At 50.2% G+C, this 57,219-nt stretch carries 53 protein-coding genes and 1 tRNA gene; 6 read left to right on the forward strand and 48 right to left on the reverse strand.

What is annotated here, in order from left to right:
- From QF669_07525 to QF669_07630, 22 genes are all read right to left on the reverse strand, one after another.
- Positions 1 to 1,413: VCBS repeat-containing protein (locus QF669_07525; GenBank protein ID MDP6457281.1), on the reverse strand; the 1,413-nt coding region annotated here is incomplete at its 3' end.
- Positions 1,410 to 2,825, reverse strand: a complete 1,416-nt coding sequence (locus tag QF669_07530; GenBank protein MDP6457282.1) for a multiheme c-type cytochrome — start codon at positions 2,823 to 2,825, stop codon at positions 1,410 to 1,412. The genes QF669_07530 and QF669_07525, both read right to left, overlap by 4 nt.
- Positions 2,818 to 3,945, reverse strand: a complete 1,128-nt coding sequence (locus QF669_07535; protein MDP6457283.1) for a beta-propeller fold lactonase family protein — start codon at positions 3,943 to 3,945, stop codon at positions 2,818 to 2,820. Before QF669_07535 ends, QF669_07530 begins: the two co-directional genes overlap by 8 nt.
- A 66-nt stretch (positions 3,946 to 4,011) precedes the next feature.
- Positions 4,012 to 6,963, reverse strand: a complete 2,952-nt coding sequence (locus QF669_07540; GenBank protein MDP6457284.1) for a M1 family aminopeptidase — start codon at positions 6,961 to 6,963, stop codon at positions 4,012 to 4,014.
- A 72-nt stretch (positions 6,964 to 7,035) separates the two neighbouring features.
- Positions 7,036 to 7,584 (reverse strand): TlpA disulfide reductase family protein, encoded by a 549-nt coding sequence (locus tag QF669_07545; protein MDP6457285.1) that lies wholly within the window; start codon positions 7,582 to 7,584, stop codon positions 7,036 to 7,038.
- Positions 7,585 to 7,675: 91 nt separating this feature from the next.
- On the reverse strand, positions 7,676 to 8,596 hold the full coding sequence (locus QF669_07550) for a patatin-like phospholipase family protein (protein ID MDP6457286.1): 921 nt from the start codon (positions 8,594 to 8,596) through the stop codon (positions 7,676 to 7,678).
- Positions 8,593 to 9,219 carry a peptidylprolyl isomerase gene (locus QF669_07555; GenBank protein ID MDP6457287.1) on the reverse strand — a complete coding sequence of 209 codons (627 nt, stop codon included), beginning with the start codon at positions 9,217 to 9,219 and terminating at the stop codon, positions 8,593 to 8,595. The genes QF669_07550 and QF669_07555 overlap by 4 nt, the downstream gene beginning before the upstream one ends.
- Positions 9,220 to 9,257: 38 nt before the next feature.
- Positions 9,258 to 9,824, reverse strand: coding sequence for an orotate phosphoribosyltransferase (gene pyrE, locus QF669_07560; protein ID MDP6457288.1), 567 nt, complete (start codon positions 9,822 to 9,824; stop codon positions 9,258 to 9,260).
- Between the two features lie 18 nt (positions 9,825 to 9,842).
- Positions 9,843 to 10,643: an orotidine-5'-phosphate decarboxylase gene (gene pyrF / locus QF669_07565; GenBank protein ID MDP6457289.1), complete on the reverse strand. Its 801-nt coding sequence runs from the start codon at positions 10,641 to 10,643 to the stop codon at positions 9,843 to 9,845.
- 92 nt (positions 10,644 to 10,735) lie between these two features.
- Positions 10,736 to 10,808 (reverse strand) — tRNA-Asn (locus QF669_07570).
- A 66-nt stretch (positions 10,809 to 10,874) separates the two neighbouring features.
- Entirely contained in the window at positions 10,875 to 12,719 is a 1,845-nt protein-coding gene (locus QF669_07575; GenBank protein ID MDP6457290.1) for a sodium/solute symporter, read from the reverse strand.
- 5 nt (positions 12,720 to 12,724) lie between these two features.
- The gene (locus QF669_07580) at positions 12,725 to 12,937 is read right to left on the reverse strand and encodes a hypothetical protein (GenBank protein MDP6457291.1); all 213 of its coding nucleotides are present in this window, start codon (positions 12,935 to 12,937) and stop codon (positions 12,725 to 12,727) included.
- Positions 12,938 to 12,939: 2 nt separating this feature from the next.
- Positions 12,940 to 13,422, reverse strand: a complete 483-nt coding sequence (locus QF669_07585; GenBank protein ID MDP6457292.1) for an HIT domain-containing protein — start codon at positions 13,420 to 13,422, stop codon at positions 12,940 to 12,942.
- A gap of 213 nt (positions 13,423 to 13,635) precedes the next feature.
- Entirely contained in the window at positions 13,636 to 15,714 is a 2,079-nt protein-coding gene (locus QF669_07590; protein MDP6457293.1) for an elongation factor G, read from the reverse strand.
- A 119-nt stretch (positions 15,715 to 15,833) separates the two neighbouring features.
- The gene (locus tag QF669_07595) at positions 15,834 to 16,094 is read right to left on the reverse strand and encodes a hypothetical protein (protein ID MDP6457294.1); all 261 of its coding nucleotides are present in this window, start codon (positions 16,092 to 16,094) and stop codon (positions 15,834 to 15,836) included.
- Positions 16,094 to 17,170: a mannose-1-phosphate guanylyltransferase gene (locus QF669_07600; GenBank protein MDP6457295.1), complete on the reverse strand. Its 1,077-nt coding sequence runs from the start codon at positions 17,168 to 17,170 to the stop codon at positions 16,094 to 16,096. Before QF669_07600 ends, QF669_07595 begins: the two co-directional genes overlap by 1 nt.
- 40 nt (positions 17,171 to 17,210) lie before the next feature.
- A complete protein-coding gene (locus QF669_07605; GenBank protein MDP6457296.1) occupies positions 17,211 to 18,881 on the reverse strand; it encodes an Ig-like domain-containing protein in 1,671 nt (556 codons plus the stop codon).
- A 7-nt stretch (positions 18,882 to 18,888) separates the two neighbouring features.
- Positions 18,889 to 19,596 carry a DNA/RNA nuclease SfsA gene (gene sfsA, locus QF669_07610; protein ID MDP6457297.1) on the reverse strand — a complete coding sequence of 236 codons (708 nt, stop codon included), beginning with the start codon at positions 19,594 to 19,596 and terminating at the stop codon, positions 18,889 to 18,891.
- Between the two features lie 3 nt (positions 19,597 to 19,599).
- Positions 19,600 to 20,760 (reverse strand): aminotransferase class I/II-fold pyridoxal phosphate-dependent enzyme, encoded by a 1,161-nt coding sequence (locus tag QF669_07615; GenBank protein MDP6457298.1) that lies wholly within the window; start codon positions 20,758 to 20,760, stop codon positions 19,600 to 19,602.
- Between the two features lie 265 nt (positions 20,761 to 21,025).
- A complete protein-coding gene (locus QF669_07620) occupies positions 21,026 to 21,418 on the reverse strand; it encodes a GIY-YIG nuclease family protein (GenBank protein MDP6457299.1) in 393 nt (130 codons plus the stop codon).
- Positions 21,419 to 21,427: 9 nt separating this feature from the next.
- A complete protein-coding gene (locus QF669_07625) occupies positions 21,428 to 22,570 on the reverse strand; it encodes a PLP-dependent aspartate aminotransferase family protein (GenBank protein MDP6457300.1) in 1,143 nt (380 codons plus the stop codon).
- Positions 22,571 to 22,697: 127 nt separating this feature from the next.
- On the reverse strand, positions 22,698 to 23,651 hold the full coding sequence (locus tag QF669_07630) for a cystathionine beta-synthase (GenBank protein MDP6457301.1): 954 nt from the start codon (positions 23,649 to 23,651) through the stop codon (positions 22,698 to 22,700).
- A gap of 175 nt (positions 23,652 to 23,826) precedes the next feature.
- On the opposite strand from QF669_07630, the gene QF669_07635 reads away from it, so the two are divergent.
- From QF669_07635 to QF669_07645, 3 genes are all read left to right on the forward strand, one after another.
- Positions 23,827 to 24,039 (forward strand): aldehyde dehydrogenase family protein, encoded by a 213-nt coding sequence (locus tag QF669_07635; protein ID MDP6457302.1) that lies wholly within the window; start codon positions 23,827 to 23,829, stop codon positions 24,037 to 24,039.
- Positions 24,040 to 24,278: 239 nt separating this feature from the next.
- Positions 24,279 to 24,935 carry a flavin reductase family protein gene (locus tag QF669_07640; protein ID MDP6457303.1) on the forward strand — a complete coding sequence of 219 codons (657 nt, stop codon included), beginning with the start codon at positions 24,279 to 24,281 and terminating at the stop codon, positions 24,933 to 24,935.
- Positions 24,932 to 26,164, forward strand: a complete 1,233-nt coding sequence (locus tag QF669_07645; GenBank protein ID MDP6457304.1) for a class I adenylate-forming enzyme family protein — start codon at positions 24,932 to 24,934, stop codon at positions 26,162 to 26,164. The genes QF669_07640 and QF669_07645 overlap by 4 nt, the downstream gene beginning before the upstream one ends.
- Positions 26,165 to 26,173: 9 nt before the next feature.
- On the opposite strand, the gene QF669_07650 is transcribed toward QF669_07645, so the two are convergent.
- The 5 genes from QF669_07650 to QF669_07670 all read right to left on the reverse strand — a co-directional run bounded on the left by QF669_07650 (position 26,174) and on the right by QF669_07670 (position 33,781).
- Complete coding sequence (locus QF669_07650; GenBank protein ID MDP6457305.1) at positions 26,174 to 27,274, reverse strand: M48 family metallopeptidase; 1,101 nt, start codon at positions 27,272 to 27,274, stop codon at positions 26,174 to 26,176.
- A 127-nt stretch (positions 27,275 to 27,401) separates the two neighbouring features.
- A complete protein-coding gene (locus QF669_07655) occupies positions 27,402 to 27,866 on the reverse strand; it encodes an NUDIX domain-containing protein (GenBank protein ID MDP6457306.1) in 465 nt (154 codons plus the stop codon).
- Entirely contained in the window at positions 27,863 to 28,990 is a 1,128-nt protein-coding gene (tgt, locus tag QF669_07660) for a tRNA guanosine(34) transglycosylase Tgt (GenBank protein MDP6457307.1), read from the reverse strand. The genes QF669_07655 and tgt overlap by 4 nt, the downstream gene beginning before the upstream one ends.
- A gap of 45 nt (positions 28,991 to 29,035) precedes the next feature.
- Positions 29,036 to 30,391 (reverse strand): DNA repair protein RadA, encoded by a 1,356-nt coding sequence (radA, locus tag QF669_07665; GenBank protein MDP6457308.1) that lies wholly within the window; start codon positions 30,389 to 30,391, stop codon positions 29,036 to 29,038.
- A 261-nt stretch (positions 30,392 to 30,652) separates the two neighbouring features.
- Positions 30,653 to 33,781: a BamA/TamA family outer membrane protein gene (locus tag QF669_07670; protein MDP6457309.1), complete on the reverse strand. Its 3,129-nt coding sequence runs from the start codon at positions 33,779 to 33,781 to the stop codon at positions 30,653 to 30,655.
- A 188-nt stretch (positions 33,782 to 33,969) separates the two neighbouring features.
- Between QF669_07670 and QF669_07675 the strand changes: the two genes are divergently transcribed.
- The 3 genes from QF669_07675 to QF669_07685 are packed head-to-tail and all read left to right on the forward strand — an operon-like array spanning position 33,970 to position 36,856.
- The gene (locus QF669_07675; GenBank protein ID MDP6457310.1) at positions 33,970 to 34,701 is read left to right on the forward strand and encodes a UDP-2,3-diacylglucosamine diphosphatase; all 732 of its coding nucleotides are present in this window, start codon (positions 33,970 to 33,972) and stop codon (positions 34,699 to 34,701) included.
- Positions 34,702 to 34,705: 4 nt separating this feature from the next.
- Positions 34,706 to 35,878 carry a hypothetical protein gene (locus tag QF669_07680; GenBank protein MDP6457311.1) on the forward strand — a complete coding sequence of 391 codons (1,173 nt, stop codon included), beginning with the start codon at positions 34,706 to 34,708 and terminating at the stop codon, positions 35,876 to 35,878.
- Positions 35,879 to 35,881: 3 nt separating this feature from the next.
- Positions 35,882 to 36,856 (forward strand): hypothetical protein, encoded by a 975-nt coding sequence (locus QF669_07685; GenBank protein ID MDP6457312.1) that lies wholly within the window; start codon positions 35,882 to 35,884, stop codon positions 36,854 to 36,856.
- Positions 36,857 to 36,862: 6 nt separating this feature from the next.
- Here QF669_07685 and argF read toward each other — a convergent pair whose 3' ends face one another.
- From argF to QF669_07790, 21 genes are all read right to left on the reverse strand, one after another.
- A complete protein-coding gene (gene argF / locus QF669_07690; GenBank protein MDP6457313.1) occupies positions 36,863 to 37,774 on the reverse strand; it encodes an ornithine carbamoyltransferase in 912 nt (303 codons plus the stop codon).
- A gap of 102 nt (positions 37,775 to 37,876) precedes the next feature.
- Complete coding sequence (hslU, locus tag QF669_07695; GenBank protein MDP6457314.1) at positions 37,877 to 39,220, reverse strand: ATP-dependent protease ATPase subunit HslU; 1,344 nt, start codon at positions 39,218 to 39,220, stop codon at positions 37,877 to 37,879.
- A complete protein-coding gene (gene hslV, locus QF669_07700) occupies positions 39,217 to 39,756 on the reverse strand; it encodes an ATP-dependent protease subunit HslV (GenBank protein ID MDP6457315.1) in 540 nt (179 codons plus the stop codon). The genes hslU and hslV overlap by 4 nt, the downstream gene beginning before the upstream one ends.
- Positions 39,753 to 40,604 carry a protease modulator HflC gene (hflC, locus tag QF669_07705; GenBank protein MDP6457316.1) on the reverse strand — a complete coding sequence of 284 codons (852 nt, stop codon included), beginning with the start codon at positions 40,602 to 40,604 and terminating at the stop codon, positions 39,753 to 39,755. The genes hslV and hflC overlap by 4 nt, the downstream gene beginning before the upstream one ends.
- The gene (gene hflK / locus QF669_07710) at positions 40,601 to 41,548 is read right to left on the reverse strand and encodes an FtsH protease activity modulator HflK (GenBank protein ID MDP6457317.1); all 948 of its coding nucleotides are present in this window, start codon (positions 41,546 to 41,548) and stop codon (positions 40,601 to 40,603) included. Before hflK ends, hflC begins: the two co-directional genes overlap by 4 nt.
- Positions 41,549 to 41,579: 31 nt before the next feature.
- Positions 41,580 to 42,944 carry an RNA polymerase factor sigma-54 gene (rpoN, locus tag QF669_07715; GenBank protein ID MDP6457318.1) on the reverse strand — a complete coding sequence of 455 codons (1,365 nt, stop codon included), beginning with the start codon at positions 42,942 to 42,944 and terminating at the stop codon, positions 41,580 to 41,582.
- Entirely contained in the window at positions 42,945 to 43,688 is a 744-nt protein-coding gene (gene lptB / locus QF669_07720) for an LPS export ABC transporter ATP-binding protein (GenBank protein ID MDP6457319.1), read from the reverse strand. It abuts the gene before it with no gap.
- A gap of 3 nt (positions 43,689 to 43,691) precedes the next feature.
- Entirely contained in the window at positions 43,692 to 44,210 is a 519-nt protein-coding gene (gene lptC, locus QF669_07725) for an LPS export ABC transporter periplasmic protein LptC (protein ID MDP6457320.1), read from the reverse strand.
- Positions 44,210 to 45,193 carry a KpsF/GutQ family sugar-phosphate isomerase gene (locus tag QF669_07730; GenBank protein MDP6457321.1) on the reverse strand — a complete coding sequence of 328 codons (984 nt, stop codon included), beginning with the start codon at positions 45,191 to 45,193 and terminating at the stop codon, positions 44,210 to 44,212. The genes lptC and QF669_07730 overlap by 1 nt, the downstream gene beginning before the upstream one ends.
- Positions 45,180 to 45,749 carry an HAD hydrolase family protein gene (locus QF669_07735; protein ID MDP6457322.1) on the reverse strand — a complete coding sequence of 190 codons (570 nt, stop codon included), beginning with the start codon at positions 45,747 to 45,749 and terminating at the stop codon, positions 45,180 to 45,182. The genes QF669_07730 and QF669_07735 overlap by 14 nt, the downstream gene beginning before the upstream one ends.
- 5 nt (positions 45,750 to 45,754) lie before the next feature.
- The gene (gene kdsA / locus QF669_07740) at positions 45,755 to 46,570 is read right to left on the reverse strand and encodes a 3-deoxy-8-phosphooctulonate synthase (protein ID MDP6457323.1); all 816 of its coding nucleotides are present in this window, start codon (positions 46,568 to 46,570) and stop codon (positions 45,755 to 45,757) included.
- Positions 46,567 to 48,189, reverse strand: a complete 1,623-nt coding sequence (locus QF669_07745; protein MDP6457324.1) for a CTP synthase — start codon at positions 48,187 to 48,189, stop codon at positions 46,567 to 46,569. Before QF669_07745 ends, kdsA begins: the two co-directional genes overlap by 4 nt.
- Positions 48,182 to 48,895, reverse strand: coding sequence for a 3-deoxy-manno-octulosonate cytidylyltransferase (locus QF669_07750; GenBank protein ID MDP6457325.1), 714 nt, complete (start codon positions 48,893 to 48,895; stop codon positions 48,182 to 48,184). The genes QF669_07745 and QF669_07750 overlap by 8 nt, the downstream gene beginning before the upstream one ends.
- The gene (gene gatC / locus QF669_07755; GenBank protein MDP6457326.1) at positions 48,892 to 49,200 is read right to left on the reverse strand and encodes an Asp-tRNA(Asn)/Glu-tRNA(Gln) amidotransferase subunit GatC; all 309 of its coding nucleotides are present in this window, start codon (positions 49,198 to 49,200) and stop codon (positions 48,892 to 48,894) included. Before gatC ends, QF669_07750 begins: the two co-directional genes overlap by 4 nt.
- 168 nt (positions 49,201 to 49,368) lie before the next feature.
- Positions 49,369 to 50,634 (reverse strand): ABC transporter permease, encoded by a 1,266-nt coding sequence (locus QF669_07760; GenBank protein ID MDP6457327.1) that lies wholly within the window; start codon positions 50,632 to 50,634, stop codon positions 49,369 to 49,371.
- Between the two features lie 12 nt (positions 50,635 to 50,646).
- Positions 50,647 to 51,861 carry an ABC transporter permease gene (locus tag QF669_07765; GenBank protein ID MDP6457328.1) on the reverse strand — a complete coding sequence of 405 codons (1,215 nt, stop codon included), beginning with the start codon at positions 51,859 to 51,861 and terminating at the stop codon, positions 50,647 to 50,649.
- Positions 51,862 to 51,872: 11 nt separating this feature from the next.
- Positions 51,873 to 52,565: an ABC transporter ATP-binding protein gene (locus QF669_07770; protein MDP6457329.1), complete on the reverse strand. Its 693-nt coding sequence runs from the start codon at positions 52,563 to 52,565 to the stop codon at positions 51,873 to 51,875.
- Positions 52,562 to 53,452, reverse strand: a complete 891-nt coding sequence (locus QF669_07775) for a CPBP family intramembrane metalloprotease (protein MDP6457330.1) — start codon at positions 53,450 to 53,452, stop codon at positions 52,562 to 52,564. Before QF669_07775 ends, QF669_07770 begins: the two co-directional genes overlap by 4 nt.
- A 32-nt stretch (positions 53,453 to 53,484) precedes the next feature.
- Positions 53,485 to 54,801 (reverse strand): efflux RND transporter periplasmic adaptor subunit, encoded by a 1,317-nt coding sequence (locus QF669_07780; protein MDP6457331.1) that lies wholly within the window; start codon positions 54,799 to 54,801, stop codon positions 53,485 to 53,487.
- 19 nt (positions 54,802 to 54,820) lie between these two features.
- Positions 54,821 to 56,038 (reverse strand): TolC family protein, encoded by a 1,218-nt coding sequence (locus QF669_07785; protein MDP6457332.1) that lies wholly within the window; start codon positions 56,036 to 56,038, stop codon positions 54,821 to 54,823.
- Positions 56,039 to 56,328: 290 nt separating this feature from the next.
- Positions 56,329 to 57,219, reverse strand: an 891-nt coding sequence (locus QF669_07790) for an HD domain-containing protein (GenBank protein MDP6457333.1), incomplete at its 5' end; no start/stop codon positions are given.

Raw genomic sequence — 57,219 nt, forward strand, 5'->3', positions numbered from 1 at the left:
ATCGCCGTCGCCGTCCCAGTCAGCGAAGACGGGTGACGCCCTGCCGCTCAGATCAATACCGCTCACTTCGCCGGCATAATCGAACTGATGAAAGTCGACACTGCCGTTATTCTCAAGCAAGTGAATCTTGCCGTTCCAGTCGCCAACGAATGCGTCTAAGTCACCGTCGCAATCGATGTCGGTGAAGTCAGGCGACAGGTTGTTCCCGATAGGAATGTCGAAGAAACTCGAGTCCTCGAGGCTGAAGCTCGGTTCATAGGCCGTGCCGCTGTTCCTGAAGAAAGTGACAGTTCCTTTCCACCCGGGATTTTGCGGATCGAACTCGTTGCCGACGAAAAGATCGTCATCGCCATCATTGTCTATATCTGCCAGCGCTGGGATTGAACTGGCGATTATATCGAGGGTAGTGATAGCGTTCACCGTCTTGAACTCGAAGTCAGCGAACGACTCCATGCCCACATTTTCGTAGTGCCAAAAGTTGTTCGTATAGTCGGTTCCGTAGGCGCCGGACTGGACGCCGATAAAGAGGTCGCCGTCACCATCAGAATCGACGTCAGCAAAACGGGGTACGTTGAAGCCGGCTGTCGCCACCGGACGGGATTGAGGATAAGTGACTACCATCAGGCTGTCTCGAATATCAGGCGTATCCCGTGTGCCGACATTCTCGAGAAAGAAGAGCCCCGGCTGGAAGAGATCGCCCCAGAACAGATCGAAATCGTTGTCGGCGTCTATGTCATAGAACTCCAGCGCGTTGGCTCCGTGCCTGTCGCCCCTGCCGGGAACCCAGACGATAGATATGTCCTGGAATGTCTCCGACTCAAGATGAAAGAGAGGCAAGTGATCTTTCAAGCCGAGATTACTATAATGGGTGACCGTTCCCGCCAACGAACCCACAAACAGATCAGGCCAACCGTCTCCGTCGATATCGGCCAGCGTCGGGATCACAATCTGCCCTCCACTCACGAGAGCTCCGTCGTCTGTGACCAATCGATCCGTCGCCAACTCAAACATGTCGTCACTGTTGCGATAGACGGAGACGGCGGATGACCCTGGCGTCTGGCACAGCAGATCTGGATCTCCGTCGAGATCATGATCGACAAATCTATACCATCTTCCAACATCGAGCTTCTGAAACCACTTCGTATCAAGCTGAAACTGAGGCTCTCCGGGTGAGCCGCCGTTGCGATAGAATTGCAACCTGCCGTCCTGATCCAGAACAAATAGATCGAGAAGGCCGTCACGGTCCCAATCGACGAACTGTGGGACCGGCTGGTTGAAACCGCCCAGGAAGGGCGTCTCGACGACGACACCGCCTGAGATTACTGGAAATGGATCAATCTGCCGCTCAAAGGTTTGAGCGCAGACAACCGGAGGGAGGAGAGCAAGAAATAAGAAGCTGCAGCGCAGAATCATCCGCCAGAGCGAACCGTTACCGAACCCGAGAGGGCAGCAATATCAAAGATGGTGAGCCGTGGGACGAACTCACCGTGTCCGAGCTCGCGCAGGAGAAAAGGCGGCAGCGCCCTCATCCTCAGCCGAATGTTAACGTCCATGATTCCTTCAAACGCATCATCTAAAATGACAGGATACCGCACCGTCTTCGATCCCTGCGCCGGAATAGTATTGTCCGTGAAGTGTGATATCCTCTCCACCGATACGTGGCGCAAGCCTGAATCTCCTTCGGCATTGTACAGCACTGTCCGGAAGACGGTGATGTCCGGGTCGATCACACCTTCTGGATCAAGGTAGAAGTCATACAGATCAAGATCCTCGTTCAGAAAACCGCTTTCGTAGAGCGTATCACCCTCCTGGACAGCGGTCACCTCCAGCCACAGCTGCCGCGCAAAGGTGACGCCGGATGGCAGACTGTGTCCGGCGCTATTGGTGACGATGAGAGAAATTTGCAACGTGTCCCCGGACAAAACTGTATCAGGAAGGGACGGCTGGAAGTTAAGCTCCGCAGTAACCTTCATGAGATCTTCGATTGCCTCAAGCTGGGCATCTTCCTGTCTGAAAGCCGTCAGGGCACGATCGACGCCGGCGAAGCTGTGCCGGTGCAGATTCTCTCTCAGCGGTGCTTCCGGAAACAGTTCGCGGTCCACCGCATAACCACCGTATGTCTGCATGTGGCACGTCTGACATTCAACGCCCATGGCCTGAAAGGCGGTACCGCTCCATTCCGTAAACGTAACCTCTGCGTCCAGGCCGTCGATGGTCATATCGTGACAGCCGCGACAAAACTCGGATTTGTCATAATCGGGGTGGTATTGAGATTCGTGAGCGCTGTTCGCGATGGGATCTTGCAGTGTGCCATACTTCACATTGCCCGTGTTGAGGAAATAGAAGATCGCCTCAAAATCGCCTCCCGATGCGGCTACCTCAGTGGTAGGCGACATGTGCGTTGTGGCGTGGCAAAAGGAACAGCCGATTCCCTCTCTCACCTGCGGCGCCAGCGATGACGTGTCATCAATGGTCAATGATGACGGATCTTCGATGGCCTCCGTCAGGAAAGCTACAGGCGAGTGGCACATTATGCAGAACTGTCCCAAGTCCCGGTCTCCCTCCACAGCGAAGTGCTGCTGTTCATTTGTGTGTGAGGTAAACCATACAGGATCCTTCATGGCGTAGGCGTGCATGGAACCGGACCACTCTCTGTATTGGGTCGGATGGCACGACTTGCACTCCGTCGCCGGTTCGAAGTCCTCTACCTTGAAGACGGTCTGAATGGGGAATTCATCATCAGGAGGTATCTCTTCCGTATGCTCACACGCAAGGAGGAACAGGAGTGATGACGTTAGCGGTATGGATATTCCGAATCTAGTCACAGTCAGAACAGACGCTTTGCATCACCGCCAGGCCTGTGGCCATGACGTCTTCTCCGAGGACGACATTATGGGAGATCGTAAGTGTATTGGAGTCGATTATGTGAAGATAGCTTATTCCACCCGATGCGGCACTGCTGGTGATGAATATCCTTTCGCCATCGTGTGAAACGCCAACGCCGTGCGGCATATTAAATAGATCTCCTGTTATCTCGGCAGGAGGAACATCATGGCTCAGATCGATGACTGAGACGCTGTTATCTCCCCGGTTAGCTGCAATCACGGCGTTTCCATCGGGCGATACTACCAGATGCCAGGGAGAACTGCCCACAGGCCACTGACCGAAGAGGGCGCCGGTTTCCGTATCGTAAGATCTGACTTCTCCTCTACCCGATAGAGTAATATAAACACGATTGACCGATGGTGCCATTTCCATCTGCAAGGCCTGTGCCCAGTTGTCAGCGAATGAGGCGCAACCGGGGGCACTCTGGCTCTGTTCGTATTCGGACGCTAGGGGAAAGCGCTCCGGCTCATACTCGGGGTCACCAAATTTCTCCACATCAATCTTGAACAGACACGACGAACTGAAGCTGGCACTCCAGACATAATCGCCCGCAAGATCGATAGTGATGCCGTGGGGAGATTCTGCATCAACATCTACAGTTCCCATAATACTCATGTCAGATGTACGAATCTTGTGTATCTCTTTCGACTGCAGCGCCACTCCCCCCATGGGCATGAAGCGGGAGACATAGAGAAACTGACCATCTTGGGAGAGTGTCATGAGGGCAGGCATGTTGCCCACATCTACCGTATCCTCAAGCTCATCCGTGAGAAGATCGAATTTCGCCACGATGCCCGAAGAGATGAGTGTCGCGTACCACTTTTTATTCTCGTCATCAATGACCACAAAATGAGGCCGATCGAGGATTCCCGGTGTGAAATCGACGTCCACTTCCCTGATGATCTCTCCTGTACTTGCGTTGATGACACCAACCTTATCGGCTTTCTGGTAGGTAACGTACACCTTTGAGATATCCTCATCGGCATCCTTATAGTCACCGCAGGCTGACAACAGCAAGAGAACCAACAGAAGTGAGGCAAGAATCAGTGTCTTTTTCACGAAGGAATCCCTCGGAGCGCCATTTCAGTAAGTGTACCTCTTTCAGCCCGTAATTACAAGCCGTGGCTACAGGCCACCATCGAAGCCGATGACCCATCGCGTGAGGTCTAAGGACTTGATCTCCCGCCCCGCCGGATTGGCGGTATGATTGAGCCAGAAAGGAAAGTCCATGCGCAATCTCCACGTCTTGCCTGCTATCTTCTTGCTAAAGACAAAGCCTGCACCCACATCAGCCAGTATGTCGCCGTTGAGTCCGTCGGAAGCCAGTTCGCTCCTGAACGAGCCGCCTTCCACAAAGATACGCATTCGAGTCTTTACGGCGGGAGTTGGCAGACTGTAGTTTCCCTCAAAGGTTGCCGCCAGTACAGTTTCGGCGCCGGAGAAGTCGTGATCGTAGTAGCCGCGCAAGTTTCCTTCTCCATTTATATGAAAGTGATTCCTCGCCGCTTCAACGCCGTAAAAGGCCGACGCATGTCTGAGATAAGGTTTCGCGTAATAATCGCCGGAGCCAGCACTCTCAACAGTGAACTTCTCCTGTCCGGGAACACCTTTCGCTCCACCCCACACTTTCCCTAAGAAAAACGAGAGTGCGGTACCGAGTTTTCCCACGGGGAACTTCATCTTTCCTTTCGCCTGCAGCCGGCTGAAGCTCCAGTCACTCATACCCTCTACCGAGGTTGCCGCTTCCAGTTGAAGTTCCCTCCCCATTCCGCCTCGGTGGACGCCGACGCCATAGCGTCCGTAAAGTACACCAGTCTCCCCGGGTTGATACAGATCTGTATAGCCCGAGTTGCCGGCCTGATTGAAGTAGAAACCGGCAGTTACTGTATGGTTGGGCGGCAAACCGTAGAACCGAGACCACCCATAACTGAAATCCACGTCTCCGCCGCGTAGTCCTTCCAAAAAAAATACATTTGCCGAAACAGTGAGCCACGGGATGAACGATTTGAGCGTCTCGCTGAAGTTAATCTGACCGTAGAGGTTTTGGGACTTGAGGCCGCTCGTCAAGAAAAAGTTGAACCTGTGCCACGGACCGTACGAGCGCCGGAAGGACAAACCCGGCTTCAGACCATCCTTTTCGTGGTACCAAAAGACCGGATTCCAGCGCAAGACGTAAGCGGCGCGGGGATTATAACCCATGCCGGGCCAGTTGAAGATAACATCATCGGGCAGAGAGCCAGATACGTTGTCGCGCAAATCAATGTCCATGGTCCAATTGTCAGGATCGATCATGATATCGACAGGTTTCGACGGCAGCACAAGGGAGAAGATATCTTCGTCTCCCCGCAAATGATTTGTCCAGCGGGTGAACGTGGTGTCTCCATTTTCCGTCACTACCCTGATGTCGAGAGGATAGCGCATACCCCCTTTTTTTTCGATGCGAAGCGACAGATCGTAAGTTCCGTTATCCCCTTTTTTCATCCACCAGTCGCCCAGCGCGTAGTCGTTGTACGAAGCCTGGTGCAGCCACTGTTCGAAGAACCAATCGAGATTCTCGCCACTTGTCTCTTCCATAGCCTGGCGAAAACGGTCTTCGTTGGTGTGCTTTAGTTTCCAGCGATGGTAGTAGTTTTGCATGGCGCTATCGAAAGTTTCACCACCCAAGAGATTCCTCAAGGAGTAGAGCATCATGTGAGGCTTTGTGTAGGCGTTCAACCCGTAGGCAGACCACCCTGAGGCGAGATACGATTTTGTGTCGATAGGTTCATTGTGACGGCTTGTCATGAAGCGAATAATCGTCCACTGCACATTGTTGCGCTCGCCAAGGAACTGCCAGTATTTCTTTTCGAAATCGCCATACCAGCGACTGTGCTCGAGATCGATGCCGTGAGGAGGATAAGTGTGCGCCATGTACCAAGCGTCCTGAAAAGAGGTGAACCCTTCATCAAGCCACGCTTCTTCTACTTCGTTGTTCGCCAGTATGCCGTAGAACCAGATGTGCCCCACTTCATGGGCGATGAGTCCCTCAGAATCACTACCGTCCATCACCAGCATGGGGTATTCCATGCCACCTCCCTGCAAGCTGTGGGTTATACTGACCTGTGGATAGGGGTATTCACCGAACCGGGTAGAGAGCCACTCAAGAACTCGCTTAGTCCGTTTGACCACCTCTTTCGACCAGTCTTCGGCCGAATCTCTATCATACAGAACGTGAATGTCTATACCACCCCACTGGCCGTCTTCGTAAACGAAGTCGGGCGATGCGATCCAAGCAAAGTCGTGAACCTGCTTTCCGTGAAAGGTCATGGTTCGCCGGGCGGAGGAGTCGATCTCAATGCTGTCTATGACGGCGAGCCACTCCTGAAAATCCATGGAAGTGTCAACCGCAACGCGGCTCCATCCTGGATCGCCGGCAGTCAAGACTCCCGTAGCGGCAACGGTGAATCTTTCTGGAACATCGATAATCACGTCGTAAGTACCAAACTCACCGTAGAACTCCCCCATGGCGTGGAAAGGATCGGGATGCCAGCCTGTTTCATCATAGACCACCATCTTGGGATACCACTGGGCGACATCGTACTGTTCATCTCTGTATCCGGCGCGTCCGTAGAACTTCCGGACTTTGTGCTCCCAGTCGATCTCGATAGTGACAGAATCGCCGGGAAGGAGCGGCGCCGGAAGAGGGGCTTGGAGGATCGTGTCATCAATCTCAAACGTTCGGGACGTGCCCTCTTCCGTAGAGGCAACCGCGAAATCATCTATCCGCAGATAACTGGAGCTGTCATCTGGGAATGATTTCAGCATGAACTTGGAGACTACACCGTAGTTCGAACTTTCTTCGTATTTCACCGAACCGTGCAGGAAGGCGTTGGGATAGAGGTGCATGTAGATGCGATCCAAGGTATCAGGCGAGTGATTAACGTAAACGATAGATGACTTACCCGAGATCAGATGTTCCACTGGATTGAGCGAGACGTCCATGCTATAGTGAACAAACTGCTGCCAGTATTCATCTTCAGCGGAGAGGAGGAAAACAGAAATTAGAACGAAAACAGTCTGACTGAGTATTGTTTTCACTTTGACATTGTTTCTCTATAAAAAAGCCGGTATGGCTAACACCGGCTCAAATGATTCCATCTGGATTGAATCTTATAGAAGTTTTGCGATATCGTTTTCAATTACGTAGTGCGGTCTGAATCCAATATATCTCTGTTTGACATGAAAGTCTCTATCTATGATAAATGTCGTAGGAATTCCTGTCACCCCACCGTACTGATTTGCCACTTGGCTGTCGCCGTAAAGTATCGGATAGTTGATACTGAACTTATCGACAAAATCAGGCACAACATCAGCGCCGTTTGTGTCCATGGAGATTCCCAGAACAACAACATCATGCTGATACTTTTCCTGCAACCTTATTAATGAGGGAATCTCTTGCCTGCAAGGCATGCACCACGTGGCCCAAAAGTTAAGAATAATGACTTTCCCCTTGTAGTCAGACAGAGAAACGACTTCTCCATCAACCTTTTCCAGATCGAAGTCGGGGGCCTTAACCTTGCTGGAGCCGATCCTAGGGAAAGCCGCCTCGGCCAAGACCGTTTCACCCTCTCCGCCACTTCCGTTTCCTGTCGCCACAATCCCGGCCACCAGCAAAACGACAATCACGAACACAGCCACCCCTATTTTCTTTAAGTCCATATGATAGCTCTTTCAGGTTGCGATTTTACACACTTTTCTCTCTTCCATCAACCCCAATTACCATATTGAGAGCAACTATTGCTACTCCGCCTCATATTCTCGCCTTCACCCATTGCCGAAAATGATAACTCCATCTCTTGCGTTTCTCCATCTCTCTTTTCAAGAGCGGAAGTGCTTTCTGCGTGCTTTCTCGGCCATTGTTTATGAATTCACCAATCCGGGGAAATTCAGACCAGTGCGCTCCTCCCACATCAGGTTCGATGAGAACATCGGCCTTGCGGGACAGTTCATCAGAGAGTTTTACACTGGTCACCTGGCCGGCGCGGGACATGAGTTCCATCAGGTTACACTCTTTCAATATCTTCAGTTCCCGCCGCGCGATATCAACGGCGATAGTCATATCCAGTTCAGTATCCAGCAACACATTTATCGGCAGCGGCGAAACGACACCGCCATCTACCAAAAGCTGACCGTTCTTGGGCGATGGCGCCACAAACCCCGGTACAGCTGAACTGAGTGTGACGGCCTCAATCAAATCGCCTGATGAAACTACAACAGCCTCCACTTGGTTAAGATCCGATATAACGACTTTTAACGGTATCTTAAGTTCTGAGAAATCTCTTACCGGGAGGAGGTACTCGATTGAAGCAGCCAGTTTGCTCCGTTGGATAATTCCTTTGCGGCTGAGAGCAACAGTAATTACCAGTTTGTCCTTTACAAATTTACCTAACTGATTAAGAAATGAATCATTACCCTCATCACCTTTCCTGATATGATGTACACCTACTGCTCTGAACTCATCACTATCTATGTATTCCATGTACCGCTTCTCAACCCATCCGGGGTCCAGTGTAGCGGCATACATGGCGCCGATGATAGCGCCGGCCGAAGTACCTGCGATGAGATCAATCGGTATCTTATTATCGTGCAGAACCTGCAGTACACCGATATGAGCTGCACCTCGCGCACCACCTCCCGCCAGAGCGAGCCCAATCTTTATATTCTGTTTCATACATCTTCCGTAAGTTCAATACTGAGCATCTCAGCAGTGGTTAGGTAGACTTTCATTCTAACCGGTTTCTGAGGATTATCGCCGTCGGCTCTTCTGTAGTTTGAGTCAAACTTTCTCGGTGTTTCAACATTTACAATCTTATCCATCACCTCAAGTCCGCGAACAACCTGCCCAAAAACGGTGTACTGTCCATCCAGTCGGGGTATCGGTTGAACACAGATGAAGAATTGACTGCCGGCACTGTCGGGATCCCGGCTGCGGGCCATTGAGAGAGCACCCCTTGAATGAGGACGATCGTTGAATTCGGCAGGGAGCATCCATGAGGTACTGTTGTCCTCGTCGCCGATGCCGTAGAACTTGCCCGCCCTTCCCCCCTGACCATCATTGCCCCTGTCTGAGTCCTTCGAATTCGGATCGCCACCCTGAATCACAAACCCGGGAATTACGCGGTGAAAAGTAGTGCCATCAAAGTAGCCTTCGCCCGCCAATATCCTAAAACTTTCAACATGTTGTGGGGCTGAATCTTCGTAGAACTTGATAACCATATTCCCGAATTCTGTTTCGATAACAGCCAGTTCCGGTGGCCGCTCGTCGCAACCGAAAAATAGGATCAACGGCAGCATCCACCCCGTTATCCGTTTTGGTACCTGTTGAAAAATTATCATTTCCCTGTTCTACCCCTAGTGGTCAGAGGAACGTCTTTCATACAGAGGGGACATGCATCAGGTTCCCAGGAAACAGCGGGATAGTGTACCAGTGCTGTTGTGGGGCAGCCGAAATCGACGCCCCTTTCGGTACGATCAGCGAGACATGCCACGCCGGCAACGGTGGCGCCGTGATCCTCCGCGATCTGCAGTAGCTCGCGCACGGAACCGCCAGTGGTCACGATATCTTCTACCACCAGAACCGTCGTTCCGGGATCTATGTGGAACCCGCGCCTCAGTGCCAGTTCACCGTCGGAACGCTCAGCGAATATACCTTTAGTGCCCAGTTTTCTGGCGGCGGCGCTGCTCAAAAGGATTCCCCCTATGGCCGCCCCGAACACCACTTCAATCTGCTCGCCGCTATACGGTTCGGCCATCATGGCGCCAATTTCCTCCACGATATCAGGACGCTCCAGGAGCCGGAATTTCTCAATGTAAACATCACTGTGGCGGGCTGAGGTGAGCCGAAAATGGCCCTCAAGGATGGCGCCTGTCTCTTTCATCAATTCAATCAGTTCACTCATTTCGCCGTAGCCCTTTTGTCACTCCAGTGTAGCGTTGATTCTTGTACAATAATCCTCAGCCGCCTTCCGTATGGCGAATTCGCTCTGATCCCCCGCATACATGATGGCGCGGGAGACGTTTATAAGGGCGACCCCGCCTTCATTGCCAGCTCGAACGCTCGCCTCCAGATCACCTCCCTGAACCCCCACGCCGGGAATCAGAAACGGCACATCGCCTGCCGTTCGCCTCACGTCTGAAATCATTTCGCTTCTGGTGGCGCCCACTACAAGCCCGCAGTTATCCGATTGATTCAGTTCTGATACCAGCGAAACAACTTTTTCGTAGATGAATCCATCGCCTGTCCTCTGCAACTGTAAATCTGTCGCCCCCTCATTTGACGTCACACAGAGGACGAATGCCCCCTTATCGGGCCGGTTGAGGAACGGCTCAATCGCATCTCTCCCCATATACGGACTGACAGTTACCGCGTCGAAACCCATTTCACCGAGAATTGCCGTCGCGTAATGCTTTGCTGAGTTGGCGATATCACCCCGTTTTGCATCGGCGATGACCAATCGGCGGCCGTCAATCTGACGCACCACCTCTTCCAGCCAGTGGTAGCCGTCTCCACCGTGGCGCTCGTAGAAGGCAAAGTTGACCTTGTAGGCAGCGGCTGAATCCAAGGTGGCATCGATGACTTTGCGCACGTAATCCTTCAGGTCATCGAGCGTGGATGAAGAGGGGTAGGAAAGGCGGTCGGTATCAATGTCCAGCCCTACGCAAAGACGGGAATTTGACCTTTCCAAGTGATCAAGAAGAATATTCGAGAAAGAGTTCACAGGCGAAAAATTACGCCGGCCCCTCGGGGGAAACAATTGAAACCACTTCAGGCTGTAATAAAAACCCCATCATGCGATAGGGTTAATGCACGCTCCGGAGGAGGGACTCGAACCCCCAACCTAGTGGTTAACAGCCACCCGCTCTACCCATTGAGCTACTCCGGAATTATCTCAGAAAATCTCTTTCAAAAAGTGGGGAGAATTTAGACAGATTGTCTCGCCAGTCAAACTCTACATTTCCTTCTCAGCTTCCAAAAGCCTGCCTTCCACAAACATGCCGCTCTTTCGCTGCTCTTCGGTGACATAAACGATACCGTCCTCATCATGCGGTGTACCGTAAACTGAATGAATGGACTTCAAGCCACCCATCCACTTTCTCTTATCCATGATGTATACCAAATCACCCGGATCGGCGGCCATTCTTTCCAAGTCGTTACGCGAGAAGCGGATCACATCTTCCTGATCTTCAACAATTCTATACTGCACCAGAACTTTTTTTCCTTCACGATCATTCGGTTTACTGCCCTTGAAGTATTCCCTGGCGTTCGCCACGTCAAATATTGACAGACCTTTAATGTCTTCAGGGTTCTTCGGCTTCGTCACGAGGCTCACAGCTACGCCAACGACGGCACACACCACGATATTGTAAAGCGCACCTATGTAGATGTACGGTCTGCCGGGCATCATCTCAATGCCGTGATCAAAGGGTGCGATCAATTGCGGGAAAACCTGCCCCAAGATCATGAGTCCAGCGCCGATGGTGAATGTGGCAATGACGGCGGCTGACGTGAAGCGTTTCCAGAAAATACCGAGGAACACAGCTACGATGAGAGGCGGAGTAAATGTAGAATGGAACCAGCCGTGGGCTTCATAGATGGTGCCAAAGGAATTGAAAACAGGCACCAGGATCACACTCAGCGCTGTCACTCCTACCGAGGTCCAACGGGCAATCTCGAGGAAATGTTTGTCGCTGTGCTCCTTCTTCACAAACGGGCGGTACAAATCATTCACAAATACATTCGCTGAAGCATTTACCAGCGTATCCACAGTGGACATCAGTGCAGCACTGAGCGCGGCGATAATGAATCCAAAAACACCCGGTTTCGCCACCAGATTCGTGACAATCACAAATACATCATTGGGATTCAAATTGGGATCAATCTGCCCCGGAAATACACTCACGATCGCACGACCAATCCAGCCTGCATTGGAGACAACAATCGCGGAGATGGGTAGAACAACCAGGATGTTCATAGTAGCAGCTTTTCGGCCTTCATTGACGCTCTTGCAGGCCATGAAGCGCATGATCAGCCCCTGATTCATAAACAGGAAACCGATGGAGCCGGCTATGCCGTCCTGCCAGAAAATGCCTACAAAATTAAAGTCCGGCGGGTAATTGAAGGGCGCCAGCGGCAGCTTTTGTTCGGATGAGAGCGCGCCCCAGAATATGTCGAATCCCCCTAAATAGTCGATCCCCAACAAAAACAGAAACAGGCCCGCAAACAGCAAGATCAATCCTTGAAGAAGATCGGTGAAAATAACTGATGTCTGACCTCCAAAATGCATGTATACAGCGGTTAGCACTGCGATGACGATGACAGTGCCCATCAACGGCAGACCCATGATCTTGTAGAGTGCCGTAGCCAGAGTGAGAAAACCGATGGCGATGTAGCCGATCATATAGAGTAGAATCATGATCGTAGCGAGGAAACGGGCTGTGAAGTTGAACCGCCGCTCGAAGTACTCAGGGATAGAGCGGACCCGGGAATAGATGATGATCGGTAGCCAGCCGAACATGAAAAAAGGGACGAAGAACCAGTCGTTCATGTAGGTCATGGTGGATGAAAAACCGTACTGGAACGCCTTGGAAGAATACTTGACGAAGCTGTGTGAACCGACACCTGTAGCTACAATGGAAATGGTAATCAACCACCAGGCATATCGCCTCCCGCCGAAGAAGAAATCCGACGTCGTTTTCGCGTAGCGGCCAAAGTAACTGCCAAATAACAACACCGCAACAAAATAGATGATGATAACAGCCTGATCCAAACCGGTACCGACGATTGTCTGGCTCATCGACGCTATCCCTTCAGAGCCGCCAGAATGACGGCGGCATGAATAAAGGCATACCAGACAAAACCGATTATCAGAATTCTGAACCAATGGCGGTGCCGCCGGAGAGATAAATCCAAAGCCTTATGCCGGACCGTCAGCACGATGCCGACCAGAAACAGAATTCCACCGGCACCATACAGGTAGAGGTACGGCAGCCAGGTTTTGGTGAAGTCAAGCATGTTCAGAGCCGCTTGAACTCCGGCTTCAGTTCGTCGTAAGTCTCCGTAAGACCCTGCACCTGCACCTTCGTATGACCGAGTACAGGCATGTAGTTTGTATCGCCCTGCCAGCGGGGAACCAGGTGATAGTGAATGTGTTCTTCTATCCCAGCTCCTGCGGAAGCGCCAAAGTTAGCTCCGAAGTTAAATCCCTCGGGATTCATCAGTTTCTTAAGTATCCTCGTGGAACTATCCGTCAACGCCATTATTTCCATTTTGCTGTCAAGGGAAATATCCATCGGATCGGCCACGTGTTCATAAGGTGCGATCATGAGATGAGCGTTGTTATAAGGATACAGATTCATCATAACGAAACTCAGTTTACCCCTGTAAAGGATCAACATTTCACGATCGTCACTATCGGCCGGCTTGTCGCAAAAAATGCAACCGTCTTCCTTAAGCTGGCGGATGTACTCAATTCGCCAGGGAGCCCAAAGTCTTTTCATGCTTGATGGTTCATAGATGATGGCATTCGGTGAGCGGTTATTGGTAGCTGGTGAGTCGTGAGTAGTAACCAGCGAGTAGCCATCAGCTATGATTTCTTCAACTTACTTGTTTACTTAGATAGGCAATGTGACCGTTGATTTTATTCACTAATTCATGCCCAGAGTCTTTAAGATCTATACATTGCTACCGCTCCACCACTTCACCAAGCGCCATCAATCATCTTCCTTGCTTGCGGCAACGACCTTTTGCTCAAGATCCTTCGGCATCTCCTCGTAGTGGCTAAATTTTTCTGAATGCATTCCCCGGCCGCCGGTTAACGAGCGCAATGAAGTTGAATAACGATAAAGATTTGCTTGCGGTATTAGCGCCCGGATAACCTGAAAACCGCTTTCAGAGCCCATCCCCAGAATCTTGCCGCGGCGGCCCGAGATATCCCCCATAACATCACCCATGAATTGTTCCGGTACTCTTACTTCTATCTCGTTGATAGGCTCAAGGAGACACGGTTTGGCCATCATGAAAGCCTCGCGGAATGCACCTTTTCCCGCTATCTGGAATGCAATATCTTTTGAGTCAACCGGGTGCTGTTTACCGTCGTAAAAATTGGCTTCCAGATCGACAACCATATAGCCGGCTAGGATCCCTTCCGCACAAGCGGCATTCACCCCTTTCTCAACCGACGGGACGAACACTCTATCAACATTCTGACCAACCAGACTGTTGTTGAATTCGATGCCACCGCCCCTTTCCAGAGGCTCAACCGACATCCACACTTCAGCGAACTGTCCCGCGCCGCCGGACTGTTTCTTATGTCTGTACTTTGAGCTCCCCTCCGACTTGATCGTCTCACGGAAAGGAACTCTCGGTTCAACAAGACCAACTTCAACATTGAACTTCCTTCTCAGACGTTCAACAACGATTTCGAGCTGCAGCTCACCCTGGCCGGAAATAATGGTCTGCTTCAGTTCGGGATCAACCCTGTAGACAAAAGTGGGATCTTCTTCATGCAACGTAGCCAGCCCGGTGGCGATCTTCTCCTCGTCGCCTTTGGATTTTGTGATAACAGCTTCATGAATGGATGGAGTGGGAAACTCGACCTTGCGCAGTTCTACATTCAGTCTGCCTTCACACAGAGTGTCACCCGTATGCGTATTCTTCAACTTCACTACGGCGCCAATATCACCGGCAAAAAGTTGCCCGGCATCCTTCCGGTTTTTCCCATTCATCACAAAAATTTGTCCTAACCGTTCCGATGATTGACGGGTTGTATTTTTCAGATCGATACCGTTCTTAACACTGCCCGAATAGACTTTGAAGAATGACAATTCCCCTACATGTGGCTCGCTGACCGTTTTGAAAACCAGAATACTGGCCGGATCACTCTCACTAGTAGAGAATTCAACTGCTTCTTCTGTTCCGGGTTTGCAAGCTTCAATGGTGGTTTTGTCTGCCGGTGAGGGGCAGTATTTCGCAATAAGATCCATAATTCGCGTGACACCCACATTAGCGTCAGCGGCACTGCAGACAAGTGGAATGACTGTCCTGTTCTGGATGGCGTCGTGGAGACCGTCGCGGAGTTCCTCTTCTGAAAGGTTGCCCTGATCGAAGAACTTTTCCAGGAGAGAATCGTCAGACTCAGCAATATACTCGATCAACTCTTCGTGCAGCTGGTCAATTCTGTCTTGCCATTCATCAGGCAGATCTTCTTCTTCATATTTGCCGCTACCGTCTGTTTTGTAGGTCAACATCTTCCGTCGCAGAACATCGGCAATCTGATTAAAACCTGGACCCGCATTCACAGGCAAAAGGAATGGAAAGATACGCTTGGAAAAATGATCCGTCATTTCCTGCATAACGGTATCAAACTTGGTGTGCTCTTTATTGAGCATTGTCACAACTATCAACTTTGGAATTCCGCGCTCCTCAGCATATTTCCAGACCAGATCTGTTCCAGCCTCTGGACCTGAAACAGCCGGCACGGCAATCAAAACTGAATCGGCCACATGAATAGAACTTCTCGCCTCCCCGATAAAATCGAGGAAACCGGGTGCATCGAGGATATTGAATTTCTTCCCCTCACACTCGCAGTAGAGAGGGGTGGTACTGATCGAAATCTGACGACTGGTTTCGTTGATATGGTAATCAGAGATGGTGGTGCCATCTTCGATTTTTCCAATTCGATTGGTTTCGCCGCCGTTGTACAGCATCGCTTCCGCAAGGACGGTCTTACCTGACGTACCGTGCCCTACGATGGCGAAGTTGCGGATATTTGATGATTGAAAGGTACTCATTATAGCTTCCTTCTAACGATTAGTTTACAGTGGTCAAGAACGAATTTTCAATCCACTCGAGACGGTGATTATAGCTAAATCAATATGGTCAAACAAGCGTTTTCCGATGTGACAATTTGCTACTGTTCCGCTTCTACCTCAGACTCGATAAATTCTCTCAAAGCGGGTACGATGTACCTGTCTCCGATGTGCAATTTCTTGAAGGAATCTCCCAATACTCTCAACCGCTGAGAAAGTGGCTGATTCTTATTCAATACAACAAACTGATCATCATTGACTGTACAGAAGCCGCCTTCAAAATCACCCTTACCCTGGATGAGATTGATCCCCATCTGTTCTGCAAGCTGCTCAAACTGATCAAGCAGTTCTTCTGATTTCATTAGAGAACTTCATCCCTGCCTTCTTTTTGCAGGAGTTCAACGACTTTTTTGATTTCTTCGGCATGGTCTCTCGATACTACAAGCGTGGCGTCCGGGGTGTTCACAACCGCCACATTATCCAAGCCTACAACCGCTGTAAGTTTATTGTTAGAGTGGATAAGATTGCCACTGCCATCAACAACTATTCCATCTCCCCGCACGACATTCCCGTCCCCATTGGATGGCAAGATATCGTAATACGAATTCCATGAGGCGACATCATTCCATTCAAACTCTGCACGTACTACACAGATGTTATCGGCCCGCTCCAAAATACCGTAATCGAGAGATTCAGGAGAAAGGAAAGACCACTTATCGTTTAGGGTAGACTGGTAGTGCTGTTTTCCTATAGTGTCGCCAATCTCCGTCAGAATATTGAAATGCTCGGGCATCAGATGTTCCATGGCGTCCATGAAGCTGCCCGCCCGCCAGACGAATATGCCGCTGTTCCACAAAAAATCGCCGCTCTTAAGGAATCGTCGTGCTACTGTCAGAGTCGGCTTTTCAGCAAACGTTTTTACTTCGAATGCCTTTCCTTCCGGAAGTTCATTCCTCTTGTCAAACTGTATATAGCCGTAACCGGTATGAGGTGAAGATGGAACAACTCCAAAAGTCACCAGATAATGATCTGATACCGCAATATCTCTTGCGATCCTGAGGGCGCCTGAAAACGACCTATGGCCGACGATAAGATGATCTGAAGGGAAGACTCCCATAACAGCTTCCGGATCCCTCTTGAGAAGATGCTGTGCCACCAGACCGATACATGGCGCTGTGTTCTTACCTGACGGTTCGATGATAATGTTATCTTTCGCAATGCCGTCAATTTCCGAACCGATTTGTTGCGCCAGATCCGGTCCGCTTACCACATAGATATCTTCGACGAACCTCACTTTCCGCAGACGATCGACAGTCATCTGGAGCATGGTTGTGTCACCGATGATCTTGAGGAGTTGCTTTGGGCGCGCGTTGCGGCTAAGGGGCCAGAACCGGGTACCTTTACCGCCAGCCATGATAACACCGAATAACTTGGGCACTTTCACTTTGCAGACTCTTCCTCTCTACTAAAGTACTATTTCATCTTTCTGGATAGTATAGCTGAATCTCTTCTGTTTTCCAGTTGGCTCTCACTTCAATGGTATCAGGCAATACCAGAAACGGCTCAGCTGGTTCAAACGGAACCGCCCTGCCGGTCGTATAGCGTCCGTTGCCGTCCTTATCCTGAAAAGCGCTCAGGAGCCACATTCCTTCTAACAGTTCTGGAAACTCAAAACTGCCGTCCGAATTTACTGAAATTGAAGAAGATTTTTGGGGCTTTTCTGCCATCTCAACTACTACTATCGTCTCTTCAACAAAGTCTCCAGCAACTGTGCCAGAAAGACCACCTGTGCCAATCTTCTTACCTATCCTGAGTTTGAATGCAACGATCGAATCCTTAAGTGCTATCCCTTCCGCAGTGCGCAATCGTTCTCCCTGAAGAGTCAGCGCATAATCATCTTCAGCTTGCCACTCTGTGGCAGGTCTTATAGCAAGGATTGTTGGGTGTCGCCATTCAAAATCAATCGCAACTGTATCTCTCGATCGGTCCTGCAATGAGAAGAACTGGCTGTCAATTTCTGTCTGCATGAAAGTAGAGAATCGAATCACAAGATGAGAATCACCAGGATCCATCTCTATTCTCTTCCCAGGTTCAGGCATCACTATCTGGGGTAGGAGTGAATCAGCATCCGGGATCTGAATTAACCGGGTGAACGGTTCCAGCGGCTGTTCAAGCTGATCTTCCAGTGAGGAGACTGAAAGGGTATAGCTGCCGCCAGTAGTAAGACTATCCGTGTAAAAGAAAACTTCGTCATTCTGGATAGATGAAAACAGATTTTGAGGACTGATATCCACAGTATGAAGCGTGTCACGGAACTGCAATGCAGGTGAATTCCCGGTTGTCAATTCCAACGGATTCGAGAACCGCAAGATACCCTGCCGCGAACTCTCCATTGAGACGGCAAGCACCTTGAACGCTTTCGGTTCGTGCGCGATCTTCATATTCACATCGGCAAACGTATTCCGCTCCTCGCTCAGGTTCAGGGGAGCCCTCCAGTGAACCCCGTACGGCATGCGGGACGACGACAACGGGGCTGGCGGCGATCCTCCTTCAAACGCCAATAGCTGATACTCACCCTCACCCAGATGTGAAAATGAATAACGCCCTGAATCATCTGTTTCAGTATAGTAATCAGGCTGTTCCAGAAAAAGGCTGTCCAGATGCCCTTTCACCTTGTATAGATAGACGAGACTCGATTTGCCTTCAATATCGTAGACCGAGCCACTGATGGCGCCTTGCGAAACAGACGATCCCGTGCTGTATGCCAGCTGATAAGTCTTATCGAGCCGGTTCTTGTGTTCATCCTCAATCTCCCGGGTGACGGTCAATATATAGGTCTGTTCATCCGTAAGTGTATCAGGGAGTTTAACGGTTATCTTATCCTTCTTCAGCACAACCTCAGGAGGATCGTGCAAGACCGGCTCAATCCTGACACCCTTTTCCGAAAGTGTCTCTTGTAACCTCTCAGAAAAGGTGAGACTGATCATCAGCCCGGCGGCTATCTGTGTCGTGCCCGATGGCGGTTCAACGCTCACCAGTTCCGGTGCCGTTTTGTCAACCGGTCCTCCCGGCGGCGGACCGACGGCTGCACAGCCTGTCAGTGCAACTACCAAGCCGTAAAGTAACAATCTGGGAAGGTTACTGTTCATCAGACATTCAGAAGGGCATCAGATCATAGGGGACTGTATTCTTGAATTCAATCGCGGCTGGTGATACAGCGGCTGTGATGACACTGATGCGCACACCAGCCCGTTCAGCTTCCAGCAAAGCCTGGGCGAATTTCTGGTCTCTGTCCCACTGCGGCTGGAAGCAACGCACATCGGAGCGCTGGCAGACAAACAGCACCGCCGCTCCCGCACCACTCCGGGACAGTTCCGCCAGAGCATTCATGTGACGCCGTCCCCGCTCCGTAACAGCATCTGGAAACATGGCCACCCCGTCTTCCACAAGAGTTACCGATTTTACTTCCAAATAGAGAGGAGTACCGTTCTTTTGCAGAAGAAAATCGAAACGGTGATTACCCAGCTTTACCTCGCTCTGAACCAGTTGATAATTCTTAAATATACTCAATTGACGGTTTTCAAGCAGTGAACGGACAAACCGATTCGGGAGCGTTGAGTCAATAGAGACCCACTCTTCCCCTTTTCTTACTAGCACTGTTGTCCAATCAGTCTTGCGGTTCTCCCGTTTTTCATTTGCTACCTGCCGGACTTTCAATCTGACACCGGGAATTAACAGTTCCTCAAGCCTTCCCGGATCGGGCAGATGACTTTCCTCCTCCCGGCCGTTGATACGGACAATGGTCAGAAACCGATTCGGCCTCCGTACAAAAGTAGCATCGGTGAGGTAGCCGTCTGTTTTCATTCATCAACTCTCAGTCAGCGCCTGATCAAAATCGCCAATCAGATCTTTCGCAGATTCTATTCCGGCGGAAACGCGGACAAGGCTGTCGGTGATACCGATGGCTTCCCGTTCTGACGGCGACATACCGGCATGGGAGGTCACAGCCGGTCGGGTCATGAGTGTTTCGACCCCGCCGAGGCTGGGAGCAAGGATCGGCAGGGTTACTTTGTTCAAAAACCGTTTCGCCGCGTCAAGCCCCTCTTTCAGTTCGAAGCTGAGCATCCCGCTGAATCCATCAAACAGTTTCTTTCCGCGGTCGTGATCGGGGTGCGAAGCAAGCCCGGGATAGTTAACCTTCTCTATTTTTTCATGATTCTCCAGGAATTGCGCAATCTTCTGCGCACTCTCATTGTGCTGCTTCATCCGCAAAGCGAGTGTCTTGATACCGCGATGGAGGAGAAAACAGGCGTGCGGATCGAGCGTGCCACCCAAATGATTGAGTTTGTGTGTAATCTTTTCAATCAGGTCGGCGCTGGCAATGATGGCGCCGGCAACAATATCTGAGTGACCGTTCAAATACTTGGTACAGCTGTGGCACGAAATGTCGAATCCCCACTCCGCAGGCCGGAAATTGACAGGCGAAGCAAACGTGTTGTCAATAACAGAAATGATTCTGTGTTCCCGGGAAAATGCGGTCACGGCCTCCAGATCACCTATCTGAAGCAGCGGATTGGACATGGTCTCAACGTAGATCAGCCTCGTCTTGGGCTTAAGTTTGTCCTTCCATGAATCCGGATCGGCACCGTCAATGAAATCAAACTCGACCCCCCATTTGCCCACATCATGATTGACGAATGTGTGCGTGCCGCCGTAGAGAGTATCTTGGATAAGAAAGTGGTCGCCGGCCGATAAGAAGGTGAGCAAGGTGACGGTGATGGCAGACATACCGCTGGAGGTGACAAGAGCGTCTTCCGCGTTCTCTAGTGCAGCTAATTTTGCATGGAGTGCTATGTGATTGGGCGTATTGTTCAGTCTGATGTAACGAACGTCGTGGTAGCTCTCTTCTCCGGCCGTTTCGAACATCGCCGACTGGAAGACTGGCATGGACACCGCCCCGCCGATTCTGGGATCAGGTTCCCCAGCATGAATGAGTTTTGTCTCAATACTATTGTAGCTTTCAGTCACTTCGTTCTCTCCTTTCGACTCTTGTATTGTCCCTCTTGAACCTCAAATGCAGCAACTGTTCTCTCGGTTCCCGAAGTTGCAGATTTGAGTTTAACACTGAGGTACAGGAATCATCAATCCTTATTGCGGCGAGAAGCATGACCGCCGACAGAGAACATCGCATCGACAGGACAAAACGGTGGCGCTTCGAGACACTATCGCAACACACGGACTTTACAACTTGCAACAGAGGGGATTGCAGTCTGCAACAGGGACCCGGCATCTCTCACGATCCCCCATCAATCTTCGCCAGATGTGCCGGACACCCGGCGCGACAGTCGCTGGCCCCAAATCCTTTGACGGGAGCCGAAACACCCCTTTTTCGCAACAGTTTCTGATTTTCGACGCATTCCGCTTCGAAATCCTCTGATACGATTTCAATCCGTTCTATTGCCACCTCAGGATGAGATGTGAGATAATCAATGTGCCAACGGAGAGGCTTATCTTTTCTGCGGTGCCGTTCGAGGCGCGCTTTCAGGCCCCGTTTCGCCCGGCCGGTATAGATGTAAGTCCCGGGCGTGAATCTAAACCTTCCTAGTTTGCCTATCTGAATTGATACGGAACGAGCGACCCGAAGGTTGATCTGGTAAATCCCACCAGCAGGTAGCTCAGCAGACACAATAAGAAACTAAACTCTCTCCAGTGCTTGATCTAAATCTGCCACGATGTCGTCCGGATCCTCTATCCCTACAGAAATACGCACCAGGCCATCGGTGAGTCCCCGGGCGTGGCGCTCCTCCGCCGGCACATCCGCGTGCGTCATGGTGGCGGGATGGGTGATCATGGTCTCCACGGCACCAAGACTTTCCGCCAACGCACACAGCTTTACTGTATTCATCAGTGTCTTTCCAGCCGCGATACCACCTTCCAACTCGAACGAGATCATGCCGCTGAAACCATCCATCTGCACTTTTGCGATTTCATGCTGAGGATGGGAAGGCAGGCCGGGATAGGTCACGCTTGCCACCTTGGGGTGAGCTTCCAGGAATTCAGCCACGATCTGTCCATTGGCGGTGTGCCGTTCCATCCTGAGGTGAAGCGTCTTGACCCCGAGGGAGGTGAGCCAGCAATCGAAAGGACTCGGCACGGCGCCGATAGTCTTCTGGACGAACTTCATCTCCTCGAAGATATCTTCCCGGCTTGTGATGACAACCCCGCCGATGAGCTGGTTATGACCGCTCAGGTATTTCGTGGTGCTGTGGACCACCATGTCGGCGCCGAACTCCAGCGGCCTCAAGAAGACGGGCGTGGCAAATGTTGAATCGACACCGTAGAGCAGATCATGCTCCTTTGCAATTTGCGCCATGGCAACCAAATCGGTCACCTTCAGCAGGGGATTGGTGGGCGTCTCTACCCAGAGCATCTTCGTTTCAGGGCAGACAGCGTCTTTCACTTTACGGGGATTAGAGGAATCCACGTATGTAAAGTGGAGGTCGTAGTTGACGAGGATCCGATTGAAATGGCGCGAGACGCCGCCGTACACATCATCTGAGCAGACCACATGATCGCCTGCTTTCAGTAGCTTCATGCAACTGTCAACGGTAGCCATGCCGCTGGCAAAGCAAACGCCGTACTTGCCACCTTCGATGGCGGCGAGTTGCTCTTCCAGCATCTGACGCGTCGGGTTCGCCGAACGGGTGTAGTCAAATCCCAGGTCGCGGCCAACTTCGGGTAGAACGTAAGTCGCCGTCTGGTAGATGGGCGGCACGATGGCGCCGGTAGTGGGGTCCGACTCGATCCCGGCCCTTACAATCTTTGTGTCAAACTTCATTTCTCCCTCCACTTTACCTTGCTAAAACATATTGGAGTGATGGATAGTTGGAGAAGTGGAGAAATGCGGGCGGTGCGTTCTTCCATTTCTCCAATACCCCAATTCTCCACCTCATTAACCTACGGCTTTACTCAAGGAATCCTTGCTCCTTCATCCAGTCATCATCGACGAATTTGGTGAGGTAATTTCGTATGGAGTCGGGCAGGATCACCAGACACCGTTCACCTTCATTCAGGCTCGTGGCCACCTGCAATGCCGCCCACACCGCTGAGCCAGACGAACCGCCCACTAAGAGTCCCTCCTCCCGGACCAGCCGTCTTGCCACCAGGAACGAGTCTTTGTCATTGACCTTCACGTATTCGTCCACCAGGGAGTTATCCAGCACGTCCGGGAAAAAGTCGTAGCCGATCCCCTCAACCATATACGGGTACACCTCCGTTCCGCCTCCGAGGATAGAGCCGTGAGGATCTACGCCAACGATGGTCACATCAGGCAACTCTTCTTTCAGGCGCTTCGCAACACCTGTAACTGTGCCGCCGGTGCCTACGCCGATGACCACCATACTGAGATTATCACCCATTTCTTCAATAATCTCTCCAGCGGTATCGTGGTAGTGGGCATCGGGATTGTCGATATTGCTGTACTGATCGAGAATATGGGAATTGGGGATTTCTTCGTTGAGCTTTTTCGCAATCCCAATGTGACTTTCCGGTGCATCCCACGCCGCTTCAGTAGGCGTGCGGACAATTTCGGCTCCCAGCGCCTCCAAGACCACCTGTTTCTCCTTGCTCATTTTCTCTGGCATGGTGATGATCATCCTGTACCCCTTTACGGCGGCAGTCAGCGCCATGCCTATTCCCGTATTGCCGGAAGTGGGCTCTATGAGAGTATCGCCCGGTTTAATGCGCCCGGACTTCTCCGCCTCCTCCACCATCCTTACGCCGATCCTGTCCTTCACCGAACCGCCCACATTCAGAAACTCGCACTTTCCATACAGTTTGCAATCGAGATCTGCCCCAATCCGACTCAGCTTTACAATGGGAGTGTTTCCTACCGCGCCCAGAATATCTTCATATATCATATTGCCTTCCTTTATGAAATCAAGTCATAATGGTTAATATTATTTCTTGATTAAATAGGTTCGCAAAATCAAATTCTTTATGCACAACGAACCAACTACTATTATTCTTCAGATCAATCCGTTATTCTATCCACAAAAGTGGACGAAACTTTAAGAAAGATTAGGGAGGCAGGAAATGAAAATGTTACTTGACGGTGAATGGCACAACAGGGAGGAGACCATTGATGTAACCAATCCCTTCGACGGCTCGCTCATCGACACAGTGCCCAGCGCCACATCAGAAGATGTCGACCTAGCCATCTCATCCGCCGTGGAAGGGTTCGGAATCTCGAAGCATCTCTCGGCTCATGAGAGAGCAGATATCCTTTACGGGACCGCCTCCTCATGAAGAGTCAGCACGAAGAGTTTTCTTAGCTCATTGCGAGAGAAAGTTCGAAAACAATCAGGGAAGCACGCAAAGAAGTGCGCCGCAAGAAGAAAGAGTAACAATCTATCAAATTGTATCCGGGGAGGCTTACTTACTGTCCTCAATCCAACAAGGTGGAAAAGACTACCAGCGCGAAAGATACTACCGAATTAACCGTAACGATCGATACATTCTCACCCTAAGCTTAACTGATTGATGCTATGAAAATTGATCCCAAAGACCACTTCTTCGGTGACATTCACAAGATCATGATCGGATCCATCGTGCCACGGCCTATCACCCTCGTATCAACCGTCGCGATGAACGGCACCCAAAACCTGGCCCCCTTTTCCTACTTCAACGGTGTCTGCTCCAACCCCCCCACTATCATGTTTGCCCCCGCCCGGCGGGGATATGATGGTAAAACCAAGGATACCCTTAACAACATCCGCGCCACTGAAGAATTCGTAGTAAACATCGTTTCTGAAGCAATCGGCGAACAGATGGTAGCTTGCGCTACTGATTACGAACCTGAAGTTGATGAGTTCGAGATTTCCGGTCTCACGGCTGTTCCCAGTAAAAAAGTTTCTCCCCCGCGAGTTGGTGAGTCAAAGGTCAGTTTTGAGTGCAAGTTGAATCAGATCATTGAGATAGGTGAAGGTGGTCCGGGGAGTGGAGCTGCTGTCATCGGTACTATTGTACTGTTCCATATTGATGATGAGGTCACTTCAGACGGTCGCATACTTTTGAATAAACTCCAGCCTCTCGGTAGACTCGCCGGTAACCGGTACGCCCGGATTACGGATACACTCAGGATCGTGCGCCAAGTCAAACCGGATGATTCCTCGCCTCCCGCTTCCAACCGGAAGAAAGATTGAGTCTAGACGCACCCGCCGAAGATAACCACTTTCTCGCTCATTGCGTCATGGGAATTCCTTCTTCGGAGATGATGATTCCCTACCCCAGCATCCGTTCCCTTCTCGACTCGCAATTGAGAAGATATGGGGAGAGACGTTTCATCAGCTTTACCGATGAGAGTGGCAGTGCAGCAGAGCTGTCCTACAGTCAATTCTTCACCAGGGTCTGCCGGACGGCCAACTTCCTCGAGTCCGAGGGAGCCGATTTTGGACAGCATCTTCTAATCCCGCTAGCGGACGATCTGGACATTCTTACCGAACTGTTCGCCACCTGGATGATCGGCGCTGTTGCCGTTCTGCCCTCAACATCAGACGCACCACATTCCGTTGCGCAAGAGTTTCCTGATGCCGACATGCTATTCCCGGAGCTGGGCAACTTGACTGACGCCATCGCCGGGCACAGCAAGGAGTATCAAATAGGAGTAAAATCAAAGTTGTCCGACGATAGCCTAATCTATCAAACAATCGATAAGAGCGGGACCAAACGGGGTGTCGTCTTTTCCCATTACAACCTTCTGGTGAACGCCATGGCCATCAGCAGTTCTCTCAATCTCCCGGATGATCAGGCTGTAGCATGTTGCCTCCCGCTTCGCGACATTTCGGCTCTGGCCGGCTGTATCATGTCCGCACTGTACGCCGGCTCTCCCCTGATACTCGGCAGTCACGAAGAAAGTGAGAACTTGCCGCGCGCGAGGTGGGACGAAGATGTTGTCTGCCTGTTTACTGATGTTTGGAGATCAGAAAGTATTCTTGATGGGTGCCACAATCCTGACTATCTGATTTCGCCCCACACTGGCCTTAGCCCACGAAGAGTGAAGCAACACTATGAACAAACTGGAATCCCCATTATCACTGGACTTTCATTGCCAGAGATCACCAGCTTCGGCACGCTTTTACCTCTTTCACGATCTCCGTCAGACCATTCGGGATGGTTTTCCCAGAAAGACCGGCTGCCTTTGGGTCTTCCGCTCCAGCCGGTAGAGATTACTGTTATGGATGACGATGGCAGCGAATTGCCGCCGGGAGAAGCGGGACAGCTCACCGTTAGAGGTCATAGCGTCATGAGGGGATACCTCAATGACGAAGCTTCTACTGATGAAGTGTTCAGATTCGGCTGGCTGAATACGGAAGAGAGAGGCTTCTACGAACTTCAGCCGGATGGCAAGAGATTTTTCACTCTCATCTCCTGAATAGTTCCGCTAAGTCTCCACCGGCTGAGCCCGAAGATGCGCAATGCGGTTTTCGATGGAGGGGTGGCTGTGGAACAGAAACTCCACCACTGGATGAGGCTCCCGGTCGGCCAAGTTCTGATCGGCTAATTTCTCCAGAGCCCTGGCCATCGCCGAGCTGTCTCGCCTCATTTCTACTGAAAACCGGTCCGCCTGCCTCTCATGGCGGCGACTGATGGAGTTCTGAACCGGCCCACTTACAAAGCTGTAGATTCCGAACAGAAGTGTAAGCAGCGGCAGGGTCGCCAGTTGAGTGATGTTCTCGAATCCCAATCTCTCTATCCAGGCCGCATAAGCAACAGAGACGAGGTAGAGACCAACAAAGGTGAAGAGTGTGCCGATGGCCATCATCTTCCACAGATGTTTCATCTTGAAATGACCGAGTTCATGAGCGAGGACGGCATCGATCTCATCGTGATCAAACTCTTCAAGCAGCGTATCACCCAAGATTACGCGCTTCGATCTTCCTATCCCCGTAAAGGCGGCATTGGCTTTTTTCGTTGTCTTGCTCATGTCGAATTGGAAGATACCTTCCACTTTCATTCCTGCGTCTCCACATCTCTTCCTTATCGTGGCAGCGACTGTTTCATCATCAATTGGTTTAAACTTGTAAAAAAGAGGAAAGATCAACGTAGGTGCAAGTCTTCCCAGCACTACCGAAACCAGGAACATGAAAACGCCTACATACAGCCACCAGATTTCGGGAAACGTTCTGAGAAGATAGTAGAAGACGAGGAGAAGGGGAACGCCGATGACCAGTCCGACGCCGAACGCCTTGAACTTTTCCCAGAAATAGGAACGAAGCGTATGATTGGACAGCCCGTATTTGTGCTCAAGGATGTAGCCGCCATAAAAGGAGAGAGGAAAGAACAGTATCGTCTCGACGATGCCTATGATTGCGCCAAAAGCGAGAAGGGCAAGATAAGGTGAAGATGTAACGAAAGACACCATCACTTCCGCCCAACTCGAAAATCCAAGTAGAACGATTGCCAACATAAAGAGCCATCCAGACAGAGTTCCCCCCAGATTGAGAGCTAGCTTAATATTGTTGTAACGTTTTGCCTTGTCCATGGCGTACTGGTTACTGGTTATTCGTTCGCTTCACTTCCATTTACATTTCATTACGATTGATAAACTCAATCCGAGATCCGCACCCCGCATTCCAAATTCCACAATCCGCACTCCATTCCTCTGCCTGCTAAGTAAGGTCAACCTCTGACCACTTCAGCCGTTCATCACCGGAAAGGAGCATGTCATTCAAAGCTGAAATCGCTTCCTTCTGCTTGCTCCACGTTAACAGTTCCAGCGCGGACTCTAAGCTGACCCACCGGTATTCCGCGTGTTCCGCTGACAGCACTACCTTCTCCGAATAGACTTCAACGCCGAAAACGGGCACCAGATGCATGCGATCCTTGTAGCTTTGGTAGAAGGAGCTGACATGATCCACTATGAACAGTTTTGCCGGCTCCAATCCCGTCTCTTCTATTAACTCCCGCATGACGGTTTGAACCGCCGTCTCGCCGCCTTCAATCTGACCCGCCACTCCCTGCCAGAGATGTCCGTAGATCTTCGCCTTATGCCTTTTCAACAACAGGTATTTCAAATCGCTTCCATCCTGGCGGTAGACATAACTGTCCACATGAGTCACCACAACTTCGGTCACGATTCACCTCCATATTCTTTCATAAAATCACGGCTCCAGACATCGAATGTGTCGGCCCGAATCTCCGCTCGGATTCTCTCCATGAGCGACAGATAGAATGTAACATTGTGCAGTGTTGCCATGCGGAGTCCCAGCATTTCGTTGAGATTGAACAGGTGGCGAAGATAAGCACGGCTGAAAGTGTGACAGGCATAGCAGGTACACGATTCATCCATCGGAGCGAAATCTTCCTTGAACTTCTGGTTGCGAAGATTGATGCACCCGCCCCAAGTGAAGATCTGTCCGTTCCTGGCGTTCCGCGTAGGGATTACGCAATCGAACATATCCATTCCGTTCGCCACCGCCCGCACCAGGTCGTCCGGCTTGCCGACGCCCATCAGATATCGCGCCCTGTCTCCAGGGAGCAGTCCATCTATCACGGCAAGAGTGTCGAACATGGTTTCCTTCTCCTCTCCCACAGCCAGTCCGCCTACCGCCACCCCCGACTTCGCGAGAGGAATCAGCTCGTCCGCGCTACGTTTGCGAAGGCTTTCGTCCACGCTTCCCTGAATGATGGGAAAGAAGTGGCGCGTCTCAGGATTGAAGCGTTCATCTTCGTGCAGGTATATGGCGCACTGTTTAGCCCAGCGGGATGTCCTCTCCACCGCCTTTTCCACCTCACTCACTGGAGCATCGCCGGGAGGACATTCGTCAAGTGCCATCATGATATCGCTGCCGAGAATCAATTGGATTTCCATGGCGCGCTCGGGCGTCATTTCGTGCTCGCTGCCGTCCAGTCCCGAAGTGAAGACTACTCCCTCTTGAGAGATTCTCCTCAGCTTCGCAAGAGAGAACACCTGAAAGCCGCCGCTGTCGGTCAGGATCAGCCCGTCCCACGCCATGAAATCGTGGAGTCCGCCGGCGGCTCTGATGACCTCCAGTCCCGGTCTGAGATAGAGGTGATAAGTGTTGCCGAGGATAATGGACGCACCGGCTGTCTTGAGTTCAGCGGGAGAGAGGGTTTTTACGGCGCCGTAAGTCCCGATGGGCATGAAGACAGGGGTCTCGATCTTACCGCGTCTGGTGGTCAGAATACCCGTGCGGGCGGAAGTTGACTTATCGGAAATCTCTACGGAGAAACTCATGACACAGCGGCAGGAATGGAGAGGACGATGCCTGACTGCAGGAACTCACCTGAACAGATGAGCGAAAGCCTCCTCCACAGACCGTACACCGCGAACACTAAGCTTGGCGGCGCCCTTGCCGCTCTTGGGCACACTCGACTTTGGCGCGATGACGGTCTTGAAACCTAACTGCCTCGCTTCCTGAATTCGCTTGTCGAGATGGGAGATCGACCGCAGTTCACCGGCCAGGCCTATCTCTCCGATGAGTACCCCGTCGGCCGGGAGTGGTTCATCCTTCAGGCTGGAGGCGACGGCGGCGATGACTGCCAGATCGGCGGCCGGCTCATCGATACGCATCCCTCCCACACAGTTGACAAACACGTCTTTTGTCCCCACGAGAAAGCCAAGACGCTTTTCCAATACAGCCAGCAACATCGAAAGCCGCCGGATGTCGAAGCCGGTCACATTTCGCTGCGGCGTGCCAAAGTTAGCATTGGAAACCAACGCCTGCACCTCAACCAGAATCGGACGGCTCCCTTCCATGGTCGGAAATACGGCGGATCCCGTAATACCTTCTTTCCTCTCGGAAAGAAAGAGTTGCGACGGATTCTTTACTTCCAAGAGACCCTCCGATGACATTTCGAAGACACCCACTTCGTTGGTAGGACCGAACCGGTTCTTCACCGCCCTCAAAATCCTGTAGTCGTGGCGAGAGTCGCCCTCCAGGTAGAGGACGGTATCGGCCATGTGCTCCAGCATCCGCGGACCGGCGATGATCCCCTCTTTCGTCACGTGTCCGATGACGATGGCGGCGACACCGCTGGACTTACACAGCTCCAGCACCTTCTGCCCGCATTCACGCACTTGTCCGATGGCACCCGGCAGACTTTCGCTCCCTTCAGCATAGATCGTCTGGATTGAGTCAATGACGAGGAATTTCGCCTTAAGCAGGAATAGTTGATCCCGCATCACCTCCCACCTGTTCTCCCCCGTGAGAGAGAGGTTCGCCGAGCCGATCTCCAGCCGCCTTGCACGAAGCGCGATCTGCTCCTCGCTTTCTTCCGCCGAAACATAGAGGACAGGCGCGCCGAGGGAGGCGACCGCCTGAAGCGCGAGGGTCGATTTTCCGATGCCGGGCGTTCCCCCCAGGAGGATCATGGAGCCGGAGAGGAAGCCGCCGCCCAACACTCGGTCCAACTCGGGAATGCCTGACAGCGTTCTTCCCGCTTCGTCAAAGATGATATCAGTCAGAGCGGTGAATTCCCTCGCCTCACGTGTCTGCCTTGTCCTTCCGTCCTTGGGAACGGTATACTCTTTCAGCGTTCCCCATTCGTTACAGGCGGGACACTTGCCATGCCACTTGGGGAAGTCTTCCCCACATTCGGAGCATAAGAAAACGGTTTTTGTTGAAGGTTTAGCCATAACGACAGGAATTGAAGTTGACGATGGAGTTCAGGAAAATCAAGGGAATTTCACTGAGTCTGAGAGTAAGGTTAAGGCGAAGGCTGAGGTCCCCGCCCACCCTCATTCTTCGCCAGCCTGCACCACTCTGTGAGTGGCTGGTAGGGGAGCAGGCGGGTGCTCCTCGCGATGACAGGATTAGTTTTTAGTGTGCCTCCAGAAATGTTCTGAACGGGATGGCAGATGTTGGAGCCCCGAACTCTTTTCGTGGAAAAGAGCAGGCTAGAAATCAGTCCCCAAGGACAGATAGTACTGTGGCCTTGACGAACCTCGAGGCGTGTAGTCCCACGCTGTATCCAGACGCAAAATCGTATAACCTATATTCAGCCGGATACCCGTCCCATAGCCCATAATGAAATCGTCAAACTTCTTTACGCCCGTTATAGGATCTGTTTTCGTGAACTGGAATTTGTCATCCCAGGAAGCACCGGCATCTACGAACAGTACACCTTGAATATTGCCAAAGATTATCCTAAAGGGAAAGCCCAGCGCCATGTAGTTGACGAACGGAAAGCGGAATTCAAAATTGGTGATAAAGACTTTTGAACCGTACTTCTCGATCAGGCGGGCACCCCTAACGGGAAGCACAAAAATGGAAAAATAGATATCCTTAAGATAATCCTCTCCCTCGCTGTTGAAGATATCGGAGCCATCTCTGTTGAACCTGTCTTCATCTTTAACTCCGTCAGTTTCACCGCGGCCTAATATCCAGTTTTCTGTCCCTCCGAGAAAAAACTTCTGCGGGTTGCTTCCAAAACTGTAACCACTCATGAATCGTAGTGCAAAGCTGTATAGTTGAGACAGGCGGAAGTAGCGGCGTCCGTCATAGAGGATCGTTTTGAAATCGAGTTTATTCCCAAGGACAGGCAAACTCTGTAAGAATTGAAGTTTCATGCGCCATCCGTCAGCGGGACCTGTATAGCCCCATGCGCTGTTATCAAATACCCACCCACCGTGATAGGTAAGAAGGTTAAGACTCTCATCCGCCGCGACGACGTAATCATTGTAGTTCACCAGCTGGAACTGCTTCAGATTGACGAAATTGTTCGTGACGCCAAACTCGGCGCGTTGAAACTTATTGAACGGTCGAGACATGGAGAAATCGAGATTATAGTAGCGTAGTCTGACATAGTTCCACTGGGGACCCCAGAAATTTGCCGTATGGAAAAGGGAGAATGAGAAATCTGTCCGATGCTTCAGATAATCGTACTGGATGAAGTAATCACTGTTTTCGAGGTTGACCACAAGTTCAGTACCGAGAAATATGCGGTGATCACCGAGAATATCACTGAATGCGAAAATAGTCGTACCGATGTAACCGAAAACGTTGCTGTACATAGCCTGACCGTTTACCAGATCGAGAGAAAACCGCGTCTTATAGGGGTGAATCATGTGACTTCCATCGGAATTCTTAAATTCACCTACAGCCAACGGCTTCTCAACCGTATCAGTCGTATCAACAATTCCCGTATTATGGTGGCTGTATTCAGGGGCAAAGATATATCTGGAAAAGGCGCTTTTATCATACTCAGATTCCGGAATTACCGGTTTTTCATCAACAACGGCTACAGTTTCCTCAAACTCATCATCGCCAGTCAACACAAAATTTGAGGGTGAAACTTCTCTTGTTGCCAAATCAAGAGGATTGCTGACAGAATAGATATCCCAGCCGACATCGGAATATCCTGAGAAAATCAGCTCCTGATCATCCCGCGACCAACTTAGTTGGAAGACCCCTGTCAGTACATTGCTGACTGCTCTCGATTTTCCACTGTCCATATCGAGTATATACAGGTTCCAGACGCCTAACTGGTCAGAGGTATAGGCGAGAGAATTTGACGTGTGCGACCAGACCGGGAAATCCTCCTGGTAAGGAGTATCTGTAATACGGGTAATGTCGCCCGTTGCGATCTCCAATGTATAGATATCCGTCTGCCGGTAGTCATGCTTCCACATCTTGAAGTTGTCCCCGGTTTCAAGTATGCTGCCCCGGTCGGAGACGAATGCGAGAGACTTTCCATCGGGGGACCACGAAGGTTCAGAATCGGAAAAGATATCAGCCGTCAATGCAACCAACTCCTTATCATCGAGATCATAAAGATAGATGTCACTGGCACTACCTTTGTTTCCTACAAAAGCGATACTTTTCCCGTTCGGGCTCCACGCCGCTGTGAAGATACCGTCAAAATCTAGCATCACCTTTTCCTGCTCACCTGATTCAACATTCACCATGAAGAGGGCATCACGCTCCCCGGCTTTGGCCGCCAGGACGATCTGCTTCCCGTCGGGGGACCACGAGATTCCCGGTTGAAGAAGTTTGAGCTCCTCAAAATCCGGCGTCCTGTTACCTTTGATGAGCTTCTTGATCGTCTTCCCGTCGCTTGCCGAGATCAGATATATGTCAGAATAACCGCGTTGATCGCTGATCAGGGCAATCTTGCTCCCGTCGGGAGAGATGGCCGGCGAAATATTGAAATAATTTTTCAGCTCTTCATGATCCGTTATGCGATGGGCAAAATCTTCTATCTCATCACGACCAGCCACATCCGGCCAGTACTCTCTCTTCAACCACTTCTGCCACTGCTTGGACATGTCCTTAAAATCGAGTCCAAGCGATTTCTGAAAAGCTTTGGTCACATCCTGCTGTCTCTTTGCCTGAGTAAAGATTTCTCCCACCTTTTCCCAACCGTATTTATCGACGATGAATCTCCACACAGCCTGACCACCCTTGTAGGCCATGTAGTAATTGAGTTCCCTGATGTCCGGAATTCTGTCATGGACGGCCACATCGCGCATGACCATGTCGGCTTGTGTATCCCACTTCATGGAGAGGTACTCTGCCAACCCCTCGTTCATCCAGAGCGGGATGGTGACCTGAACCCTGTTTTGCACCATGCTCTGCGCCGACCCGCCATAAATCATATCGTTGATCATCGCATGCACCAGTTCATGGTGGATAACGTGGCGAAACTGTTCATAGGAACCTTCGAAGGGGATAACAACCCTGTTCTTGAAGAGTTCTGTCACACCGCCAACTCCTTCGGGCATATACTCGTAGGTTACGTTGGTTTGCTGGAAATCGTTATGTGAATTGTAAATGATGATCGAAACGCGCTTTCTCAAGTCCCAGCTCAGATGCCGGGAAATCTGTCTGTAGGCGTCTTCCGCTGCATCAGAGGTGAACTCAGCCAACGGCAGTCCATCGCTGTAAAAGTAAATATCAAAATGCGGTGACTGAAGGAATTCCCAGTCAAAATCGCGATACTGAACTTTGTTCTTGCCGAACTGGCCATTGCCAGAATCCGGAAAAACCAACAAAACAAGTGTTAATATGTAAACTAAGCGTCTCACGATACTTCTACTACTTGACTAAAATAGTCTGGTTCCATGTAATGCTGCACCTGTCGAACCAGCGACAAAATAGTCATGAAAACGGGCGATGTCAACGACGTTATCGTATTAATATGAGGTTTTGGCCGTCGATTAGAATCTACGTTTTTGATTGCCAGTAGAAACCTCCTTAAGTAAGTTTCCCCGCTTTGAAGCTTCCCCTATTTTTCATCTCTGATATCCATCTGAGGCTCACAGTGTCCGATGATGAGTCCGTAAAGAGAAAACATCTCATCGATTTTGTCAATCATGTCGTGGATGAGCAAGGAACTCTCTTTATCGTGGGCGATCTTTTTGATTTCTGGTTTGAGTACAAGTATGTCATACCACACGCCTATTTCGATATTTTGACCACATTTCGTCAAGCAAAGTTAAGTGGCGTCGATATTTTTTTTATCCCCGGAAACCACGATTTCTGGACACGAAGCTTTTCAAGAGAAATAATCTTCTCAGAAATTCATGCCGAAGGAATCAGTTTTGAGGAAAGCGATAGGAAGTTTCTCATCATCCACGGTGATGGGCTCTTATCGTGGGATTACGGTTATCGCGCGTTCAGAAAAATCATCAGATCCCGGCTTTTCACCTGGCTCTATCGTTGGATCCATCCCGACATAGGATACGCAATCGGGCGTTGGATTTCACGTACCGGCAGACATCCTATACACACGAAAGAGTACAACGACCGAGTTATCGCAGATCTGTCGGAGTACACTGCCGATCAGTTCAAAAACGAAGTGGACTACATTATCATGGGACACTATCATCAGGTAAAGAAGATCAAGATTGACAGCGGTACACTCGTTATCCTCGGAGACTGGCTTACACATAGATCATTCGGATATTTTGATGGCAAAGAATTCTCCCTAAATTACTGGCGCTAGGCTGATGATGATGAAACATTTCGCTAACACAAACATGCGGCGTTTTGCCACACTGACACTTTTGGTAGTGGTTGTACTCAACCTCACCTCATGTTCCAGAATCAAATCTCTTCTCAAGAGAGGCAAGGAAGAAGTTTCTCCTCAAACCGTTGAGGAGCTGCGCATCGCCTACATCAAGGGTGATATTGAAGCTCTGGAGGAACTGGTTGCTATCTACGAGGATGAGAATCAAACCCTCGATATTCGCACCGCGGCCGTCAAGGCCATGGGCGAAAGCCGCCATCCGATGGCTCTCAACTCCCTATCCACTGCGGTGGAAGAGGCGGAAGCTCTCGACATCGATCTGATGCTGACAAGCATCGAAGTCTTAGGGGAATTTGAGGATGATCCGCGGGCGGCCGAGGCTCTGCTCTCTTCGATCCTCACCGTAGATCAGAAACTGAGAGATGTACAGTCAACTGTTTTCAAGAGCCTGGCTAAGGTTCAGAAGCAGGATCGCATCATCGCACTGCTCGATATCTACGAAAGAAGTCATGCTGCCTATCAGAAATCCGTTCAGATGGTGATGAATACCATGGCCAAGATGGGCAAGGACGACGTTATCCCAATCCTGGTGTTTATCGCCAACGATGACAATCTCGATCTGAAGGTGCGCAACAGGGCCATCGCTCTCCTCAGCGAACATAAGGACGATCCCAAGGTGGTGGAGCTGTTCGTTGAGATGCTGACGGAGCCTGAGACTCAAGTCCAGATTCGGGATTTCGCCTTGCGAACCATGAAGGATGTCAAGGAAGAACACTTGATCCTCGCCCTGCTCGAGACTTACAACCTCGGCAGGGATTCATACTATTCTCTCTTGACCACACTCCTCGACGCTCTCGGCAATTTCGATGATCCAAGAGTCAAGCCTACTCTGATCGAAATTGCTTTGAATCCTGATATCCAACGCACTATCCGTGCTAAAGCTATCACGAATCTCAGTAATTTCCGCGACCCCGCTGTCTTTAAAGAAATGTTGCCGCTTTTGGAAGATCGGGATAACTACAAATTCTATCCCCAGATTATTGAACTGGCTCACCGATTAGGGGTGGCTGATGAATACAAGGTGGAATTAAGACGGGCAGCTCTCGTGGCACAGGAAAAAGCGCTGGAAGAAGAACAGGCCAAGATCAACTGACCGATGCGTTTTTCAACGTTATTAATCCGGCTTTTTATTCTGGCAATGTGCCTCACTTCCGGAGTTATTGCTCAGGAAGAGACTCCACTGCCCGCACCGCCCGATACCGCCAAGCCGGTACCCGATCCTACAGCCATATTCAAAGGCCAGATCGAAGACCTTACGAAACAGTTCGATGACTTGAAAAAGAGTGTGCAGGAGAGTCAGGAGAAGCAAGAGAAGGTAGAAAAAGAACTTGAAACAATCCGCGGTGAAGTTTCCGGAGTCGCTGATCTCGCGAGGGAAGAAGCCGCCAAAGTGAGCGAAAAAATTGAAGGCAGTCTCGACGAGGTGGGCGGTGAAATAGAGAGAATCTCAGGCGATATCGATGAAGCTGAAAGCAGTATCAACCTGTTCAAAGGTCAGATAGACACCCTCAAAGACGTAGCTCAATATTATTACATTACGCAACGCAAGATTCCGGAAATCGATGAAGAAATCCTGCACGTTCTTGAACTACCCGAACTGCGTTATAAGGTTGAGCTCAAGAACGGAACCATCGTCGTAGGGGATATTATCTCAGAAAACCTCGACCTCATCGTAATGCAGACAACTGTTGGCAAGCTGGTGATCGAGAAGGATTTTATTCAAAGGTATGAAGAACGATTCTTTACAGGTCCGCGCGTTGAGTTCGCCGGCAATTACGAAACGAGGCAGTTTCCCGACCGGGAAGAGTTTATCGGCAGGGTCAAGAACATCGGTGAGAAGAGGGCCGATTTCGTTGAGGTCACGTTCTTTCTCTGGAGTTCCACGACGGAATCGGTCGGTTCAGCCACGACCCTTGTTGACGGCGTCACCACGCGCTTCAGAACGGGCGTCATCAGCGATGCTTCCATCGAGCCGGGAGGGACAGGGCGTTTTCACGTGATGGTGCCAAAAGATCCGGGGATGAAAGTTGTCTATCGGACAAACGAAATTAAGTGGCGCCACTACGAGTAGAAAAACTTAAGTAGCCAGAGTCACCATAATCGCCTTCTGGACGGGGAGGCGGTTCTCGGCCTCATCGAATACAATGGACTGAGGACCATCGATCACATCGTCCGTGACCTCATCCCCCCGATGTGCCGGGAGGCAGTGCATAAAGTATGCTTGATCTCCGGCGGACTTCATAAGGTCGCCATTCACTTGAAACGGCTGAAAGATCCTCTTTCGTTCTTCCGCCTCGGCCTCCTGTCCCATGCTGGTCCAGACATCGGTGTAAACCACATCAGCCCCATTTACAGCTTCGTGTGCGTCGTGCAGAATAGTGACTTGGCTGACGCCTTCGGCACGTGTCGCTTCGACCAAATTCTCATCCGGTTCGTATCCTTCCGGACAGGCCAGAACAATCTCCATCGGTAGTCGCTGAGCCAGAAACAGCCATGAGTGAAAGACGTTATTCCCGTCACCGACAAAGGTAATCTTCAGATCATCAAGCTGCTCGCGATGTTCCAGCACCGTGAAGATATCAGCCATCACCTGACACGGATGGTTGAAATCGGTGAGACCATTGATGACAGGAACGGTGGCATGCTCTGCCAATTCGAGGATGTGCTCATGGTCGAACACCCTCGCCATGATGAGATCGTTGTATCGCGAGAAGAGCTGAGCGAGATCCTTCACTGCTTCGCGCTTCCCCAGCCCGATGTCTGCCGGACCGAGATAGAGGGCGTGACCGCCTAACTGATACATCCCTGTCTCGAATGAGACCCGCGTCCGTGCCGATGGCTTCTGGAAGATCATGGCCAGGGTCTTGCCATCGAGATGGTGGTGCGTTGTCCCCTCCTCCATCTCACGCTTGAGTTGTGCGGTCAGTTCGAAGAGAGCATGAATCTCTTCTGTGGTCAGATCGGTTATTTGGAGAAAGTGTCTGGTCATCATTTACTTTGAGACAGAATGCATAAAGAGCAGCTCAGGAGCCCAGACATCAATGAGGATTTTCTAATGGGATCAGTAAAGAGTCTTTACCATTCGTCAAACTCAAAGAATATACCTGCTCAAATCCTGATCTTTCACAATTTCACGCAGCTTGCTGTTCACCATCTCCTTGGTGACGCTTATCTTCTCCGGCTCCTCACCTGACTTCTCAAAAAGAATGTCCTCTAGCAGCGTCGTCATGACAGTGTGAAGTCTGCGGGCACCGATGTTCTCCGTAGCGTCGTTCACTTCTGTGGCGATCTGGGCGATGGCGCTGATAGCTCCTTTGGTAAACCTCAGCTTAACCCCTTCCGTCTCAAGGAGCGCCGTATATTGCTTGATAAGAGCGTTCTCCGGATGGGTGAGAATCTTAACAAAATCTTCGGTGGAAAGAGTGTCCATCTCCACGCGAATGGGGAAGCGCCCCTGCAGCTCGGGGATCATGTCCGACGGTTTCGAGACATGGAAGGCACCGGCGGCTATGAACAGGACATGGTCCGTCCTGACGATACCGTACTTGGTGATCACATTGCTACCCTCTACGATTGGTAGGATGTCGCGTTGAACGCCCTCGCGGGAAACGTCCGGTCCAGCTGCGGCTGAATTACCGACAATTTTGTCGATCTCATCAAGGAACACGATACCGGAGTTCTCCACCCGTTCCTTCCCCACCCGGACGACTTCCTCGTGGTCAATGAGCTTGGAGGCCTCCTGTGCCATTAATATTTCTCGCGCCTCGGAAACGGTCGTCCGTCGGCGCTTGTGCTTCCGTGGAATAGCACTGCCAAAAATATCCTGAAGATTCACACCCATTTCCTCAAGCCCGACAGGACCAAAGACCTGCATCATTGGCATCGCTTCATCAGCCACATCGATCTCCACTACCCTCTCTTCGAATTTACCGTTCATAAGCTTTGAGCGCAGTTTCTCCCGGGTCCGTGCAAGCCGTTCCGCTATTTCTGGTTTTTCCTCTTTTACGGCGCCGCTACCGTTCCCAGGAAAGAGAATATCCAGCAGCCGCTCATTGGCCATCTCCTCCGCCTTGGTAGCCACCTTCTCTTCCAATTCGCTCTGAACCATATTCACAGAAATATCCATCAGATCACGGACAATCGATTCGACATCGCGACCGACGTAGCCTACCTCTGTGAATTTGGAGGCTTCCACTTTGATGAATGGCGCATTAGCGAGGTTTGCCAGCCGCCGGGCGATCTCCGTCTTGCCAACTCCCGTGGAACCGATGAGAATGATATTGTTCGGCACGATCTCTTCACGCATTTCATCAGACAATTGCTGGCGGCGCCACCGGTTTCTCATGGCGATAGCGACAGATTTCTTGGCACTCTCCTGACCAACAATATAGCGATCCAGTTCGGCAACAACCTCTTTCGGCGTCAAATCTTTCACTTAAGTTCCATTACCGTGATTTGGTGGTTTGTATAGATACAGATGTCCGCGGCGATTTTCAGCGAACGCCGCACAATCTCCTTAGGGGAAGTTACCTTGCAGCTTAAGAGGGCGCTCGCCGCCGCCTGGGCATATCCTGCACCAGATCCGACGGCAATAACTGGGCCGTCGGGCTCCACCACATTCCCGTCTCCCGACACCAGGTAGCTCTGCTTTCTATCCATCAGTGCCAGAAGAGCATCAAGATTCCTGAGATACTTGTCAGTACGCCACTCCTTGGCCAGTTCAACCACAGACCGCTGAAGCTGACCATTATATTCCTGGAGTTTCTCTTCGAATTTGCCAAAGAGTGTCAAGGCGTCGGCGGCGGCGCCCGCGAATCCACCCAAGATTTCATTCTTTGACGAATCGAATTTTCTCACCTTTACAGCTTTCTGTTTCAACGCCATGTCGCCAAAAGTGACCTGACCGTCACCCCCCAGGGCAACCGCCGTTTTCAGGCGCACTCCCAGTATGGTCGTCGATCGGAAAATCATTTTTTCCCCTTCAACAGTTTGAGAAGATCGGAATCTGTCGATAGAATCAATGTGGTCTTCTCATCAATCACCTTTTGATAGGCTTCCAACGTGCGAATGAACTCATAGAATCCAGGATCTGACTGAAACGCTTGCGCATAGATTTCTACTGCCTTAGCGTCGCCTTCGCCGCGGAGTTTCTGGGACTGCTTGTACGCCTCGGCCAGAATGATGGTTCTCTCCTTATCTGTCTCCGCTCTGATCTTCAGCGCCTCTTCATCGCCTTCGGAACGATACTGTTTTGCTTTTCGTTCCCTTTCCGCTCTCATCCGATCGAAAACAGCTTTCTCATTCTCCACTGAGAGGTCAGCTCGTTTTATACGCACATCAATGATCTCTATCCCGTACTCTAGGAGCTTCTCACGGGTGGCAACAGATACTCCCTCCATGATCTTTTCGCGACGTTTGTCCACGATTTCACTCAGATCGTGTTTACCAAGTTCAACGCGTAGCTCCGAGTAAACGATGGGATCGATCCGGCTGAGAGCACCGTTAACCGTTCGCACAGCACGGTAAAACGTGAGTGGATCATCGATTCGCCAGCGGGCGTAGTTGTCAACCTCCAATCGCTTCTTATCAAGCGTAATAACCGCCTTCGGTTCAACATCGTACTCAAGAATTCGTTTCTCGAAGCTCACCAGTTGTCTCCACGGGAGTTTGAAATACAAACCAGCTTCTTTAATAGGATCGCCTATCGGTCTTCCAAACTCGACAATGATCGCCTGCTCCGTCTCATCAATCGTGAATGCTGACACATAAAGAGAGAGTGCCACAACTATGAGAATAACTATCGGCCATACACTTTTCATTTCTTGCCTCCTTTTGTTGTTGCACCTTCAAGGTTTCCTAATGGTAGAATGTTCAACAAGTTTCCAGTCTCTTCGTCCACGATAAACTTCTCTACCTTAGGTAGAACATCCTCCATCGTCTCCAGATAGAGGCGCTTTTCCGTGACATTTTTCGCCTTCTTGTACTCCCTGAGAACGGAGAGGAATTTTTCTGCATCACCCTCAGCTCTCATGATGCGTTGTTCTCTGTAACCCTCTGCTTCCCGGATCAGCTTCTCCGCCCCGCCCCGGGCTTTGGGGATCACGTCACTCCGATAACCGAGTGCTTCATTGATTCGCTTCTCTTTTTCTTCTTTTGCACTCTGAACATCCTTGAAGGCGTGATCAACTTCCTTAGGTGGATTAACATCCTGCAACTGAACCTGCCGAATGTCGATACCTGTTTGGTAACCGTCGAGCATTTTCTGAAGCAGGAATTGGATTTCGTCCATAACCTCTGATTTCTTCTCTGTGAGAGGATCATCAATGGTGCGGCTACCAATTACTTGTCGCAGAGCTGACTCAGTGGCATCGTGAATTGTCTCCTCTACATCCCTGACGTTGAACAGATATGCAGCGGCATCCTTTATCTTGTACTGAACCTTCACTTCCACCAGCAAAATATTCTCATCGCCAGTCAGCATCTTCGCCTCCCTCAACACACGGCCAACCGAAATTTCCTTCACTTGGGTCACCTTCGGCAGGTCCACCTGCTCAATGGGAAAAGGCCATTTCAGATGCAGACCACTCTCTTCTGTCCGCACCCATTTGCCAAAACGCCGCACCACCCCTTCTTCATCCGGCTCAACGATGTAAAAAGCTGTCAGCACCATCCAGACAGCCGCAAGTACAACGAGAATAGCTAAGCCACCAATATTGAATTGAGGAATATTGATTTCTCTATCTCCTACCATCACTTTTGCCATAACAAACCTCCTCTGTTTGATTAATTACGGATTAAAGCTCCCGCCTCAATCTTGCTACGGGGATTTTCATCTGCTCCCGATACTTGGCCACCGTACGGCGGGCAATCGGGAATCCTTTTCCTTTCATAAGATCAGCCAGTTTATCGTCCGAATATGGTGCCTGTTTCTCTTCTTCCTCTATGATCTTCCTTAACTGTTTTTTTACGAGTTTTGTTGATACTTCTTCCCCACTATCCGTTGTCAAGCCTTCTGAAAAGAAGTGCTTTAATTCATAAATACCGTAGGGTGTTTCTACATACTTTCCGCGGGTCACCCTGCTTACAGTGGAAATGTCCATCCCAATGTCGTCGGCAATATCTTTGAGTATCATCGGTTTCAAGGCTGAAGGATCTCCGTTGAAGAAATCACGCTGTCTTTCGATTATCGCCTTCATCACCTTCATCATGGTCACCTGTCGCTGCTGCACAGCCTGCAAAAACCACCGTGCCGTTTCAGCTTTCTGTCTGACAAACTTCTTCACATCAGCATCTTGACCGTTGCCGCCCTCCAGCATTCTCATGTAAACAGGCGAAAGTTGCAACTCGGGGAGATTTCCGTCGTTGATATCCACAACAAGCTCGCCGTCAATTTCTTCTATCACTATATCAGGAACAATTAAATCTGCCGCCGATGTGGGTGAACCTTCACCGGGCTTCGGGTTAAGACCCGAAATAATCTCCATCGCTTCATCAAGCTCTTCTTTCGAGCATTGCAGCTCGTTTTGCAGTCTCTCAAACCGCTTGTTCGCGAAATCTTCAAAATACTCAGTCACTATGCGTAAGGCCAGGACATTGTTGTCTACATTTTCCAGCTGAATCTTCAGACATTCCATCAAATCCCGACATCCTATCCCGGGAGGATCAAGCCTCTGTACAATATGCAGAATCTGTTCTACCTGCTCCTCCGCGGCGCTTGTTCTGTCTGCAATGATGCTTATATCTGTGCCAAGATATCCTCTCTCGTCGATATTCCAGGCAATCTCCTCAGCGATCTTGCGCTCTTTCTCACTGATTTCAAGAAGGCGAATCTGATCAAGAAGTCGTTCTATGGGGTCGGGCTTGTCTACCAGCGGCATCTCGCGCCGTTCCCGACTTTTGTCATACTTTGTCCTGATACGGAAATCATCAGGGCTGTTCAGATACTCATCCCAACTGAGCTCTTCGCCATTTTCATCTTGCGATAAAGATTCCTGTTCATCCGCTTCAGCCTCAGACAATTCAAGAACAGGATTTTCTTCCAGCTCTTCGGCAATCCGACTTTCCAGGTCGAGCGTATTCAACTGCAACAGAACCGTCTGAAGAATATGCTGTGGAGTCAGCTTCTGTCGCTGTTCTAATGTCTGTTTAAGTTCAACCATCTAATTGAGTCTGAATCTTGAACCGAGATAAAGTTTCCTCGTCTCCGTATCATTTGCCAGGAATTCGGATGTGCCCGACCTCAGGATCTGCCCATCATACAACAGGTATGCACGATCCGTGATAGAGAGCGTCTCCCGCACGTTATGATCTGTAATCAGGACGCCGATATTTTTCTTTCGCAGCGATCTTATGATACCTTGGATGTCCTCCACAGCAATGGGATCAATGCCTGAAAACGGCTCGTCAAGGAGAATGAAATCCGGATCCGTCACGAGGGCCCGGCTGATCTCTGTCCGCCGCCGTTCACCCCCAGACAGATGTATCCCCCTGTTCTTTCTGACTGAAGCGATGGACAGATTATTCAACAGAAACTCCAGTTTATCTGCCTGCTCCTCACGAGACAGTTCTGTCATTTCCAGCACAAGTTTGAGGTTGTCTTCCACCGTCAGTTTCGTAAAGATTGAAGGTTCCTGTGCAAGGTAGCCGATCCCTTTTCGCGCACGCTTGTACATAGGAAGCTGGGTAATCTCTTCATCTCCGAGGTAAACGGCGCCAGAAGTGGGACGGATCATCCCGGTGATCATATAAAAAGTAGTTGTCTTTCCTGCCCCGTTCGGCCCCAGGAGTCCCACGATCTCCCCCTTATTCAGCTCAAGTTCCACGCCGCGAACCACCGTCCGCTGACCATAGTCCTTCTTCAAATCTTGCGCCCTGAGCAGCTTCCCGTTACTCTGATCGCTCATCTTCTACCTGCTGGTTACGCCCCACGGTTTGAGAATCTTCCAATGAGTGAGATCGACATTCGATTCGAATCCTACACCATAAAGCGTATCATCTATTTCTGTTGTAAGCATAACTGAATCATTGGTTGAAATCTTCTCAGCCTTGTTATCCCAAAAGAGGGAATCGGTAAAAAGCGCCACCCCGCTGTCGGATAACACAATCACATTTTCGATTGCCAAAAGATTGTCCGTCGCTTCGTAGACGAGAGCTTTTTCCGATTTGAGGTTTGACATATGCTCTTCTTCAGCAGAAAAAAAATCGGCATCGACTTTTTTATCAAGCACAACCTCCTGTACCTCGCTGTACTTTGCCAGATGGCCCGACCTGACAACAGCCCTTTTTCTGCCTTCCCTCGTCAGGATAATGGTCGGATTCCAGCTCTCCTGATCAGGAAAATCATCTTTAGTCAGGATAGGACTCGCGTCTTCCTTGACACTACAACTTATCAGTAAGGCAACAGCTATCCACCCGCAACGGATCATCACATCACACCCGACTTAAGAATATCGTGAATATGCAGGATACCGTCAGGGACACCATCAGTCTTCTTACTGTTGTAGATGAAGAGACTAGTAATAGAATGCTTTTCCATGATTTCCAGCGCGTTGATGGCGAGCGTATCCTCGGTTATCCACTTAGGTTTTCCTGTCATAATCAGAGCTTCCGCTGTCTTATCCAAGATGTCTTCATCCTTCTCAAATGCCCGGCGCAGATCGCCATCCGTAATAATGCCTTTTATCTTACCTTTATCACCGACAACAATTCCTATTCCCAGTCGCTTGTCGCTGATGGTCAGAAGAGTCGATTTGACATCCATATCAGCACCCACTATCGGCAGCTCATTGCCGGTATGCATGATCTCTTTAGCAGTAAGAAGTAACTTTTTCCCCAGTTTACCGGCGGGATGGAGGAGGGCGAAATCCTCACGCTGGAAGCCCCTTTTCTCCAACAGCGCAATTGCCAGTGCATCTCCCAGGGCGAGGGTAGCCGTGGTACTTGCCGTGGGCGCCAGATCGAGCGTGCACGCCTCTCTTTCAACACTGGTGTCGATAATCACCTCAGCACTCTTCGCAATCGTGCTCTCCAGCCGCCCTATGAAAGTGATCACCTTCACCCCGAGGCGTTCAAAGGCCGGCATCAGCTGGATAATCTCATGTGTCTCACCACTGTTCGAAACAGCGAGGATTAGGTCATCCTTCGTCACTATCCCCAAATCTCCATGAACGGCCTCACTGGGATGCATAAAATGCGCCGGTGTCCCCGTACTGGCCAGTGTGGACGCAATCTTCTGCGATATAAGCCCTGATTTTCCCATCCCTGTCACTACTACGCGTCCTTTGCAGTCGAAAATGAGTTCAACAGCAGTGTCGAAGCTGTCACCGATCTTTTCTCGAAGATTAAAGACAGCCTCAGCTTCAATCTGGAGGACTTCGCGGCCTACCTGAATATTTTTATTCTTCGCCATTATCAACTCGATTCTTTGTTAAGACTTTTTTTCGGAGTCTCTTTAATGTCGCCTCATAAATTCCCTGACTCTTTAGAATGAGTTCCACCGCTTCCCTGAAAGCACCTTCGCCACCGCTGGCGATAGTCGTCAGTCTGGCTGTCTCTTTCACAAGCGAATGGGCATTAGCTACCGCAATCGGCAACGCTACATTTTTCATCACAGAAAGATCGATGAGATCATCGCCAACAAAAGCTGCCTCATCATCTGTAAAACCGTATTTCTCCTTCACTTTTTCATAGATGATCATCTTATCCAACTCACCCTGATAACAGTCGTTCTCCAGTCCCAACTCTCTTGCGCGAGACTCTGTGGCTGGCGAGTATCTGCCAGAAACGATAATAACTTTCAGTCCCGCCACTCTGGCCATGGCGAACGCAGGACCATCAAGAATACTGAACCGTTTGAATTCTGTGTTGTCATTGCCCATATAGACTGCGCCGTCCGTCAGTACACCGTCCACATCGGTTAGAATAATCCTGACCTTCTTTATCACTTTCTCCAGTTGACTGTTCACGTCTCTTACCCCTTTGCTACAACTTTACGGATTGCATTCAATTCCCGTAGCAGCTTTGCGGTTTGTTGTAAAGGCCACTGCGTAGCGGCATCGCTCCTGGCGTTATCTACGTCATCGTGAATCTCCATAAAGAACGCATCGCATCCAGCCGCAACCGCGGCCTTTGCGAGCACAGGTACCATTTCCCGGTCGCCACCGGTCTGGCCATCGAGAGCATTCGGTCTTTGGGCACTGTGGGTTGCATCAAACACCACCGGATAGCCACTCTCCTTCAAGACTGGGATAGCACGCATATCCGCCACAAGATTGTTGTAACCGAAAGAGGCGCCCCGCTCCGTGATGAGGATATTCGTGTTGCCTGTGGCTTCAATTTTCTTAACAATATTGACCACATCTCCCGGAGCGATAAACTGACCCTTCTTGATGTTAATGCACGTACCTGTTTTCCCCGCCGCAACGAGCAGGTCTGTCTGTCGACAAAGAAAAGCGGGAATCTGAATCACATCGGCGACTTCAGCCACGGCTTGCACCTGATCCGGACTGTGTATATCTGTCAGCACCGGGACGCCGACCTCACTCTTTATATCCGCCAGAATCTTCAATCCGTTTTCAAGTCCTGGCCCGCGGTAAGATTCAATAGAGGTACGGTTCGCCTTATCGAATGATGATTTGTAGACGAAAGACAGATCCAAATCAGCGGTGATCGATTTAAGCTCCATCGCCATTTTCAAGGCGTGATCTCGTGACTCAATCACACAAGGACCAGCAATAACAGGGAGGCCATCACCTCCAAATCTTATGTTACCTACTGTAACAGTCATTTCGAATTGTGGTGTTTAACCGACGCTTTCACGAAGTTGCGGAAGAGCGGATGAGCCCGGTTGACCCGGCTTTTCAGCTCAGGATGGAATTGACTAGCCACGAACCACGGATGGTCAGGCAGTTCAATGATCTCAACGAGGTTCAGTTCCGGATTGATACCGCTGAAACAGAGACCGTGCTTCTGAAGTGTCTTGCGGTAACTGTTATTTACCTCGTACCTGTGTCTGTGGCGCTCAGATATTCGCTTTTTCCTGTAAGCCCTGTATGTCTTTGTCTTGGGTTGCAGATCACAGTTGTAGGCACCGAGACGCATGGTGGCACCCTTACGTTTCACCTTCTTCTGAGCATCCATGAGATCGATCACGGGATGAGGTGTTCTCTTGTTGAATTCCGTGCTGCTAGCCTTTTCAAGACCACAAACATTTCTTGCAAAATCGATGACAGCAGTCTGAAGACCGAGGCATATACCGAGATAAGGAACTTTTTTCTCACGAGCGTACTTCGCCGCCAGTATCTTCCCTTCCGTCCCCCTGTTGCCAAATCCCGGCAGCACAAGGATTCCGTCAACCCCACCCAGTTGCTCCTCAAGAGCATCGTCCGTCTTCAGCTCCTCTGAATTGATCCACTGAATCTTTACTCTTGCATCGTTTTCCACGCCGGCGTGTACGAAGGCTTCCAGAACACTCTTGTAGGCGTCAGGTAGCTCCGTGTACTTGCCGCAGAGAGCGATGGTCACCTCATGGCTAGGATTCTTGAAACGATTGATAAATTCCTTAAGCTCCTCAATTTTAGGGTGCGCTCCATCCATTTGTAACTGATCAGCTATAATATCGCCCACACCTTGCTGATGAAAAACCAAAGGTACTTCATAGATACTCTTAACTTCCCGCGCTTCAATCACATGACTGGACGGAACATTGCAAAAGAGAGAGATTTTCTCTTTCGCAGATTTTAGGATGTGGTGAGAGGTTCGGCAAAGTATCAAGTTGGGCTCCAGACCGATCTCCCGAAGCTTCATGACACTGTGCTGGGTCGGTTTTGTTTTCAACTCCTCACTGGCATCCACGTAAGGGAGTAAGGTCAGGAGGGCAATGAAGCAATTTTCGCGCCCCGCATCCAGTCGAATCTGGCGGATAGTCTCCAAAAAGGGCTGACTCTCGATGTCACCTACTGTCCCTCCTACTTCTGCAATCACAACATCGAAGCGCTTAGGCTTGTTAGTTTCAATAATCCTGCGCCTCAATTCATCGGTGATGTGAGGAATGACCTGGATCGTCTGCCCGAGATAGTCACCCTTGCGCTCCTTGTCGAGGACCGCCCGGTAGACCTGCCCGGCAGTGGCGTTATTTGCCTTACTCATATCCACATCAATAAAGCGCTCGTAATGACCGAGGTCAAGGTCCGTCTCCGAACCGTCATCTAGCACGAATACCTCTCCATGTTGATAGGGATTCATGGTGCCAGGATCGACATTCAAGTACGGGTCAAGTTTGAGAATAGTGACCGCGAGCCCCCGCTTCTTCAGAAGATAACCGATGGATGCCGAAGCGATCCCCTTCCCCAGACCGGACATGACACCACCTAGAACAAAAATGAATTTCGTCGGTTGTTTAGCCAATCGCCTCCTCCTGTCCTATTATTTTCAGATCTGCAGGCGTGTCGATGCTGAGGGAGTTGTAATCCGTCAGAACAACTCTGATGGGAATGCCGTTATCCAGAGCCCTCATCTGTTCCAAACTTCTTGCCGTTTCCCGCGGTGAAGCGTCCATCTGTGCCAGCCTGATAAGGATGTCCCTACGATAGGCGTAGAGACCAAGATGTTTATAACATTGCTCCCGTTCTACCCCGTCCGGCCGGCGGAAAAAATCCTCCGCAGTATCTATTGCGGAAACTCTCACCTTAACCACATCGGGATCGGTCCAGTCTTCATCAGACAATTGTGTGCTGGCAACTGTGCCCATCCGTGGAGGAGTATCAGCCGTGAAAGGTGCCAGCAACTCATCAATCACACGGGGATCAATGAACGGTTCATCACCCTGAATATTGACATACACGTCTGCATTCCCGGACTGAGCTACTTCGGCCACGCGTTCCGATCCGTTGCTGTGATCAGAAGAAGTCATGGTGACAGGGATCGCGAGAGTCTCCATTACCTCCCGCACCCGGTTATCATCTGTGGCCACGGTAACGGATTCGAGACGAGACGATTTTATCGATTGTGCATAGACGCGGGCGACCATGGGTGTTCCATCAATTGGAATAAGAACTTTGCCGGGGAACCGGGTAGAATCAAAACGGGCGGGAATAACTCCCTCGATTTTCATGATGATCTGTTGATTACCTTCGGAACAACGAAAAACCCGCCGTCCGTTTCGGGAGCGTTTTTCAGCACCTCCTGCATACCGAGAGAAGTTCCCTTATTATCTTTTCGTATCACGTTGGTAAGATCCAGAACGTGGCTCAGAGGCTCCACATCTTCTGTATTCAGTTCATTCAACTGTTCAACGTAGCCAAGAATATCATTCATCTGATTGGTAAACCGTTCTACTTCAGCCTCATTGAGGCTCAGTTTGGCAAGAGCGGCAATTTTCAACACTTCTTCCCGGCTGACTTTCTCTTTTTCAGACATGGTTTTGACTTATTGTTACAATTATCGTGCCAGACCAAATTTAGGCGTACCCGTTTCGCCAATCAAGGAAAAGGCGGCGGAAAGCTGGAGTAAGGAAAAAATGTTAGACGTTGAACATTAGACGAAAACCTAAACGCGTCGCACACCCGGAACTGTCACCGAATAATTTCACTCATACCTCAGCGACTCAATCGGATCGAGCTTTGCGGCGCGGTAGGCAGGATAACTGCCGAACCCTATGCCAATCAATGAGCATACAAAGAGGCTGTAAAAAGCCCAATCTAACGGTATCAGGGCGGGAATATTGAAGATCAGGGCTACAACATTCCCACCCAGAATTCCGACGATTATACCTACGATACCGCCGAATTCACTCAAGAAGACTGCCTCCATCAGAAACTGAGCCAGAATGTTCCTCGGCGTCGCTCCCACCGCCTTCCGGATACCGATCTCCTTGATCCTTTCCGTCACTGAGACCAGCATGATATTCATGATACCGATGCCTGCCACCACAAGAGCGATGATACTAATCACAAAAGCAAACAGTTTAACGCCGCCGGTGAATTGACCGAATGTTTCAATCAAGGTATCATTCGACCAGACTTCGAAGTCATTTTCCGCCTCCGGAGCTAACTGTCTGACAGTCCGCATAATTCCCACCACTTCGTCCATCGTCTCATCGTACAATTCAGCTGATGGTGCCTCCACAGTGATGTAAAGCGATGTCCACCTGTTGCCGTATTTATCCAGAAATGTCGAGACGGGGATATAGATATTGTTATCTTTACTCTCGCCGAATATTTGGCCTTGCCGCTCGGTCACACCAATGACCTGATATTTCACGCCATCTGACTCGACTGTTTTACCGAGGGGATTTTCGAACGGGAAAAGTAAGTCGACAACATCCATACCCAATACACAGACTCTGCGGGAAAAGCGGACATCATCAGCAATAATACCCCGCCCGTCGCCTATAAATGTGTTATGGTTCTTGACAGTCCATTCATCCGCTGCATAGATAACAACATTAGTTTTTGTCTCTCTCTCCCCGTATTTTATTTTCGATCCCCAATGATCATCGCCTACAGACACGGTGAGAGGTATCTGAGCGCGCCTTTTCAGTTCTTCAAATTGTGCTAAGGTAATGTTGGGTCTGTTACGGTATTTTCGTCGTCCATGCCCGCCAATCTGAATTGCGGGCGTCTTCTGAATCGCAAAGGTGTTGCTGCCGAATATGTTCAAACCACTCTCTATGGACGACTCCAGCGTACGGATGGCTGTCATGACGCCGATAACGGAAAAGACACCGATAACAATTCCCATGAGTGTCAGGACAGAACGAAGCTTGTTGGCGCGAATGGCCTGCAACGCCATCCGCAGGCTCTCTCTCAGTTCGTGCTTGAAAAGGCGAAGTTTTCTCCTGCGAAATTTCACAACTTCATAATCCTACTCATAGCGCAAAGCGTCAATCGGATGAAGCCGGGCTGCGCGGTATGATGGCGCCAATCCTGACAGAATTCCAACCAGTAAAGAGAGCAAAAATGCCGCTACAGCCAGCCAGACCGGCATGGTCGAGGGGAAAAACCTGTCAATCACCAGACTGCCTAACCACGATAGTATTAAACCGATCAATCCTGCTAATCCACAAATGATAATAGCTTCCAGCAAGAACTGACCCATTATCGTCTTAGGAGTGGCTCCCAAAGCCTTTCGGACTCCGATCTCTTTCGTTCTCTCTTTCACCGAGACAAACATGATGTTCATGATGCCGATCCCGCCAACTACCAGTGAGAGGATCGTGATGAAAACACCCGTACCACCAATTGCGAGTTTGATGGTATTATACTGAGTCCGGAAAGCTTCCTGTTCATTAATGGCAAAATCATTTCTTTCTCTCGGTCCCAATCCCCGTATTCTTCTCATGACGGAAATTAACTCATCCTTAGCTTCTTTGATGGATTCGGCGGGGACTTTTACCATGATCTGGGACCAACCTCGCCGGGCAAACATCTTCTGGAACGTGCCGAGTGGAATAATAGCGCGATTATCAAGGCTAAAGAGGCCGAGAAACTTACCCTGCTTTTCCGTCACACCGATGACTCTGAACTGGTGAGGTCCAAACTTCACCTTCTTTCCGATTGGATCTTCGTTCTCGAAAAGCTCTTCCGCTACGTCATAGCCGATGACGCACACGGGCGCTCCGGAACGGCTCTCGCCGGCTGAAAAAAATCTGCCTGTCTCTATATTTGCCGTAGAGACCTGAAGGTATTCATCAGTAGTTCCGTTGGTCTGAACATCCATAACACTCTTATCTTTATATACTACGGTAGTGGTTCGCGCAATCATCGGCGCTGCAGCCAAGGTGTAATCGGAAAGAGCCTTTATCTTATCCACGTACTCCGGTTTCAGATTACGCCGGTTTTTCACTTCCCACCAATCCTCATCGCCGAACCACTCATGTTTAGTAACAAAAAGTACGTCTCGCGACATAAAGGAAATACTTTTCTCAAATGATCTGTCGAGACCGGATATGAGTGTACCCATGAGGGTCACTGCCAGGATACCGATAATGATACCGAGCGTTGTCAGCATGGCGCGGAGACGGTTAGCAAAGATGGCGGCGGTCGCTATACGCAGGTTTTCAATGAAAAGGGTGAACATAGATTAGTCCGTCAACTCATTTCATCGTCTGATATCAGTCCATCGAGAATCTTAATCACACGGCTTGCATGTTCCGCAATGTACAGTTCATGCGTCACAAGGATAATGGTATTCCCCGCTTCCTGGAGCGTCACCATGATTCTCATAATCTCCTTACCTGTTTTCGAATCGAGATTTCCCGTCGGTTCATCGGCGAGAATGATAGATGGATCAGTAATGAGGGCTCTGGCAATGGCGACACGCTGGCATTGTCCACCGGAAAGTTCATTCGGTCTGTGATCCATTCGATCACCCAGACCCACTTTATGCAAGGCATCTTCAGCTCTTTCACGACGCTCATCAACAGACACGCCGGCATAAATAAGAGGCAGCTCCACATTCCTGAGAGCAGTAGATCGCGGGAGGAGGTTGAAAGTCTGAAATACAAAACCGATCTTCCGGTTGCGGATGGATGCGAGCTGATTTTCATCCATTTCATGAACCATTTCTCCCTCAAGCCGATAGGTTCCTTCCGTCGGTGTATCGAGGCAACCGATGATATTCATCAGGGTGGACTTTCCTGAACCAGAGGGGCCCATAATGGAAACGTACTCACCAGCAGTTATCTCGGCATCGATGCTGCGCAGAGCATGGACCTTCTGATCCTCACCGATCTCGTACACCTTTGTCACCTCCTTCAGACTGATGAGTGGCTCAACGGTCACGAGAAAGAAACCTCCCGAGTCAGTGATTTATCGGCGAAGTATAATGAGGCGACAAGAACAGCCAGCACGATGAAACCGGGCAAACCGGTTACACCGACAGTCAGGTCACTGCCACCACTGACGACCAGGATTGCCAGTCCGGCTGTAGCATTTAATGTCCCGTGCATAACGGCGGCCGCTATGACCGATTTCGACTTTAGCCTCACATATGAGATCAACGGCGCCATAAGCATACACCATAATGTCATCATGAACAGACCCAAAACTGGATGCTCAGGATAATTATGTCCGGCGAGGATCAGCGGCGCGTGCCAGACGCCCCAAATGAATCCGATGACGAGGGATGACTTCCAGAAACCCATCACTCCCAGTTCCCTCTGTAGAAAGCCCCTCCATCCAAGCTCTTCACCAAAGGCAGGAATGGCATTGATAGTGAAGCCGACAAAAAGGCCCTGCATCAGCCCCAACCAGAAGGGATGAATAGGCATAGATGCCTGTTGCTCTCTAATCGCCTCCATCTGTTCGGGTGACATATTGTATGCAAATCTCTCGTACATACCTTCCATGCCGGGCGAGAATTCCACACCCGGGATAAGAAAGCTTACTCCAAGCGTTACAATGGCGATAACCGGTGGCAACAGCCAAGCGACAAAAAACCACCGATTTAACCTGAAGCTGATCCCCAGAGGACCTCTCATCGCTTCTTTTGCCACGACTTTGTAAATGATAATAGCTATCATCATCGGCACAAACATGTATCCGACTGCAAGAACGAGTCCCGCTGTGGACTGAAGTGAACCACCAAAAAGAAAGAAGAGACCGGCCACGATCCAGTTAACCAGGAAAGTCAGAATAATAAACTGAAAAGCTTTTTTAGAGATTAACACTAGCTATAAAAATAATTCACAGAAAAAGGAAGCTATTTTTGTTCTGCTCCTTCTTCTTTGCCCTTTCCTCGCTCCTTTTTCACAATCGGGCTATTTTGTTGAAGCTCCCTAGAGATTGCCTTGTAACTTCCTGTCACAATCTGTTCATCTTCCTTGAGACCGAACAGCACCTCGTAGTGAGTCTCACTGGAAAGTCCAACTTTCACCTTCCGTTGCTCAGCAAACTTCGACCCTTTCGGTTTGTCCACACCCTCTTCCCCGGATGAAACCACCGCGGTGTCGCTCATGACGAAGACAACTTCCACCATTTTTTGTCTTTTTTCTTTACCAGCGCTTTCTGGATTCCACTCACCTTCCTGTTCATCACCGTGCCGGTCATCTCCAGCGGCGAACGATACCGGTTTCTCCGATCTTACGGTCAAAGCCTGAATCGGAATGGCCAATACATCATCCTTAACATCAGTAATAACATTGACTGTAGCCGACATGCCCTGGCGTATTGAAGTTAGCACCTCGAGCATGGTGACTTTCACATTAAAATTGGTCACCTGTTCCTGAGTGCCCAAGCCGGCAGTCTGGGCAACGTGAGCAATTTCCTTCACAATCCCATACAGTACGGTATCCTGGAATGCATCGATCTCAATCTCGGTAGAATCACCGACAGAGACATCGACTACATCATTCTCATTCACTTCTACCACCACTTCCATCTTGGTCAAGTCGGCAATAGTCATCAGGACGTCAGCCTGAAACATGGAACCGAGCGCCATCTCTCCCGCTTCCTTGCGTACTTCGGTAACGATACCGGTACTGGGCGCAAGCAGAGAAGTCTTGGAAAGATCGTCCAACGACGATTTCAACGCTGCCCTCGAAAGTTCAACATCGCTTTCCGCCAGCTGAAACTGCGCTGTAGACGCTTCCAACTGTTGATTGGAAATCAACTGCTGCGAAAACAGTTTCTCATCTCTCTCTTTTGTGGCTGTCGCTTTCACCAGAGTAGCCTGAGCAGATTTAAGACGTGACTGAGTCTGTTCCGCCGCAGCCTCATAACGAGTTCTATCGAGAGAAATTAGATGCTGACCAATCAGCACAGAATCCCCTTCCTCCACCATAATCTCCATGATCAGCGCACTGATATTGGCGCTGATGTCCACCTGTCTTTCGGGCTGAATAGTTCCTGACGCAGTTACCTTGTGTACAATTTTCTGACGTTTTACCGATTCTGTCTGTACCTCGATGGGTTCCACTCCTGAACGTGCTATCTTAAATCCGACAACAGCCAGAATTACGACAGCAACAACGACAGCAATAATAATGTTGCGCCGCTTTTTGTTCTTCTTCTTTGCCATAATCTTTTCTTTTCTCCCGTTACATTTTGCTCATCATTGCATCAAGTTGAGCACGAAGAATTCTTCGGTCATAGGTAGTCCTTACAAGGGAACCATTTGCCCTTGCGACGGAAAGTTGCGCATCCAACACTTCCAAGATTGTGGCGGCGCCGAGATTATACCGCTCTTGTGCAAGACGCAGATCTTCCTCCGCCGACACCTTCGACTCGCGGTAGATGGGAATTGTCTCTTGAACATTCTCCAATTGTTCCACCACCGAATCGAACTGCACTCTCAGATTCTTCAGCAAGGCGTCATACTCCTCCTGTTGAATTTTATGTGCCACTTTTGCTTTTTCTACCTGACTCGACCGGGTAAGACCCGTGAAAAGCGGATACGAAATGGTGAGGCGCAACTGCTGGCGCCAGTTTTTATCAACATCGCTGTAGAGTTCTTCAAAAACATCTGAAGAACCGTCGAAGCCGAAAGAGGCAGAGAGGGTCGGGAGATAGCTTGCACGGGAAATCTTGAGGCTCAGGATGGCGCCGGCAATCTGAGTTCTCTTGGTTATGAGAGAAGGATGGTTCGCTTTTACTCCCTCCCAGAAATCGCTGTAATCCTCAATCGAGGTAGCCTCTTCGGGCTCATCAATTACCGAAAAGTCAGTATCAATATCCATCCCCATTAGAGTGGCAAGCTGGTTAAAAGAGTTCTTCACCGCCGCCTGCTGATTGAGGTACTGAACCCGCATGTCGCCCAGGAAGACCTTCTGTTTGAGCAGATCAGACTTTGCCACCTGTTCCACATCATACTGCCGCTGAACCCGTTCTACCTGTTGTTCGGCCACCTCCACCTGCTGGCGGACGACTTCAAGCAACTGAGCATCTTTGAGATACTGGTAAAACGCCTGCTTCACATTCCAGACAGTATTCACTCGGGTTCCTAGTTCCGATTCTACACTGAACCGGTAACTGTTACTTCCAGCCGCTATTTGATTCCACCACCTCCCACCATCGTAAATGTTCTGATTTAGAGATAATCCTGCCGAATGGTACTCGCTCTCCGGAATGGGGAATCCGAACTGAGGGTTGAAATATGACCCTTGCTGAAAAGAGCCGGCACTGTAACTCAATGTCGGCAAGATGGCCGAAAGAGACCCTCTCTTCTCCGTCGCCGCCGACATCACCATCAGTCCAGCCACCTTTACATCGGGATTGTTGTCCAGCGCCAGGCGGATACAGTCGTCAAGTGTGTACACGGTCTGGGCAGATATGATTGAAAATGGGAAAAAACCAAGGAGCACTAGTAGGATCGCGGCTTTGAATTTAGACAAGGCTTTTGAACAGAACAGTCGATTCATCAGCAACTCGGTTGAACAGTAAAATTGGAAAACTCCCACTTCATCTTCCACTCCAATCCCCTATTAGACAATATAAAATCAGTAAAGTTGTCGACACCGTGAAAAGTTTTGTACTCAGTAACTCGTGCTATGTTCCCGTCATGCGCGTCAGAGCAGAGGTGAATATACATGATAGTTTCAGATAGATGCTATGCTTTAGGGGCTTTGTTTATTGTACTCGAATCACTATCAGAAGTTAAATCATTAATGATCTCATCTTTGATCTTGAGAAAGTAGTCGTAAGCCGCTTCGTAACTATTCTCAATCTCGCCGTCCAGAATGGCGTTCTCGATTGCCGTTTTGATCTTGCCGACGAGAGGACCGGGAGAAATATGACACTCCTTCATGATAGTATCACCCCTCACGGGAGATTGAAACGCCAGAAAGGCATCTCTTTCCTCAACATCCTGCATCATTTTTTCAACGCGGTCAAAATTGCCGAGGTACTTCTTAACCAGGCGGGGGTTCTTTGACGTAATGTCAGCTCGGCAAAGTGTAAGCAGATCGTCCACCTCCTCACCCGCCGCCACCATGACCCGCCTGACGGCACTGTCCGTGACGCCTTCCTTCGCCAGAGAGATAGGTCTGAGGTGAATGGTCGTCAGCTTCTTCAGGTACTCCCTTGTGGCATTGGACAGCTTCATGCGCGCGGCCACGCGATCAATCATCTTCGCTCCCACTGCATCGTGACCATGGAACGTCCACCCCTTCTTCCGATGAAGCCTGCGGGTACGGGGTTTGCCGATATCGTGAACCAGCGCAGCGAATCGAAGATCAGGGTTATCCGTTTCCGGGGCAATATTATCCACTACCTGAAGCGTATGGTAGAAGATGTCCTTGTGATGCCACTCGGCCGGTTGTTCCATCCCTGACATCTCGGCAACCTCGGGGAAGATAATCTCCATGAGGCCCACATGCTGAAGCATATCCAACCCGACGGACGGTTGCTCAGCTAACAGTATTTTGTAGAACTCCGCCGTGATTCGCTCCCATGAAACAATCTCGATCCGCTTCACTTGCCTGGATATACTCTCCATCAC

The sequence above is a fragment of the Candidatus Neomarinimicrobiota bacterium genome (assembly GCA_030743815.1).
GTDB lineage: Bacteria > Fidelibacterota > Marinisomatia > Marinisomatales > S15-B10 > UBA2146.

Coding starts and splice junctions, on each gene's coding strand:
- QF669_07545 (MDP6457285.1), bottom strand. CDS start 7,584: ATGGACTTAAAGAAAATAGGGGTGGCTGTGTTCGTGATTGTCGTTTTG.
- QF669_07550 (MDP6457286.1), bottom strand. CDS start 8,596: ATGAAACAGAATATAAAGATTGGGCTCGCTCTGGCGGGAGGTGGTGCG.
- QF669_07555 (MDP6457287.1), bottom strand. CDS start 9,219: ATGCTGCCGTTGATCCTATTTTTCGGTTGCGACGAGCGGCCACCGGAA.
- pyrE (MDP6457288.1), bottom strand. CDS start 9,824: ATGAGTGAACTGATTGAATTGATGAAAGAGACAGGCGCCATCCTTGAG.
- QF669_07575 (MDP6457290.1), bottom strand. CDS start 12,719: ATGAGCCAGACAATCGTCGGTACCGGTTTGGATCAGGCTGTTATCATC.
- QF669_07580 (MDP6457291.1), bottom strand. CDS start 12,937: ATGCTTGACTTCACCAAAACCTGGCTGCCGTACCTCTACCTGTATGGT.
- QF669_07585 (MDP6457292.1), bottom strand. CDS start 13,422: ATGAAAAGACTTTGGGCTCCCTGGCGAATTGAGTACATCCGCCAGCTT.
- QF669_07590 (MDP6457293.1), bottom strand. CDS start 15,714: ATGAGTACCTTTCAATCATCAAATATCCGCAACTTCGCCATCGTAGGG.
- QF669_07595 (MDP6457294.1), bottom strand. CDS start 16,094: ATGAAATCAGAAGAACTGCTTGATCAGTTTGAGCAGCTTGCAGAACAG.
- QF669_07605 (MDP6457296.1), bottom strand. CDS start 18,881: ATGAACAGTAACCTTCCCAGATTGTTACTTTACGGCTTGGTAGTTGCA.
- sfsA (MDP6457297.1), bottom strand. CDS start 19,596: ATGAAAACAGACGGCTACCTCACCGATGCTACTTTTGTACGGAGGCCG.
- QF669_07625 (MDP6457300.1), bottom strand. CDS start 22,570: ATGAAGTTTGACACAAAGATTGTAAGGGCCGGGATCGAGTCGGACCCC.
- QF669_07630 (MDP6457301.1), bottom strand. CDS start 23,651: ATGATATATGAAGATATTCTGGGCGCGGTAGGAAACACTCCCATTGTA.
- QF669_07635 (MDP6457302.1), top strand. CDS start 23,827: ATGAAAATGTTACTTGACGGTGAATGGCACAACAGGGAGGAGACCATT.
- QF669_07640 (MDP6457303.1), top strand. CDS start 24,279: ATGAAAATTGATCCCAAAGACCACTTCTTCGGTGACATTCACAAGATC.
- QF669_07650 (MDP6457305.1), bottom strand. CDS start 27,274: ATGGACAAGGCAAAACGTTACAACAATATTAAGCTAGCTCTCAATCTG.
- tgt (MDP6457307.1), bottom strand. CDS start 28,990: ATGAGTTTCTCCGTAGAGATTTCCGATAAGTCAACTTCCGCCCGCACG.
- radA (MDP6457308.1), bottom strand. CDS start 30,391: ATGGCTAAACCTTCAACAAAAACCGTTTTCTTATGCTCCGAATGTGGG.
- QF669_07680 (MDP6457311.1), top strand. CDS start 34,706: ATGATGATGAAACATTTCGCTAACACAAACATGCGGCGTTTTGCCACA.
- QF669_07685 (MDP6457312.1), top strand. CDS start 35,882: ATGCGTTTTTCAACGTTATTAATCCGGCTTTTTATTCTGGCAATGTGC.
- argF (MDP6457313.1), bottom strand. CDS start 37,774: ATGACCAGACACTTTCTCCAAATAACCGATCTGACCACAGAAGAGATT.
- hslV (MDP6457315.1), bottom strand. CDS start 39,756: ATGATTTTCCGATCGACGACCATACTGGGAGTGCGCCTGAAAACGGCG.
- hflC (MDP6457316.1), bottom strand. CDS start 40,604: ATGAAAAGTGTATGGCCGATAGTTATTCTCATAGTTGTGGCACTCTCT.
- hflK (MDP6457317.1), bottom strand. CDS start 41,548: ATGGCAAAAGTGATGGTAGGAGATAGAGAAATCAATATTCCTCAATTC.
- rpoN (MDP6457318.1), bottom strand. CDS start 42,944: ATGGTTGAACTTAAACAGACATTAGAACAGCGACAGAAGCTGACTCCA.
- lptB (MDP6457319.1), bottom strand. CDS start 43,688: ATGAGCGATCAGAGTAACGGGAAGCTGCTCAGGGCGCAAGATTTGAAG.
- lptC (MDP6457320.1), bottom strand. CDS start 44,210: ATGATCCGTTGCGGGTGGATAGCTGTTGCCTTACTGATAAGTTGTAGT.
- QF669_07730 (MDP6457321.1), bottom strand. CDS start 45,193: ATGGCGAAGAATAAAAATATTCAGGTAGGCCGCGAAGTCCTCCAGATT.
- kdsA (MDP6457323.1), bottom strand. CDS start 46,570: ATGACTGTTACAGTAGGTAACATAAGATTTGGAGGTGATGGCCTCCCT.
- QF669_07750 (MDP6457325.1), bottom strand. CDS start 48,895: ATGAAAATCGAGGGAGTTATTCCCGCCCGTTTTGATTCTACCCGGTTC.
- gatC (MDP6457326.1), bottom strand. CDS start 49,200: ATGTCTGAAAAAGAGAAAGTCAGCCGGGAAGAAGTGTTGAAAATTGCC.
- QF669_07765 (MDP6457328.1), bottom strand. CDS start 51,861: ATGTTCACCCTTTTCATTGAAAACCTGCGTATAGCGACCGCCGCCATC.
- QF669_07780 (MDP6457331.1), bottom strand. CDS start 54,801: ATGGCAAAGAAGAAGAACAAAAAGCGGCGCAACATTATTATTGCTGTC.